Source organism: Limnovirga soli (genome assembly GCF_013106755.1).
Classification (GTDB): domain Bacteria; phylum Bacteroidota; class Bacteroidia; order Chitinophagales; family Chitinophagaceae; genus Limnovirga; species Limnovirga soli.
The window spans coordinates 1-57671 of the sequence record NZ_WHPF01000013.1; the positions used below are offsets into that span (position 1 = coordinate 1).

The following is a 57671-nucleotide window of genomic DNA, read 5'->3' on the forward strand; positions in this document are numbered from 1 at the left end:
TTTTTGGTCTTATTTATTTTGCAAACGGCAAGAGCACAAACAGATGTAAGCAATCAAGATTTCTGGAACGATACATTGAGAAGAATTGCATTGCCATCCAGCAACCAAAACTGGATGAATTTAAGAACGGATGCTAATATTAATGCACTAAAGTTTTTTAAAGAATATGGCAAAGCACTGAGGTTAGGTAATGATGATGATATGCGTTTGTATAAAACAGAGAAAGACGAATTAGGTTTTATACATTATAGGTTTAACCAGTATTACAAACGCATAAGAATTGCACGTGCAGAATATTTTGTGCATGCTGATATCCATGGCCAGGCTTATGCAGCCAATGGGCAATATGTAGCCAATATGGATAAACGGGTGTCCACAGCACTTACAGAAACTTCTGCCCTAAAGAAGGTTTTATTGTATGCAAGGGTTGACAAACTTCTTTCTGAAGAGAAATACTGGGAAGATGAATTGAAGAAAAGAACAAAGAATACTGATACATCTTATTATCCAAAAGGAGAATTGGTATGGACGCAAAAAATCAGCAACAACAATGTATGGAAAGCTTCCAACTTCAGGCTGGCTTACCAGTTTGATGTATATGCTGCATCGCCCATGATCTCAAAACGAATTGAAATCGACGCAAACACTGGCGAAATCATCAACGATATTTCACTGGAAGCATCAGGCTGTTTGCCCACAATAATCAGTACCATATGGAATGGCCCCAAAACAATCAACATAAATTACAAGGGTGGTGGTTATTATTTATGGGATACTTGCCAGGCAGCAGAAATAAAAATGTGGGACTGGAACAGTACCAGAGATTCAGGCTTTATTCCCAGCGATGCATACGAGTTGAATAATGTTGACAATGGCTGGCTTGAAACCAACCAGGAACGTCTTGGTACTTCTTCTCAGTGGGCCATTAGAAATAGTTTTGACTATTTTAAACAAATTCATAACCGCAATAGCTACGACAATGCCAATGGAGATGTTAATGCATATATCAATGCGGTATTTTTTGCAGGTTGTTCCGGTGGTTTATGTTTCTATTCAACAAACAATGCCTCAATGAGTCAAACCGGGGGAATTATGAAAATTGGTTCCGGTGGTTCTACAAACCCGATATTAAACAGTTGGGGAACTGCTGATATTATTGGGCACGAATATACACATGCAGTAACTGGTGCTTCAGCCGCATTAACTTATGCAAATGAATCCGGTGCAATAAATGAAGCCTTCAGTGATATTTTCGGAAGCCTTATACAAGGTTACGGCACTACAGGCTATGGTACACTGGATTTCGAGATAGGTGAAGACAGAACTGCCGGCGCAATTAGGTCTTTGTCAAACCCTAACGCACACAATCAGCCGGATACCTATAATGGTACTTTCTGGTATACAGGTTTAGATGATGCAGGAGGCGTACATATCAACAGCGGTGTAATGAATTACTGGTACTATCTGGTAACCCAGGGCGGTTCAGGAACCAACGATAACGGTGCAAGTTTTTCTGTAAATGGACTTGATTCTAAAGTTACCGCCGATATTATTTACCGGGCACTTACCGTATATCTTACTTCAAGTGCTGTATATACCGATGCACGCACGGCTACCGTTAATGCAGCCAAAGATCTTTATGGCAATTGTTCCAATGAAGCATACCAGGTTGCCAATGCATGGTATGCAGTGGGTGTAGGCACACAGCCAGCACCAGTAGGCGATGGTGGCGTATGTGGTGCCTGGCCTGTTGGTAGCACCGTAAACTATGCAGTGCCTGGAAAAGTTGTTAGTCCGCCTGCAGGTTGTTTTGACGGCACAACGAAGGTTGTTGGGCCAGCATTCACCAGTTTTACGGGCAATGAAATAATCCTTCAACCGGGTTTTTCTGCCCTTTCCGGTTGTAATTTCCTTGCATTTGTTACACCTTGTACTATCAATCTGTCACTTACTGGTCCAAGGCCTTTGTATACAGCAAATACATCAGCAGCTATGGCCGGTACTACTATACAAAAACCTGCCGGTGAAGGGTTTTCAGCAACGGTTTACCCCAACCCGGCAAGCACCAATGCAACCCTGCAGTTAAAAGGTGTAAAGGGCAATGTGTCTGTTGTTTTAACCAATTTGCAGGGGGTAGATTTATGGCGAAACGACCGGGTTAACAGCAACAGTATATCAATTGCTTTAGGGCAACTACCGGCCGGAATGTATTTTATAAATGTGAAAGACAACGAGCATACAAAAGTGCTTAAGTTGATGAAAAAATAAATTGCTTTCTTAAGGCAATGTAGTTAATAGCAAAAGCTGCTTCCGAAAGGAGGCAGCTTTTTTTACCGGCTTCATATCGCTGTGCATCGCCTGTTGTGTCACTCACTTCAGCGTTCTTTTCTTTGGGGAACATTACAAGCATGGAAAATATTTTCTTCCATCATAATCAGTTTTGGGCCTTTGACCATTGATGGAATATACAGGTGTGCTTATAAATACACCTGCAACAACGGAAGTACAATGCCGCTCAAGGCTATGGCGTACAAGAGTGCGACGCAACGGATGCCAGATAAAGATGTAATTGCCTGGCCCATAATATCCTATTTTTTGCGATTGGCAGCCTGCAGTGTAAAAGCAAAAAACTACAATATACTTGCAATTATCAGCAAAATCAACTCCTAAATTTAGGAGCAAAACAGGTGGTTCTTATTATTATATTTAGGTAACCAAAATATTTCAACAATAAAAGAACCATCATTATGAAAAGAATTGCATTGCCACTTCTATTTTTAACAGCCGGCTATATCGGTGCTAAAGCGCAAAACACATTTCCTGCTACAGGAAGAACTGGTATTTATACCACTACACCTGCTGCCTCTTTGCAGGTAAAAGGCGGTGCCCGAATTGGCACGCTTACCAATTATACAAATATTGATAGTACTACCGGCAATCTTAGCTTTGGGGGTAACGCTTTGTATCAGGTTGGTAATAATAAGTTTGCGTTTCAATCTGCCTCTCAGCCATCAGCAGGTTTATTTTTTAACGCTACCAATCTTCGGTACGAATTTAGAAACACGGCTGGTGTATCAGTGCTTAATCTGGGGGCCGGGGCATCTAATAATTTTTTAGGTATTGGCAATACAACCCCTATTACCCAATTAGCAAACACCAGTTCAAATATTATTGGTAGCGATTTTAATGGAGTAAGCCCTAATTCAATAGCCTGGGCAACCAATGCAGATGGATTTACCGTTGCTACTTATAATGCCAATGCAGGAGTAAAAGGCAATGGGCTGGCTGTAAAAATAGCAGGTAACTCCGGCAGGTTATTAGATTTGTCAGTTGGTGCTACTCAAAATGGTGCAGGAACTTCTGTAATGGTGGTTAACGGGAATGGCAATGTGGGAATAGGAACTTCTGCACCAGTTACTACTTTAGATGTGAAAGAAAGTGGTTGGTTTAGAAATAATCCGGGTGGTTTGCTTGCCCCTTCTGCAGGCGCAGGTTTGAGATTAACTACAGAAAACAATATTGCATCTATTTTTGGTTATGACTATAGTACAAATACTGCACTCAACCTTTTATTGGCAGGTTCCGGTGGTAATGTTGGTATTGGACCAGGTATACCAACAGCGCCTTTACAAATTGCCAATGCAGCCACCAGTGGAAATAAAAGAATTGTGATGTATCAGGATGTGGACAATGATAATGAGTTTTATGGCTTTGGCATAAACGCTAACCAGATAAGATACCAGGTAGATGCAGTAGTATCAGATCATGTATTTTTTGCAGGTACATCACCCACAACATCCAATGAATTAATGCGCATAAAAGGTACTGGTTTAGTAGGCATAGGGACCAGTGCACCTGCAGCCAAGCTGGATATAGCCGGTAATATAAAAATTACAGATGGTACAGAAGGTGCCGGCAAACTATTAACATCTGATGCCAATGGTTTGGCGAGCTGGACTGCGGCACCATCAGCTTCACCATTCATTATTTCAGGTAATGATATTTATAACAGCAATACCGGTAATATAGGTATTGGAACGGCTACGCCTGCCGCCAAATTAGATGTGAACGGGGATGCTTTAATTAATGGTATTACTGTTGGCAGGGGATTGAGTAACAGTCTCACAAACACAGCGATAGGTTATGCAAATCTTGCTTATAACAACACTGGGAATTATTATAACACAGCGATAGGGTTTGCAGCTCTTGCCTACAACGGTAGCGGGTATTACAACACTGCCAATGGGGCCCAGGCTCTAGTTAACAACAGTAGTGGGTATTATAATACCGCTAATGGATTTCAGGCTCTTTATAACAATACCATAGGAACTTACAACACCTCAATTGGCCTTTTCAGTGATGTTGCAAGCGGTGCACTAACCAACGCAACAGCTATCGGAGCCAATGCAACTGTAGATGCCAGTAACAAGGTGCGTATTGGAAGCCCTAATGTTACCAGTATAGGTGGGCAGGTAAGCTGGACTACTTTTAGCGATGGCAGGTATAAGAAAAATATAAAAGAAGATGTAAAAGGGCTTGCTTTTATCAACAGCCTTAAACCCATTACCTATACAGTAGATTTAAAAGGATTGGATGCTTATTTTGATAACAACAGGAAACATGATAGCGCTTATGAGCAAATTAAAAAGGACATTAAACCAGGAGTAGATGAAGCCTCAAAAATTGTGTACAATGGTTTTATAGCCCAGGAAGTGGAAGCAGCTGCTAAAAAACTAAATTATGATTTTAGTGGAGTGGATAAACCAAAATCAAAAGATGGATTGTATGGGTTGCGTTACAGCGATTTTGTGGTGCCATTGGTAAAAGCCGTGCAAGAGTTATCAAGTCAAAATGAAAAATTAAAAACTGAAAACGAAGGACAGCAAAAAGTAAATGCAGATTTACAAAAACAGATTGATGATTTAAAAGCAATGATTACTAAAGGAAATGCTGCCAGCCAGTCTGAAGTTTCAAACAACCAGACTGCTGCAGAAAGCAATGCAGCGTCTTTAAAGCAAAATGCACCCAACCCTTTCAGTAGATCTACTTTTATTAGTTTTTCATTGCCTAAGCAATATACAAATGCGCAAATCCTTATTACCGACATGACTGGCAAAACCATTAAACAAGCCAATGTATCGGGTTCAAATTCACTTACTGTAGCGGCAGGTAGCCTTGCTTCAGGTTCTTATAAATATTCATTGGTTGTAGATGGAAAAATAATGGGCACCAAAACAATGGTACTTACCAGGTAATTGATAAGTAATATGTTGTAAGTAATTAGTTGTAAGTAAACAAGAGCTCGCTGTTTAGGTTGGGCTCTTGTTGTTTTTATAGTATTTGATTCTTTAATAACAAATTAAATGAACAAGTCTGCCTTCGCTTTATTTTCTTTTGGCTCAATATAGCTTCTGCAGATAAAGTGAGTGACACAACAGACGATGCCATGAAAGCAAAAGCTGGCTAAAAAGATGATTTATAAAGATATTCCTGCATTTAAAAAAAAGATGCTGCTGCAATTTTTAATCAATCTGCGCAATGTATCCAGATAATAAAGACTAACATAAAAAGCTGATTAAGCCGCTGATCCAACTCCTAATTTTAGTACTTCCGACTCCTAATTTTAGCACAAATGCTGATAAGTGAACGAACTATATTTGGTGCTATTAGGATAGTGAATCCAAATAATTAGACAAACCTCAATAAAATGAAAAGAATATTCTTTCTTATGCTGGCTGGCTTTGTAAGTATCTGCAATCTTTATGCACAAAACACATTTCCTGCCACGGGCAGGGCTGGTATTTTCACAACTGCGCCTGCTGCTTCCTTGCAGGTAAAAGGTGGTGCCCGTATTGGTACGCTTACCAACTATACCAATATTGATAGCGCTACCGGTAATCTTAGCTTTGTGGGCAATGCTTTGTATCAGGTAGGTAATAATAAGTTTGCATTTCAATCAGCCTCTCAGCCACTGGCCGGTTTGTTTTTTAATGCTACCAACCTTCGGTACGAATTTAGAAATACTGCTGGTGTATCAGTACTCAATCTCGGGGCCGGAGCATCTAATAATTTTTTAGGTATTGGTACTACAGCGCCCCTTACATTATTAGCTAACACCAGTTCAAATATTATTGGAACTGAAGGTGTTGGCATGAACCCTTCTTCTTTTACCTGGGCAACCAATGTAATTGGTTATTCGGCAGGTATTGCAAATACAAATACATCAACCTCTGCGAATGGATTGGCAGTAAAAGTGGCCTCTGCCAATGCAAGACTTTTAGATCTTTCCGTAGGAAGTGGTAATATGCCCGGAACTCCAATAATGCGTGTAGAAAGTGCTGGTATTGTAACTATTGGAAGTGGTAATACAGACCTACAAACCCTTTTGTTAAGAGGGTACAGTAATAATCAGGGATACTGGAAAGGTGGTGCTGCTTTTGGATATAATCAGGCAAGTGTTATTATGGGTGAGCTGGACAGTGTTGCTACTATTGGCGGGCATAATGGAGACCTTAGCGCATGGACTAATTTAGCAATTAACCCGGCAGGCGGCAATGTAGGGATTGGAACGGCTACGCCTGCTGCCAAATTAGATGTTAACGGTGATGTTTTAATAAATGGTATTACTATTGGCAGGGGTAAAGGGAACATTGATATTAATACAGTTGTTGGCAATCTTGCGCTTGCTTCTAACACCACAGGATATACAAATACTGCCATTGGGTCTAATGTTCTTTATTCCAATACCACCGGCTTTTCAAATACCGCCAATGGGTATTGGGCACTTTATAACAATACTACGGGGTATCGCAACACTGCTAATGGGGTTTTTACTCTTAATTCCAATACCACGGGCAATTATAACACCGCCATCGGATCTGAGGCTCTTTATTCCAACACCACGGGTAATTACAATACCGCAATTGGATATCTGGCACTTAATTCCAACACCACCGGATATTACAACACCGCCATTGGCGACTACAGTAATGTTGCAAGCCCTTCACTAACCAACGCCATTGCTATCGGCTACAATGCAACAGTAGATGCATCCAGCAAAGTGCGTATTGGTAATTCAATTATTACCAGTATTGGCGGGCAGGTAGGCTGGACTACTTTTAGCGATGGCAGGTATAAGAAAAATATAAAGGAAGATGTAAAAGGACTTGCGTTTATCAACAGCCTTAAACCCATTACCTATACGGTAGATATAAACGGACTGGACACCTACTTTAATAAAAACAGGAAGCATGACAGCGCTTATGATAAGATGAAAAATGAAATGAAGCCTGTTGAAGATGAAGCCTCAAAAATTGTCTATAATGGTTTTATAGCCCAGGAAGTAGAAGCTGCTGCCAAAAAACTGAATTACGATTTTAGCGGGGTAGACAAACCAAAATCAAAGGATGGGTTGTATGGGTTACGTTATAGCGATTTTGTGGTGCCATTGGTTAAAGCTGTACAAGAACTTTCCAAGCAAAATGAAGACCTGAAAGACATTGTTGCCAAACAGCAGGAACAGATTAATGCTATACTGGAAAAATTAAATACTACTCAACCAACAGCATCAGCAAGCAGCAATGCCGTGGTACTTTCAGATTTGGCCAATTTGGAACAAAATGCACCCAACCCATTCAGTACATCAACGGTAATTAAATTTTCATTGCCTAAGCATTATACCAATGCGCAAATTATTATCACAGATATGAATGGCCATACCATTAAACAAGCCAATATAAATGGTTCAAATGCGCTTAATGTATCAGCAGGTAGTTTAGCTGCGGGTACTTACAAATATGCTTTGGTCGTTGATGGCAAAGTGTTAAACACCAAAACAATGATACTTACCAGGTAATCAGCAACCCTATTTTTTCCTTAAAACAAAGGCCCCGAAAGGGGTTTTTTGTTTGGGGATATTCCAAGGGGTTTAAAATATGTTTTTTGGGCCGGGCAAGCAGGCAGTCAAGAGGTTTTGCATGCACATTTTACCCCGGACCAAATCCGGGACACACTTGTACACTGGTAACTATGGTCGGCCAATAAAAGCCTATTAAACCTATAATGCCCTGTTCTAATAGCGGTATAGCCCTAATAAAATTTTACTGCTATTGGATATTTTAGCATTAACTGCTTTGATGCTTACACCAAATTTGTTCGTAATTTCCCCTGCGGCAAATGCTGGCTGTTTACAGCTGCTGCACTTGTTGCCGTACAAGTGTGCGACGCAAGTAAAGCCAGAATCAGTATCAAAAGCCGGGCTTATAAAAAAAATATAATCAACAGCATGAAATCAACAACACGTGTACAGTTATCGGTAATGATGTTTCTTCAGTTTGTAGTTTGGGGCGCATGGTATGGGCAATTGTCTAAATATCTTTTTGCCATTGGGTTCGACGGCGGCCAGGTAGGAAATATTTATGCCACTTTTTCTATTGCCATGATTTTTTCGCCCTTTATTGCCGGTATGATTGCCGATCGGTTTTTTGCTGCACAAAAAGTGTTGGGGGTATTAAATATTGCCGGCGCCGGCTTATTGTTTTTACTTACCCGCATAACTGATTATAATACTTTTTATTGGGTAATGCTCTTGTACTGCTTAACTTTTGCCCCTACCATTGCGCTTACCAGTTCTATTTCTATGCGCCAGATGGTAAACCCGGAGAAGGAGTTTCCGCCCATTCGTGTTTTGGGTACCGTGGCATGGATTGCTGTAACCAACCTGGTTGGTTATATGGGTTGGGGCGATAAAAGCACCATCTTCTATGTATCCATGGTTACTGCCGCTGTTATTGGCCTGTATTCATTTACCTTACCCGATACACCGCCTACGGTAAAAGGCCCCGTAAGTTTTGGACAAGTTTTGGGTAAAGATGCCTTCGTGTTGTTTAAAGACAGGTCTTTTGCCATTTTCTTTTTGTCATCGGTACTTATTTGTATACCTCTATCTTTTTACTATGCCATGGCCAACCCCGCATTAACTGATGCGTATAAAGATGCATTTGTTGCAGCGCATCCCGGCCAGGCATTACCCAATACATTTTTTGTAGAAAACAAAATGTCGCTGGGCCAGGCTTCCGAAGTATTTTTTATGCTTATGCTGCCCTTTGCCTATAAACGCTTTGGTATAAAATGGATGCTGATACTGGGTTTGCTGGCATGGATTACACGTTTCCTTTGCTTTGGATATGGCAACGCCAATGCCGGTGAGTGGATGCTGTTTGCAGGTATATTACTACATGGCATTTGTTACGATTTCTTTTTTGTAAGTGGTATGATTTATACCGATTTAAAAGCCGGCGATAAAATAAAATCGCAGGCGCAGGGTTTAATTTCACTCGCTACCTATGGGTTGGGTATGGGTATTGGCTCTATAATATCGGGCTATGTACAAAAAATGTACACCACCACCAATGGTGCAACCACAGTAACTAACTGGACCAATGTTTGGCTGGTACCTGCGGGTATTGCCGCTGTAGTGCTGGTATTATTTGTATTGTTTTTTAAAGATAATACGCGAACCAAAACCGCAACAGTATAAATACAAATTATTAACCCGGCTTACAAGCTTTGCGGGGCTTTACTTGCGTCGCACACTTGTACGCCATCAATATAGCATCAAGAAATACAAACAATATATAATACACAACAACTATGAAACGAATTGCCATGCTTGGTTCCGGTTTTATCGGAAGGTTTTATGCCGACTCATTACAGGGTCAGCGCAGTAAAGACAAAATTGTAATGATCTATTCCCGCCGCGAAGAAGCGGCCCAGCAATTTGCCAAAGATTACCAATGCGAACATATTACTACCGATATGGAAGCCGCCATTGCCCACCCCGATGTGGATGTGGTGTGTATTTCCTTACCCAATAATCTGCACGAACCTGCTGTAATGCTTTGCTGCAAACATAAAAAAGCAGTAATAACCACCAAGCCCTTAGGCCGCAATGCCGCCGAAGCTAAACGTATGCTGGAAGCTGTAGAAGCAGCGGGTATTTTTAATGGTTATCTGGAAGACCTGGTATATACTCCCAAGTTTATAAAAGCCTACGAAAGTGTAAAAAACGGGGCCTTAGGCCGTATACTTTGGGCAAAGTCGAGAGAAACACACCCTGGCCCACACAGCGATTGGTTTTGGGATATAGAAAAAGCAGGCGGTGGTTGTATACTAGATCTGGGTTGCCATTGTGTAGAAATTACCCGCAGCTTTATTGGGAAAGATATTAAACCGGTAGAAGTGATGTGCTGGGCCGATACACAGGTAAAACCCATTGATGCAGAAGACCATTCTATTGGGCTTATTAAATACGAAAACGGTGCCATTGCACAATTTGAAGTTAGCTGGACATTCCGCGGCGGGCTTGACCTTCGTGATGAAGTAATGGGTACCGAAGGCACCATCTGGATTAATAATTTTCTACGTACCGGATTAGAAATGTTTACTACCGGTAAAGGTGCCGATTATGTAGCGGAAAAAGCAGAGAGCAATAGCGGCTGGTTATTCCCCGTTGGAGATGAAATTAACGATCTTGGATATAACCATATGTTTACCGATATGTTTAACAGCATGGAAAAAGGTGTTGAACCCCGTGAAACCTTTTATGATGGCTATATTGTAAATGCTGTTTTGGATGCAGCCTATAAATCGGCCAAAACCAAACAATGGGAGCCGGTGATTCTTGATATATGGCGTGGACAAACAGGCTTGAGTAAAGAGAGCCACTTAATAAATTATGATGATAACTATTATTTGGTTAAAGAAGAGGTAACACATTATGGCGCCAAAAAAGTGATTTTGAAAAATAAGGCTACCGGCGTTATCGAGGAAAAAATTCTGGAATAAAAAATCAATAAAAATAACCGGCTCTAAAGGCCGGTTATTTTTTTAGTTATCGTCAGCTAAGTCCGAATTGCTTGGTGTCAATCCATTCGGCTTTGGTCATGGTCCACCAGTCATCTGCAATACCTTGTAAAATATACTCATAAGGCAGCCATCCATAGCCCTTGTCGCCCCATTCTACGCCCCAGGAGTTTTTAATTTTTATGGCACCGATGCTTACAATTTCTTTATTACTGGGGTTTACAATTTTCATAGTATCATCAAAACCTACTGCCATTACTGCGTGCCCACCTTCTACTTCTTCGTTACGATCAGGAAAAGGTATTTTACCATCATCGGCCTGGTCTAATGAGGTAAAACAGGTAAACCCAAACATCATGGGCAGGCCATTGCGTAAATGGTCTTTAATTTTATCCAGCAATATTTGTTCTTTTATGCCTTTGGTATCTAAACGGTAATACAATAGTGCCTGAAAGTTTTGTGCGTACGAATACATAAAGGCCGTAGGCTCTGTATTAAACTGATCTTCTACATAGGGCCAGTATTTTTCGGGGCAAAGACCAAATAATGCCATGGCTGCCATGGTAGTGCGCAAATAGGCACCATCGTCTGCAGTCCATTTTAGCAAATTACGGGTGGTTTTATATAAAAATAAACGGGAGGCATCGGTATGTTTGCCAAAGGCCCTTCTTTCAAAATATTCGTACAGTCCAACACCTGCATGGGCAGTGCAGGCGCCCAGTTCACCCTGGTCTTCAACCGGTGAACACCATTGGCTAAGGTCTACTTTAGTTGCCTTTTCAGCTTTTTTGGCTGCTGCCGATCTTTTTGAAGGCGGTGGATTAAGCCGGGCTAGTATTTCGCTAACAGATTCTTTTACGCCTCTTTGTTTTTGGCGTTTGGAAAGTGTTTTTGTGTCATCTGAATTGTCGCGGAAATCAGGATAATCTTTCCTCCATCCTTTTCCCTTGTGTTTTGCAATGCTCATGGGCTATGTTTTAATTGGTTAACAAAATATATGATGTAGCATATTATGATTACTTGAATAAAAAAGGCAGAGAAAAGCTAATTGGTATTTGAAAGGATGGTGGATGATGGCAGGGGAAAATTCAATACTGCAAATGTTCTTAAAATTATATCAACAATTTGGCCTGGGCAAAAAATTATTATGGCTGTTTTGCCGGGTAAAATACCGGTTGTTGAAGTGTGCGACGCAAGTAAAGCCGCCCAATGGAGCTAAAGCCCGGTTCCAAAAATGCAAAGACTTTTCTGGCCATACTTTACCTGTCATCTAATTTGTAACTTGCTTCAAAATAACTGATTTTGTTGATTAATATCCATAGCCATTCACCGGCACAAAAGGGTGAATGGGTTATACAAAATAAATATGCCGGCTTTGATACTATTTCAACGCAGGGTAATTACTCCGTTGGTTTACATCCATGGTATATAAATGAAGCTACCTGGGAACCAGCATTTTTGGAAATACAGCAAGCAGCAAATACAACGGCGGTTAAAGCAGTTGGTGAATGTGGTTTGGATAAAATTTGCACTACGCCGTTTCCATTACAGGAAACAGTTTTTGCGGCACATATAAGACTTGCAAATGCAATTGGAAAACCACTTATTATTCATTGTGTACAGGCATATGAGGAAGTATTTGCATTGCTGGTAAAACAATCGGTTGAAGTGCCGGTTGTGTTTCATGGTTTTAATAAAAAACTGCCATTGGCGCACCGCATTACAAAAGCCGGGTATTATATTTCTTTTGGTAAGGCTTTACAACAACCACGTATACAGCAAATTTTTGCAGCGCTGCCTTTACAACAATGTTTACTGGAAACAGATGATGCAGCCATTACCATAAGTGAAGTATATACATGGGCAGCAACTGCAGTAAATATTGAGAAAGATTTATTTAGTTTGCACATTGAACAAAATGCAAGTGCCTTATTTGGCAATTTAACCCAGTGATTGTATGATGGATATTTCCTGGCTTTCAAGAACTACATTGTTAATAGGAGAAGCTGCGGTGCGTAAGTTAAATCAGTCGCATGTAATGGTGGTGGGCCTTGGTGGGGTAGGCTCATTTGCAGCAGAATTTATTGCCCGTAGTGGTGTAGGTAAAATGACCATTATTGATGGAGATGTAGTAGACCCAACCAACCGTAACAGGCAATTACCTGCTTTATCTACCAATCATGGTATTGCCAAAGCCACTATTATGGCAGAAAGGCTGCTGGCTATAAATCCTGAAATGGAATTACATGTTGTACAGGAATTTATAAACCCCGAAATGGTGGCCCTGCAATTGGCTACAAAGCCAGATTATATCATTGATGCCATAGATAGTATTTCGCCCAAGCTCAATTTCATTACCATGGCATATAACGCCAACATACCCATGGTTAGCAGCATGGGTGCCGGTGGTAAATTTGACCCAACCAGATTGCAGGTTGCAGACATTTCAAAAACTTACAATTGCCCCTTTGCGCAGCAAATACGTAAGATGCTTAAACAGCAAAATATTCGCACCGGTGTAAAAGTGGTGTTTTCTCCCGAAAAGCACGTGAAGGAAAGTTTGATTTTAACCGATGGCAAAAACTACAAAAAATCGGCCTATGGTACCATCTCTTACCTGCCCGCAGTATTTGGTGCTGCAACAGCCTCTGTAGTTATAAGGGATTTAATAGGGGTGCCAATACCTTAAAGCATATTTATCCCAATAATATGTTTTGATTTTTATAAAAAGTATTGCCCAACCCATTCTGTATTATTATCTGCCGTATCTTTCTGCATAAATACATCCATATGAAGAGAAGAAATTTTATGCAGCAAAGCGTTTTGGCCGGAGCCTCACTGCTTACTGCAAACAGGCTATCTGCCGCCAATGTCTCACCAGCAGATAATGCTCCCTTTCATTTAAATTATGCTATCCATGATGGCATGTTTGAAAATAGCGCCGGTAAAAGCTTTGTTGACCAGATTAAATATGCATACGATCTGGGTTTTCGTTCCATAGAAGATAACGGCATGATGGGAAGATCCATTGATGAACAAAAGAAGATTGGCGATACCCTGGCCAAATTGGGTATGAGTATGGGTGTGTTTGTGGTAACTTCTGATAATTGGCATTGGAGAACCTCACTAACTTCCGGTAAACAGGAATGGACAGATAAAATGATCAAAGACTGCAAAATTGCGGTGGAAGTAGCCAAGCGCTGTAATGCCAAATGGATGACAGTAGTTCCCGGTAATTATGAACGTTCATTGCCTATCGATTTTCAAACAGCAAATGTTATTACAGCACTACGCAAAGGCGCCGAAATACTGGAGCCACATGGTCTGGTAATGGTGCTTGAAGCACTTAGCGATAATCCGGATTTATTCCTGCGCCATACCGATCAAACAGTGATGGTATGCAAAGCCGTAAACAGCCCTGCCTGTAAGTTTCTGTTCGATATGTATCATATGCAACGCAACGAAGGCAATATCATCAATAACCTGGATGCTGCCTGGGACGAAATTGGTTACCTGCAAATTGGCGATAATCCCGGACGTAACGAACCCACCACTGGCGAAATGAATTATAAAAATATCTTCAAACACATATACCATAAGGGTTACAAAGGTATTCTTGGAATGGAACATGGTAAATCAATCGATGGTAAAGAAGGCGAATTGGCATTGGTAAAAGCCTATCGCTTGAGCGATGATTTTGCATAAATAGATAATCTGGTAGTTTTTTAGCCCGGCATAGTGTACATCAATCAGCACCGCTTGCGTCGCACTCTTGTACAACACCAATACTATGCAGCTAAAAAAATCAAAATAACAAGTACTAAATAAAAAAGCTGCTCCTTTAAAAAAGAGCAGCTTTTGGTGTTTTTAAGCAACGGCTGATAAGGTGTTTATATGTTACCATTAATTGTTATAGAGTTAATGGTGCTTTTCATGCATCAAAAATCTCCTTTAAAAATTGCATAAAATCTGTTCAATTAACGGATAAGGCATTTCAATTAACGAAACAAGAAAAAGAAAACAAAAACTCAGTTTATTCTATCAATAATGAAGCCAAAAAACCCAGTACTACAATAATATTATACAAAAGCATAATTAGTGTTGCAACTTGTGAATAATGTATTGGTTTTTTTATTTTCGGCTCATCCTTGTAAATAGTGTATACTAAAAAACCAGATCTGTTATTTCGTGTAAATCTTGGTATTTTTAGAAAGTAAAAAATTGCCGTATGCAAGGTTGGGGATCAAAAAAAATAAGTTTTATTATTTCACTGTTTGTGGTGGTGGTTATTGGCTTTTTTTGGGCAACTCATCAGCCCCCGGTTGATTTTACTTCACAGGTAAAACCCATCATCAACAAAAATTGCATTACCTGTCATGGTGGTGTAAAACAAAAAGGTGGCTTCAGTCTGCTTTTTAGAGAGGATGCACTAGGAAAAACAAAATCAGGTAAACCAGCCATCATTCCGGGAGATCCGGATCATAGCGAAATGATTCGCCGCCTCACATTGCAGGATCCCGAAGAACGCATGCCGTATAAACACGATGCATTATCCAAAGAGGATATTGATATTCTTACCCGCTGGATAAAACAAGGTGCTACCTGGGGCGAACACTGGGCTTACGCTCCTTTGAAAGAAATAACAGTGCCGCAACCATCCGGGTTTTTAGGGCTGTTTTCTTCAAAAAGTAGTTGGGCAAATAATGAGGTAGATAATTTTATTGAGGCCAAATGGAAAGATGCCGGTTTAACCGCAGCTCCAACTGCGGATAAGGAAACCCTGCTTCGCAGGGTAAGCCTCGATTTAATTGGTATGCCTGCACCTGAAAACCTGGCCCGGCAATACCTGACAGATAATAGTGCAAAAGCTTATCCCAATCTGGTAGACTCCTTACTTAACTCCCCACATTTTGGCGAAAAATGGGCAGCCCTTTGGATGGATCTTGCCCGTTATGCCGATACAAAAGGCTATGAACGCGATGATAACCGCAGCATTTGGCAATACCGCGACTGGCTAATTAATGCCTTTAATAAGGACATGCCTTATGATAGCTTTCTTATAAAACAAATTGCAGGAGACCTTTTAAAAAATCCTGATGACAACGACCTTATTGCCACCGCATTTCAACGCAATACCATGACAAATGATGAAGGTGGTACCGATAATGAAGAGTTTAGAACTGCCGCTGTAATGGATAGGGTAAATACCACCTGGCAAGCCACCATGGGAACCACTTTTGCCTGTGTACAATGTCATGGTCACCCATACGATCCTTTTAAACACGATGATTATTATAAATTTCTGGCTTTTTACAATGATTCCAGAGATGAAGATACCTATGCCGATTACCCATTACTGCGGCAATACAATGATAGCATGCAAAAAGAACTTACTACCCTTACTCATTGGGTACAACAAAATGCCACGCCTGCTAAAACCAAAGAAATTTATACATTTTTAAAAACCTGGGAGCCGTCATATAACTCCCTTATATGCGATAGTTTCACCAACAGCGAACTGGCCGATACCAAATGGCTCACCTTTCGTAATAATGCCGTTTGCCGTCTTAAAAATGTTACATTAACCAATCGCAATACGCTCGTATTCCGGCATCAGGCTTATGTTAATGGTGGTATTTGGCAGGTGCATATAGACCAGCCAACCGGCCCGGTAATTGCCAGTATTCCATTAACAGAATCAACAAGTGGCTGGACTATTGGCGAAGCATCACTTGCGCCGGTTACGGGTGTGCATAACTTATATTTTACCTATACCAATAAACAGTTAACCAAACCAGATGCAACAGGCGTTTGGTTCGATTGGTTTTATTTTACTACCGCATTTCCGGGGGAAGGAAAGCCAGGGTATGACGTATCTAAAAAAAACTATTACCAGTTAATGAATGCGGAGGTGCCAACCACACCCATTATGATGGATAATCCGGTAGATATGCATCGTACCACACAGGTATTCGAAAGGGGTAACTGGTTGGTAAAAGGTGCAGTTGTACAGCCAGATGTGCCCCATGCATTAAACCCATTTCCCAATAATGCCCCCCGCAACCGCCTTGGTTTGGCGCTATGGCTAACTTCAACTCAAAACCCATTAACAGCCAGAACTATGGTTAACAGGGTATGGGAACAACTCTTTGGAGTCGGTCTTGCCGAAACACTGGAAGACCTTGGTTCCCAGGGCATACCACCCACCCATCAGGAATTGTTGGATTGGTTAAGTTACCAGTTCATGCATCAGGATAAATGGAGCACCAAAAACCTGATTAAAACCATGGTGTTAAGTGCTACCTACCAGCAGGATAGTAAAATAACCCCCGAGGCACAACAAAAAGACCCCACCAATAAACTATATGCCCGATACCCCAGAACCAGGTTATCTGCCGAGCAAATACGGGATCAGGCTTTATGCATTAGCGGAGTTATTAGCAATAAAATGTTTGGTCCAAGCGTATTTCCTTACCAGCCACAGGGCATCTGGCTCTCCCCATGGAATGGGGCAGAGTGGGAGCAAAGTATCGGCGAAGACCAATACCGCCGGGCATTATACACTTATTGGAAAAGGTCTGCAGCCTACCCTTCTATGTTAACATTTGATGGTGTATCCCGTGAAGTATGTACCGTACGCCGCATACGCACCAATACACCTTTACAGGCACTTACTACTTTAAACGATGAAGCATATTTTGATATCGCCAGGCATTTTGCTTATCGCATGCAGCGCGAAGCAGGCAACAGCGCAACAGCGCAAATACAAAAAGGTTTTCAACTGGCTACCAGCCATGATATAGATAAGGCAAGTTTAGATGCATTGTTACAGTTATACAATAAGTCGTTTGCGCAATTAAGTAAAGATCAGGATAAAATCTGTGCCATTACTGGTGGCATGAATAAACATACCGATGCAGCTACTGCAGCACTAACTATTGTGGCCAATGCAATACTTAATTTAGATGCGGTTATTACCAAAAACTAACAGTAAAAAATTGTGTAGCCGGCTTTTGTAATAATGGCAACATCGTTGTGTCACTCACTTGTACGGCTGATACCATTTTGAGCAAAACATCTATAAAAGCTGCTCATGGTTTTGGAAGTACAAGAGTGCGACGCAAGTACAGCTGCATTACTGGTAACTGCCTGGTACAAAAAACTACAAACGCAAACGCTTGCGGTACTGTAGATTAACACCTGCTATTCGTTTAAATTTGGGATTATTGTTTTAACCTGGCTTTCTGATGATTATGAATAAAAAAATAGTATTTATTGTTATTATAGCTACGCTGGTAATTGCCACCGGCTGGATGATGGGTGCCAACAGCAAACCTGTTGATTTTACCACACAGGTAAAACCCATTATCAACAAAAACTGTATTACCTGCCATGGCGGTGTTAAACAAAAAGGAGGGTTTAGCCTTTTGTTTCGCGAAGAAGCATTGGGTAATACAGAATCAGGAAAGCCTGCAATTATTCCCGGCGACCCCGACAATAGCGAACTTATTCGCCGTCTAACACTTAGCGACCCCGAAGACAGGATGCCTTACAAACACGATGCGCTTAGCAAGGAAGATATAGACATACTGCGCCAATGGGTAAAAGAAGGTGCCCATTGGGGCCAACATTGGGCTTATGCGCCGCTGCAACCGGTAGCTGTTCCACAGCCCACCAGTTTTTTTGGTTTATTCCATACTTCCAGTAGCTGGGTAACAAACCCTATAGATAATTTTATTGAGCAAAAACTAACCGACAATAACCTGCAACCTTCGCCACAGGCTGATAAGCAAACCCTTTTACGCAGGGTAAGTTTAGATATTATTGGTATGCCTGCCCCTGAAAAAATTGCAAACAGTTTTTTAGCTGATAATAGTGATAGTGCTTATGCCCGGTTGGTAGATGCATTACTGGCATCGCCACATTATGGTGAAAAATGGACCAGCATGTGGCTGGATATTGCCCGATATGCCGATACCAAGGGCTATGAAGCCGACCGCGGCAGAAATATTTGGAAATACCGCGATTGGCTTATAAATGCTTTTAATACTGATATGCCCTACGACAGTTTTATTACCAAACAACTGGCCGGTGACTTATTGAATAATCCAACTGATGCTGATTATATAGCCACAGCCTTCCACCGCAATACTATGACGAATGATGAAGGTGGCACCGAGAATGAAGAATTTAGAACATCGGCAGTAATGGACAGGGTAAATACTACCTGGCAGGGATTAATGGGTTCTACTTTTGCATGTGTGCAATGCCATAGCCACCCTTACGATCCGTTTAAGCACGATGATTATTATAAGTTCATGGCCTTTTTTAATAATTCCAGAGACGAGGATACAGAGGCCGATTATCCCTTATTAAGGCAGTATACCACCACAGATAGCAGCAACTTACTAAGCCTTACACGTTGGTTAGCCGCTAATGTTTCTACCAACAGCGCTAAAGCATATTATAGCTTTTTAAAAACCTGGCAGCCCACCATTAATTCCTTACAATGCGATCAGTTTAAAAATGCTGCACTGGTAAGCAGTTGGTATGCAGGCATGCGTAATAATGGCAGCTGCCGTTTAAAGCAGGTAACACTGAATGGTGCCAGCCAACTAATGTTTAGGTATACTGCATCGGTGCAAAATGGGGTATGGGCCATTCATCTTGACTCACTAAATGGCCCGTTATTAACCACCATAAACCTGGCGGCTGTAAAAGAAGGCTGGAAGATAGCCGCCGTATCAATTCCTGCTACAGACGGGGTGCATGATCTTTATTTCACATATCATAATAATACCATCGATAATCCTGAAACCACGGGTGTTTTGTTTGAGTGGTTTTGTTTTGGTCAGCCATTCCCCGGTAGGGGCAAACCCGGCTACGACAATGCCTACCATCTCTTTTGGAGCCTGATGAATGCCCCTGTAAGTACTACGCCCGTTATGTTTGAAAACCCGGATTATATGCACCGCGCCTCCTATGTTTTTGAAAGAGGCAACTGGCTGGTAAAAGGCAATGTGGTAAACCCTGATGTACCAAAATCGCTTAACGCATTTCCTGCCAAAGCACCACGTAACAGGTTAGGAGTAGCCATGTGGTTAACCGAAAAGCAAAATCCGCTTACAGCCCGCACCATGGTAAACCGGGTTTGGGAACAACTTTTTGGAACCGGCCTTGCCGAAACCCTGGAAGATCTTGGCTCGCAGGGTATACCTCCAACGCATGTGGATTTACTCAATTGGTTAAGTTACCAATACATGAATGAAGACCATTGGAGTACAAAGCAACTGATACGTACTATTGTAATGAGCAGTACCTACCGGCAGGATTCAAAAATGAACAGCGATGCACAACAAAATGATCCCGGCAATAAATTATATGGCCGTTTTCCAAGAACCAGATTATCGGCCGAGCAAATAAGGGACCAGAGCCTGTGCATCAGCGGAATTATGAGCGGGAAAATGTTTGGCCCCAGTGTATATCCTTACCAGCCAAATGGTATTTGGCTATCACCCTGGAATGGCGATGAATGGCGCCAAAATACTGGAGAAGATCAATATCGCAGGGCGGTATATACCTATTGGAAAAGGTCGGCAGCCTACCCTTCCATGTTAACTTTTGATGGTGTTTCAAGGGAAGTATGTACCGTGCGCCGTATACGAACCAACACGCCTTTGCAGGCACTCACCACTTTAAATGATTCTGCTTTTGTAGATATGGCCAGGCATTTTGCACTGCGTATGCAGCAATCGGGTGCAAATACACCAACAGCGCAAATACAGAAAGGGTTTTTATGGGCTACCTATCATCCTATTGATGATAAAAGCCTGCTTTCTTTGCTGCAATTATACAATACCGCCTTGCAATCATTTAGTAAGGATGAACAAAAAACCTGCGAAATAATGGGGGGCATGAATGTGCATACTACAGCAGCAACCGCAGCACTAACCGTAGTAGCCAATGCCATTCTAAATATTGATGAACTAATGACAAAGAATTGATATGCATTCAAATAATTGGTTAGCTGGCTGCAGTAATGATGGCAGCATCCTTGTGTCACTCACTGCATCGTTCTTATCTTGTGGCAGCAATGGGATGTTTTGTTATAACCAGATTTTGTAAAATTGCCAATTAGCACAAAGGCCCTGCTGCTTATAGTACCAGCAGTACAAGAGTGCGACGCAAGCAGGCTAGATAGTATTGATTGGCCGGGTTAATAAAAATATTGAAAACAGAAATGATGAAGTATACAAGATTTATAGCTATTTGTATTACCGCAGTATCGCTACAGGCCAATGCACAACAGCCATTGAAACTATGGTACAAACAACCGGCCGAAGTTTGGACGGAAGCGCTGCCCATAGGCAATGGTCGCCTGGGTGCCATGGTTTTTGGCAAGATGAATGAAGAACTGCTGCAATTAAATGAAGCCACATTATGGGCTGGCGGACCAGTAAAAACCAATGTAAACCCGGGTGCAAAAGATTATTTGCCACAGGTAAGGGAAGCCCTTTCAAAAGGCGAGTACGATAAAGCCATACAACTGGAAAAAAAGATGCAGGGCTTATACTCAGAAAGTTACCTGCCACTGGGTGATGTTTTGATACAGCAGCAATTGCCCAATCAAACACCCACTGCCTATTACCGCGACCTGAACATAAGCGATGCGATTGCTACTACCCGTTTTACAATTGGTGGTGTGGCTTATACCCGCGAAATATTTTCGTCTGCCGCATCACAGGTAATTGTGGTAAGGTTGCGCAGTAGTAAAGCCAAAACTATTAATGCACTTGTTAAGGCAAACAGTCAATTACATTACCAGAATGTAATTATCAGCAATAACCAAATGGCGCTAAAAGGCAAGGCCCCGGCCCATGCAGATCCCAGTTATTTTAACGACAATAAAGAACCCGTTATTTATGCAGATAGTACCACCTGCCGCGGTATGCGTTTTGAACTGTTGTTAAAAGCAAGCAGCACCGATGGAAAAATTACAACAGATACTGCCGGCATACATATTGAAAATGCAACTGAAGTAATACTGCTATTATCGGCCGCTACCAGTTTTAATGGTTTTGATAAATGCCCCGACAAAGAAGGAGTAGATGAAAATGCCCTTGCATTGCAATACCTCTCACTGGCCAATCATAAAACCTATGCAGCATTGCTGCAAGACCATTTGGCAGATTATCACCATTATTTTAACCGGGTATCTTTTACCATAAATAACAATGCCAGCAGTAAAGACCAGCTGGCTACCGATGAAAGACTGGAAGCCTATACAAAAGGCGGGTTAGATGATGGTTTGGAATCATTATACTTTCAGTATGGCAGGTATTTATTAATTGCCTCTTCCCGCACACCGGAAGCACCTGCCAACCTGCAGGGTATATGGAACAAAGAACTTAGGCCACCATGGAGTGCCAATTATACCATCAACATTAATGCACAAATGAATTACTGGCCGGCAGAAGTATGCAATTTATCTGAGCTGCACCAGCCGCTGATTAATTTGATAAAGCATATTGCCGTTACCGGTGCCGTAACTGCAAAAGAATTTTATGGTGCTGATGGATGGGTGGCCCATCATAACTCCGACATATGGGCATTGTCTAACCCCGTGGGGGATTTGGGTAAAGGCGATCCCAAATGGGCTAACTGGGCCATGGGCGCCAATTGGTTATGCAACCATTTATGGCAGCACTATCAGTTTACCGGCGATACCGCTTTTCTGCGCAATACCGCTTATCCATTAATAAAAGGAGCAGTAATATTTACCCGCTCCTGGCTGGTAAAAGATAGCAATGGTCACCTCGTAACTTCACCCTCTTTATCTCCTGAAAACTCCTTTTTTTATGGCGATAAAAAAGTGGCAGACGTATCTGTAGCCACCACGATGGATATGGGCATAATACGCGACTTGTTTGGCGAATTTACTCAGGCAGCCGCCATATTGGGTGTTGATGCCAATTTGCAACAAGGTGTGGCAGAAGACACTAAAAAGCTTTATCCTTTTCAAATAGGTAAAAAGGGCAACCTGCAGGAATGGTATAAAGATTTTGACGATGTAGAGCCTACGCACCGCCATGTGTCGCATTTATATGCCCTGCATCCGGGTAATCAGTTATCGCCCATAACTACACCCGCATTGGCTGACGCAGCTAAAAAAACGCTTGAAATTAGGGGCGATGATGGTACCGGCTGGAGCCTTGCCTGGAAAGTAAATTTCTGGGCCCGCCTCTTGGATGGCGACCATGCCTACAAACTGTATCGCAACCTGTTTAGACTGGTAAAAGAAAACAATTTTAATTACAGCAATGGCGGCGGCGCCTACCCCAATATGTTCGATGCGCACCCACCATTTCAAATAGATGGCAATTTTGGTGGTACAGCCGGCGTGGCAGAAATGTTGTTGCAAAGTCAGAATAACGAATTGCATTTGTTGCCTGCCTTACCCGCAGCCTGGCAAACTGGTACAATTAAAGGCTTAAGGGCAAGGGGCAGTTTCGAAATAAGTATGCAATGGCAGCAGCAGGCAATTACCCATGCAACCATACTTTCTTTGCAGGGTAATACCTGCCATATAAGAACGCAAACACCGGTAAAACTAAAAGGCACCAATTTGGTATCAGTAAAATCTACCATTGGGTATACATTAAGTTTTACAACGGTAAAAGGAAAAGTATACGAGTTGATAAAACCATAGCTGTTAAACAGCTATATTTATTGGGTGGGCCGGGCAGTATCAATACTAGGCAACATACTTGCGTCGCACACTTGTACGGTTAGATACTGTACGCGGCAAAAGGAGAAAGTAAAATGGCTTGTTGCTGAATAGTGTTATAACTGCACAAGAGTGCGACGCAACGGCAGCTACATAGTTATTCATTAAGTTGGGTTCATAAATATTTGGTATGACACAGAAAGAATTACACAACCAGCGTTTGGTAAAAGAGGCAGAACAAACCGTGATGCGCATGAACACCCGCCGCCACTTTTTAAAAGAAAGTGCCATGGGTTTGGGCGCATTGGCATTTGGATCGTTATTTGGCAGCTGTAGCAATACAACAGCGCAAAGCAGCAGCGTTGTATTCGATCCTGCACATCCCTTAATGCCCAAGTTGCCGCCTTTTGCAGCCAAGGCAAAAAGTGTAATTTACCTGCACATGGCCGGTGCCCCATCGCAACTGGAATTATTTGATTATAAACCTGAACTAATGAAGATGGATGGACAGGATTGTCCGCCATCTTTACTGGAAGGCAAACGTTTTGCCTTTATACGCGGGGTACCTAAAATGCTGGGTCCGCAAGCCAAATTTGCGCAACATGGACAAAGTGGTTTATGGGTAAGCGAGCACATGCCACACTTGTCAACCGTAGTAGATGAACTCTGTTTTTTAAAGGGAGTAACTACTGATCAGTTTAACCATGCCCCGGCGCAATTGATGGTGCATACGGGCTCTGCCCGTTTAGGCAGGCCGAGCCTGGGCGCCTGGACAACGTATGGACTTGGCACAGAAAACCAGAACCTGCCCGGCTTTGTAGTATTAACCAGTGGCGGCCGCAACCCCGATGCTGGTAAAAGTGTGTGGGGTAGTGGCTTTTTACCCAGTGTGTATCAGGGTGTACAATGCCGCAGCGAGGGCGACCCTGTACTGTTTATAAAAGACCCTGATGGCATGAGCCGTGATTTACGCAAAGCTTCGATAGATGCCATTAATCAGGTAAATGCTGAAGAATATAAAGCCTATAACGACCCCGAAATTCTTTCGCGTATTTCGCAATACGAGATGGCATATAAAATGCAGATTGCCGCACCTGAAGTAATGAATATTAATAATGAACCCCAATATATTCACGACATGTATGGCACAAAACCCGGTGAATCCTGCTTTGCCAATAATGTATTGCTGGCCAGGAAACTGGTTGAAAAAGGGGTTCGCTTTGTGCAATTATTTGATTGGGGCTGGGATAGTCATGGCACCGATGCCAGTTTGGCGATTGACCTGGGTTTTATCAACAAATGTCGCTCAGTAGACAAATGCATCACCGCCCTGTTACTGGATTTAAAACAACGCGGTTTGCTGGAAGAAACACTGGTAGTATGGGGTGGAGAATTTGGCAGAACCCCCATGATGGAAAACCGTGAAGGCAAACAAAACCCTTACAAAGGCCGTGACCACCACACCGAAGCATTTACCATTTGGATGGCAGGTGCGGGTATAAAAAAGGGATTTTCCTATGGCGAAACCGATGAAATTGGATATAGTACCATCAGCGGTAAAGTAGAACCTTACGATGTGCAGGCCACCATATTGCAACAACTTGGTTTTGATCATGAGAAATTTACTTACGAGTTTCAGGGACGACAGTTTAGATTAACGGATACCAGGGGTAAACTCATCAACGATATACTGGCATAAATCAATGCCAATATGGCGAGGCTGATTTAATAGCCACATAAATAATAAAAACGATTGCCTAAGGCACATCATAAATTTCACAGCATGCCCATCAACAGAAGACATTTTTTACAATCAGGCACTGCAGCCACTACAGCGCTGATGTTATCTTCATTATCATCGTTTGCTAAACCCACCAAAGAGGCGGCGGCCAATGGCTTTCAGCTAAAAATACTGGCTACTAACTGGGGCTTTGAAGGCAGTATGGATGAATACTGTGCAAAAGTAAAAGCGGCCGGCTATAATGGTATAGAAATTTGGTGGCCCAATGAACAAAAGGAGCAGGACGAGCTTTTTGCTGCCCTGCAAAAATATAACCTGGAAGTAGGGTTTCTTACAGCTGGCTACCAAAGCAATTACACCGAGCATATGGCTACGTTTAAAAAAATGCTCTCATCTGCTGCTACCAATACCCGGCAAAAACCATTGTACATAAACTGCCATAGCGGAAGGGATTATTTTTCGTACGAAGAAAATAAATCGCTGGTAGATATTACAACGACAATCAACAAGCAAACCGGTATAAAAGTATTGCACGAAACGCACCGCAGCAGAATGTTGTTTGCAGCACCGGTAGCCAAAAATTATTTTCAACAAATACCCGAGCTGAGAATTACCATGGATATATCGCATTGGTGCAATGTAAGTGAAAGCCTGCTGGAAGCACAGGCCGATACCGTGCAACTGGCCATTCAGCGTACCGATCATATCCATACCCGTATTGGGCATGCCGAAGGCCCGCAGGTAAGTGATCCTCGTGCACCCGAATGGGATGAAGCAGTAAAAGCGCATTTTGCCTGGTGGGATGCAGTGGTGGCCATTAAAAAACAAAAAGGCGAAACACTTACCATGCTTACAGAGTTTGGTCCGCCGGATTATATGCCCACCCTGCCCTATACCCGTCAGCCATTGGCGGATCAATGGGCCATAAACGTGTATATGATGCAAACACTCAGAGCAAGATATCAGTAATTTTACCCATCTGCAAAAACCATAAATTTTAAAATGGTGTTACTTTCCATTACCACATTCATCGGCCGTTTACATCCGGTATTAGTGCATTTGCCCATTGGTATTTTACTGGTAGGTTTATTGATGCAATGGCTATCGCGTAAACCAACTTATGCAACCCTGATACCTGCCATACCCATCGTTTTACTGGCAGGTACATTTTCTGCATTGGCATCCTGTATTACGGGCTACCTTTTATCCATCAGCGATGATTATGATAAGGACCTGGTAAGCTGGCATATGTGGATGGGTATTGGCGTAGCGCTGGTATCGTTAATGTTATATGCCAAAGAAAAAAATCCGGCATTCGCCATCGATAAAAAAATATTATCCATTGGCCTGCTGGTGCTAATAATGGTTACAGGCCATCTGGGTGGTTCTTTAACACATGGGTCTGATTATTTATCTAAACCAATACAGCAAATATTTGGCGGCGATAGCAGCGAAAGCACTGCCATAAAACCCATTGCCAATGTGCAGGAAGCTGTTGCCTATACCGATGTAATAGAACCCATACTGGCTACAAAATGCTATAGCTGCCATAATAATAACAAACAAAAGGGCGGACTTCGTTTAGACCAAATGAGCTTTATTTTAAAAGGCGGCAAAGATGGTAAGGTACTCGTACCGGGCAATGCCGATGCCAGTGAATTAATAAAAAGGGCATTACTACCCACCGATAACGACGACCATATGCCCCCCAAAGAAAAGCCACAGCTAACTGAAAGCCAATTGGCGCTTTTACATTGGTGGATTACCAACAATGCCGATGCTACGCAAAAAGTAAAAGAGCTGCCACAGACCGATAAAATAAAACCCATTTTGGCAGCATTGCAAAATGCCAAAACCGAGGTAAAAGCACCAGCTTCCATACCAGCCACCCCTGTGCAAGCGGCGGATGAAAAAGTCATTAGTCAGTTAAAAGCGCACAATATTATGGTGTTGCCGGTAGCACAAAACAGCAATTATATCATGGCTAGTTTTGTAACGGATAGCGTGGTAGAAAAGGCCGATCTGCAGTTATTATTACAACTACAGCCACAGCTAATTTGGTTAAAAATAAGCAACACCAATATTGCCGATGATGCATTGGATATGATTGCCCAATATACCCAGCTAACCCGGCTGGATATTGCCAATACGCATATAACTGCGGCGGGTGTACCCAAGCTGGCTGCATTAACCCATTTGCAATATTTAAATCTGGTAGGCAACAACGTAAATGCCAATGCGGTGCTGGCTTTAAAAAACCTGCAAAAGCTACAATCCATCTACTTGTACAAAACAAATAGTGCCACTGCCTATACGGCCTTAAAGGCGGCATTTCCGCATACAGCTATTGATACAGGCGGCTACAGGGTACCAACGCTTGTAAGCGATACTACATTGGTAAAAGAGCCGGAAGAAAATTATTAAATCACATATAGCGCAAAGGGGGAAACTGTATTTATTAGCCCGGCAAACAATGGCTAAGGGGCTTTACTTGCGTCGCACTCTTGTACGGTTAGATACTTTTATGGGCTTAAAAAACCAATGCCATCCTTAAGCACAATACAAATAGTGAAAATGTATGAACCAGTTTATAACTAAACCAATGATGGGTAAAAGGGTGATGGCTACGCTGATTGATTATGGTTTCCTATTTACTTTTTCATTTTTCTATATCATGCAATTTGGAGAACCAAATGCAACAGGTGGTAAAACCATTAACGGGCTTCCTGCAATTATCCCTGTGCTTCTTTGGTTTTTATATTTTGTAGTATTTGAAACTTATTATGCTGCCACACCGGGGTATATTATTGCTGGTATTAAAGTGGTATCAATAGATGGCAAAAAATTACAGCATATACAAGTAGGTAAAACAAGAATTTCAAACGCATTGGAAATTATCCCTTTTTTTGGACTAATTGCATACATCCTGTTAAAACATACAGAAAAAAATCAGCGACTTGGAGACATTTGGGCAAAGACATTGGTTATAGCTAAAAACGAGTTTTAAAAAGCCGCTAACATTCGATTTCATTTTCCATCAAGGATTCTAATAATAACTTTGTAATTGGTAATTACGCAGTGGTTTGTGCGCTAATATTTGTTTAAAGCAAATACGGCACTTGCAAATCTTAACACCATTAGTGAAATTCAACAGCTTATACGTACATGATTAAAACTTATTTTGTAGACGCATTTACCCACCAGCCATTTAAAGGCAACCCCGCAGCAGTTTGTTTACCGGAGAGGGATTTGGAGGCAGATACCATGCAGCAAATTGCCATGGAAATTGGATTTTCGGAAACTGCTTTTATTAAACCACTTGCGGCGGGTACCTATAGCATCCGGTTTTTTACACCCAAAAAAGAAATTCCCTTATGCGGCCATGCTACTTTAGCGGCTTCAAAAATTATTTTTGAAACCACCACACTGCAAGAAATTGTTTTTATTAACTGCGAAGCTGTACGATTGCCAATTGGCAAGGCCGATAACAAAATTGTAATGCAATTTCCCGTATATGAAACTGCGGCATTAGAAGTACCCAATGCTTTATTGGATGCATTGGGTATTGATGCGCCCATCAATACCCGGTATAGTACAAAAAATAAAATCATACTTATTGAAATACAGCACGCTGCTGTATTGGCTGGTTTAGCACCGGATTTTGTGGCGCTGGTACAATCGTATACCGACATTAATGGGGTATTGGTAACAGCCCAAGGCAATACGGCCGATGTTGATTTTCATTACCGCTATTTTTGGCCATGGGCAGGTACCAATGAAGATCCGGTTACGGGTGGTGTGCAAACCTTTCTTACAAAATATTGGGCGGAAAAACTGCATAAAAACAAGTTGAATGCTTTTCAATCCTCTTTGCGAACAGGAAGTATGACAACCGAATTAATCAATAACCAGGTGTTGATTTATGGCGAAGCTGTTACCCTATTTGAAGGCATATTTAAAATTGATACCGGTTTGTAATTACTAAGGTTTTTTAAGCATTTGTATTCGTGCCGCCACAAATGCTTTGTTAGTAGTTATTCGCCTGCCTAAATACAATTCTTTTTAATCTACCCATGGTAAAAGCTGCATAGTATTACCATTAGTACAAGAGTGCGACGCAAGTAAAGCTGCTGCTTGTTTTTTTGCCAGGCTAGTAATTGTATTTATTTGTACTGGATACCTGTTGATGATGGTATTTGGTTAAAATTGTGTTAGCCACAGTGGCTATAGGGTATTACGCTTAAATAGCTGTTTCTTTGCAGCGAATTTTTAAACGCTGTAACATGTGGTATAGTTTAGCACAGTTTATTTTGAAGTATAAAGCCATTTTACTGGTTCTATTATTGGCAGGCACAGGGTTTATGGCTTATAAGGCCATGCAGGTGGAAATGAGCTATGATTTTGGTAAGGCAATACCCACCGATAACCCTAAATACCAGGATTATATGTCCTTTAAAGCCCGCTTTGGCGAAGATGGTACCACTATGGTGATGGGTGTTAATACCAAAGACATGTATACGCCTGCCCTTTTTAATGCCTTGGGTGTTTTGCAACAACACTTAAAAGCTGTAGCCGGTGTGGAGGGTATTTTAAGTGTTCAGGAAGCCTATACGCTGGTAAAGGCCGACTCTGCCGATAAGCTGGAACCCCGTAAAATATTTGCCGGCAGCTATACCAACCCAGCTATACTAGACAGCGACAGGCATATTTTTGAAAACCTGCCCTTTTATAAAGGCAGTTTGTATAATGATAGCAGTAATGCCTACCTAATGGCCATTCGGCTGAATAAGGATACGGCCAACAGTAAATCGAGAACCAGGTTGGTGAATGATATTCTTGCCCAGGTACAGCAGTTTGAAAATACTACCCATACCACGGTACACCTAAGTGGTTTGCCCTATATTAGAACCAATGTGGCTAACCGTATACAAAAGGAAATGTATTGGTTTTTAATTGGCTCGTTGCTGTTATCGGCCATTACCTTGTTGTTGTTTTTTAGAAGTTTTAGTGCTACTGCCATGAGTTTGCTGGTAGTAATGATGGGCGTTATATGGAGCCTGGGTACCATGGTGCTGATGGGCTATAAGATTACTTTGTTAACGGCTTTAATTCCGCCATTGGTGGTAGTTATTGGTGTACCCAATTGTATTTATTTTTTGAATAAATACCATATGAGTTACCGCGAGGAAGGCGATAAACACAAAGCCCTTACCACCATGATTGGCCGCATGGGAATTGTTACCCTGTTTTGTAATATTGCGGCAGCTATTGGCTTTGCTGTATTTGCCCTTACGGAAAGTACATTGTTAAAGGAATTTGGTATTGTATCGGGCATTAATATCATGATGTTGTTTGTGATATCGCTGATATTTATACCATCGGTATTAAGTTATTTGCCGGTGCCCAAACCAAAACATGTACGGTACCTGGACAATGCATTTTTAGAGAAAATACTTTTACAAATAGAGCACTGGACCCTGCGCCATGGCAAATGGATATATGGTATTACTGTGGTGGCTATTGCCGCGTCAGTTATGGGAATAATACAGCTTAAAAGCGAAGGATTTATTGTAGACGATTTACCCAAAAATGATAAGATATACACCGATTTAAAATGGTTTGAAGCCAATTTTGACGGCATTATGCCATTGGAAATTGTGGTGGATGCAAAAAAGAAAAATGGCATATTGAGATCGCTGGCTACCATTGAAAAAATTGATGAGTTCTCGCAATATATTGCTGCCAAACCTGAAACGTCCCGGCCATTATCGCTGGTAGAGGGTTTGAAATTTGCCAAGCAGGCTTATTATGATGGCGATAGCGTTAACTACACCACTCCCACAGAATTTGACATGCCCTTTTTAGCCAAATACCTGAAAGGCGATAAGAAAGATACTACCCAAAAAACGGGCTTTAGTAAAATGCTTACCAGTTTTATTGATACCAGTAAGCGTTATGCCCGCATAAGCGTAAATATGAAAGATATTGGTAGTATTCAACTGCCTAAATTGCTAAAAGATTTTGATTCTACGGCCAAAACCATTTTTGATACATCGGCCTATACCGTAACATTTACAGGCAGCAGTGTTACCTTTCTGGAAGGCAGCAGTTTTATTATTAACGGGCTAAAAGAAAGTATTATGTGGGCATTTTTGCTAATTGCCCTTTGTATGTTATACCTGTTTAAGTCGGTACGAATTTTATTATGTTCGCTAATTCCCAATCTGGTGCCATTGGTAATTACGGCGGGTGTAATGGGCTGGGCAGGCATTGCTTTAAAACCTTCTACAGTGTTGGTATTTAGTGTGGCATTGGGTATTGTAATTGATGTAACCATACGGTTTCTTATCAATTATAAACAGGAACTGCCCTTGCATAATTACGATGTGGAAGCCACCCTGGTGCAAACTATCAGGCATACCGGTATTAGCATTATTTATACATCGCTGGTATTAACCGCCGGCTTTATCATATTCTGCATCAGTGATTTTGGCGGCACAAAAGCACTGGGCTGGTTAACTTCATTAACCTTACTTACCGGTACCTTAACCAATTTAATACTGTTACCGGTATTACTAAAAAGCTTGTCAAAAAAACCGAAAAAAGTGGCTTAGTTAATGGTCTTACATTAGGGATGTGTTATCTGTTCGGCTTTTGTTAAACAGGTGCTGGTATAAGGCAAAAGACAGCAGGTCTGCAATGGTTTTTAATACCAAAAAAACGATGGATGGCTGTAAATTTAAAAAGGCAGGCAGCAATATCATCAGGTGCATGGGTACAATACGCAGGTAAGGTAGAAAAAACAGGCTGCCAATATTAATCAGGGTATTTTTTTCCTGCTGTTTTCTTCGTATAAAACTTACTATTGCTTCGGCCATAAAAGCCAGTACCGCCAATAAAAGAAAATTGGTGTCAATTGCGGTAATGCGGAATTGTATAAATAAAAACACCAGATAACCCAGATGAAACCCACCAAAATGCACCAAAAAAAACCAGGCCATACAACCCTTATTGGCAGGGGTTACCGGTTCATCATTCAGCTTTAATGTGCTGCCATCAAATTTTTTAATGGTTAACAGGTCAATAAAATTAAACAGGCCAATTATTATACTTTGAAACCAGTATACCCAAACCACGGTTACAAAACCACCCGGATGATGTTGATAATACCATAAACAGTAAAGGTTGCCGGCCAGTAAAAACAGTAAAGATGGATTTTTAAAATAGCTTTTGAACATAGAATAAATATAGCTAATATCCATTTTTTGCAAATACCCGCTCCATGGTATTCTTATCCAACCCGATACTGTAAGTGTACATTACATATATATTTTTCCTGTATCCGTAAAATGGTTTCCCGATTGGGTAATGATGGCATCTTCACCCGGAGATACTTTTGCCGCAACCTTTACAACATGAAAAAAATAGTTCTGACATTCGTTATTTTAATCAGTATCACCCACGCCAAAGCACAGTACCGTACCCAGGCTCAACAGCTTGTTTTTACCAGCGAAGACTCACTTAATGCAGGCATTGCTAAAAGTAAAACGGTTATTTCGGGTTATGGCAGCGCATTTTATCAGCGGGATTTTAATGCCAAACAGTCTACCGTTACCTTAGAAAGGGCCGTATTATTTGTAGGTCACCAGTTTAATAATAAAATTGCCCTCTTTACCGAAATGGAGCTTGAAAATGCCAAAGTAGAAGGCGGCGAAGAAGGTGGCGAAATATCAATGGAACAGGCTTACCTTAAGTTTAACCTTAATTCCAGGCAATACATTATTGCCGGTTTATTTGTACCCAGAATAGGTTTGCTAAACGAAAATCATTTACCCGTAAACTTTAATGGGGTAGAGCGCCCCGTTACCGAGCAGCTCATTATTCCCGCCACCTGGCGCGAACTGGGTGTTGGCTTTTATGGCACTGCCAACAGACTGCCGCTAAACTATAGTGTAGCATTGATAAATGGCCTAAACAGTGCAGGTTTTGAACATGGTACAGGTATTCGTGATGGCCGGGCCGAGGGCCGCAATGCTTTTGCCAATAATGTGGCCATTACTGCTTCGCTGCAATATGCTTATCAGAATTTTAAATTCCAGGTATCGGGTTATATGGGCGGCACAGTAGGTTTACCAAAATTAAGTGCAGATAGCCTGGGTTTAAACAGTGGCGGTTTTGGAACGCCTGTGTATTTGGCAGAAGCCAATATGCAATACGCCAAAAACGGTTTTGCTGCCAAAGTGCTGGCTTCTCATATTAGTTATCCTGATGCTGCCGCGGTTAATACCGCCTATGCCAAAAACCTCGCAGCATCCATGTATGGGGTGTATGCTGAGTTGGGGTACGACTGGCTATACCGCCAGCAAAAAACAGCCCAGTTTATCACTTTTGTCCGTTGCGAAATGATTGATTTAAATGCCTCTATTCCGGCGCCACCAAAAGCCATTTACGATGGCACTGAAAAGCAAACCCATATTATTGCAGGCATTAACTATATGCCCATACCCAATGTTACTATCAAGGCCGATGTGCACCTGGTACATACCGGCCCGCAAAACAGCGAGTTAGTCATCAATCCGGCGCCCAATGCATTGCCTTACCGTCAAAACAATCAATTGCTCAATATTGGTATCGGTTATTCATTTTAAGGTATATGGGCCAGGCAAAATAACTATACCGGGCATCCTTGCGTCGCACACTTGTACTGTATAACCGGGTGCGGCAAATGCATATTAACCAAAATAAAAACACACAACAACATGGAACGCAGAGCCTTTTTAAAATCATCCTGTAATGCCTGTTTACTGGTAGCGGCAGGCTATATAGCCCCGCAGCGGGCAGGATGCAGTGCACCGGGTTATGCCATATTTAAAACAGAAATACTGAATAAAAAAATCAGTATGCCTGTAGGCCTTTTTCAAACCAACCCCATTCAAATGGTAAGGCCCAAAGGCTGGTATTATGATATTGCGGTACAACAAAAACCGGATAATACCTATACCGCTATATTACTGCAATGTACCCACCAGGCAAACCAGTTAATACCTGCGGCAAAAAATGGCTATACCTGTTCATTACACGGCAGCCAGTTTGATGAAAACGGTTTGGTACGCAAGGGCCCTGCCAGTAAGCCCCTTCAGCAATACAAAACAAGTGTAGAGAACAATAACCTTATTATAGAAATAGTAAAAACACCATAATATGCATAAATTTATTTTCCTGGTAGGTGCCATAAGCAGTTTACTCTTTTTATCCTGCAACAAAGCACCAGCAACCATTAGCGCTTCCACTGATTTTAGTACGCTGGAACAAAGCGTAATAACTGATTTTACCAATAATATTGCATTAAACGCTTACCTGCAGCTAAGTGTTAATGCCACCCAATTAAATACCGCCTTACTAAACCTTAGCAATAACAGTACTGATGCCAATTTACTGGCAGCACAAACTGCCTGGAAAAACATGCGTGCCGTTTGGGAACAATCAGAAAGCCATTTGTTTGGCCCCGTAGAAGATAATGATTACGACCCCAATATGGATACCTGGCCAACGGATTATGTACAAATGGACTCAGTATTGTCCAGCAATAATGCCTTAACTGTGCAGGATATACAGGGTTTTACCTTATCGCTGCGTGGCTTTCATCCTATTGAGTATATAATTTTTGGTGAGCATGGCAGCCGCACCGCTGCCGAATTAAACAGCCGGCAAAAAACCTATATGATCAGCCTTTCTGCTGATATAAATACCAGCTGTAATGATTTGTATTTAAGCTGGGCATCGGCGCCGGTAAACTTTGCCCAACAGGTAATTACTGCAGGTAATGGCAGTACCAAATACGCCAAAAGGCAGGAGCTATTGCTGGCAATTACCGAAGGAATGGCCGGCATTTGCGAAGAAGTAGGTGAAGGCAAAATACAGGAACCTTTTGATGCCCGTAATCCTGCCATAGTAGAATCGCCTTATTCCGGTAATTCTACGGCCGATTTTAAAAATAATATCATTGGCATTAGCAATGTATATATGGGTTTAAATGGCGGAAAGGGGTTGAAAGACCTGGTGGCCGCCAAAAACAAATCGCTGGATAATACCATTCAGGCGCAGATAACGGCAGCCATTAATTCGTTTGACAATATTACGCTGCCTTTTGAAGAAGCCATTTTAAACCAGCGAGTTCAGGTGCAGCAAACCATGGATGCCCTGGCCATATTAAAAGAAACCATTGAAACCCAGTTAAGGCCTTTTATAGTACAATATATTACCGATTAAATACAACAGTTTAGATAGTTGTTTAATACTGGTTTATTGCCCAATAAAGTACCAGCCGTACAAGTGTGCGACGCAAGTAATGTTGCATTATTGGCTGTTGCCGGGCTCACAAAAAATAAAGGATGAGTGTTTATGAAAAAATGGCGGGTAATTATAGGATTGGTGTTGGTTGTTGCCGTTTTTATACGTTGCAATAAGGTAAGTGTATTTGCCGAATCTGGTTACGATAATAGGTTAAGCGGTGGTATAGCCACCGTGTTCGATGAAACCTCTAAAGCCTTTTCGCATGTAATAGAAGGCCTTACTGCCCGTGATGCAGCTGTACACCAAACCGGCGACAAAGCTTTTGAACAAACTTTTGTAACAGCACCTGCACCGGTAAACAGTGGTTTGGGCCCGGTGTTTAACAATGTGTCCTGTATATCTTGTCATCATAACGATGGTAAAGGCACACCTACGGCGGGCTTTATTACTTCGTCGTTACTATTTAGAATAAGTATCGCCGGTACCGATGCACATGGCGGGCCCATGCCCGCCGAGGGCTTTGGTGGTCAGCTGCAGGACCTGGCCATTTTTGGCCGCCAGCCCGAAGTAAAAGTAAATATTAGCTATACCAACCTGCCCTTTACCTATCCCGACGGCAATCAGGTGGTATTGCGCCAGCCGGCATATCAGGTAACCAATGCTTACCGTTTACTACCTGCGGGTTATATGATATCGCCCAGGTTGGCTCCGCCTGTATTTGGGCTGGGACTGCTGGAGAATATTCCCGAAGCCACCCTGCTAGCCTTTACTGATATTAACGATGCCAATGGCGATGGTATTAGCGGCAAAGCCAACTATGTGTTTAATGCGCATACCAATAGCATGCAAATTGGCCGCTTTGGATTAAAAGCCAATACCGCCGATATACTTACCCAGGCTGCCGGTGCCTACCAGCAGGATATGGGTATTACCAATTATGTATTTAAACAGGAAAGCAGTTATAGCCAATTACAACATGATGGCCTTTCCGATGACCCCGAACTGGCCGATAGCCTGTTAAATGCCGTAGCGTTTTATATAAAAACCCTGGCCGTGCCGGCCCGCCGAAATGTAACCGATGCGGGCATAAAAAAGGGGGAATATTTGTTTCAACAAATTAACTGTACCGGTTGCCATATAGCTACCATACAAACCGGGGTTAATATTGGGTTGCCACAAATTTCCAATCAGCGCATACACCCTTATACCGATTTGTTGTTACACGATATGGGCGAAGGACTGGCCGATAACCGGCCCGATTATTTAGCTACCGGCAGCGAATGGAGAACTGCGCCATTATGGGGCATTGGCCTTTTTGAAAAAACAAATGGTATACCTTTTTACCTGCACGATGGCCGGGCAAGAACCATTGAAGAAGCTATTTTATGGCATGGTGGCGAAGCCACTGCGGCCAAAGAGCAATTTATAAACCTGTCTCAGGCCGACAGAAACTGCCTGATTAATTTTATAAAATCTTTGTAAGGCAACAGCAATAGCAGCAGTTAAGCTACACTTGTTTAAACAATAGGTTTTTGTACAAACATGCCCTTATAATAAGTTCGGTAAGCATAGCCCAAAAACAGGTTGGGGCCCATCAGCAAAACACCCATATACCAGCTCGAAGGGTCTAGTATGGTATGAAACAACAATACATTTAAACTAATGGGAAATAATGCCACGGCAAAAAACGGTGCATAACGGTTGGCCAGCAGCGATAAGCCACCCGCAATTTGAATAGATTTTATCATGGGGTAAAAATAGCCCACACCCATCAGCGCTGCCTTAAAAGCCCCCACCTTGCCGGGATGTATTGGTTGATAAGGAATAAAATGCAGAAAATAATCCAGTCCAAAAATCAGGTAAATACTACCCAATACCAGTCGGGAAATTAAAATGGCTTTTTTCATGCTATGTTCTATTCGTAAAATTGGTAAGCAGGCTATTGGTATGGCCTGTTTGGGCAGTATGCCAATAACAAAAATAGGGTTAATTGTAAACAGTGGTAACGGTAAGGCAGTCTATTGCGTTGTATAAATATTGACCGCTAACAAAAGTGGAATAAAGCAGCAATGTATAAAAGGCAGAGTAGGTTCCCGGCAGTAGTTATTATAGCGGCTGTACTTGCGTCGCACTCTTGTACGGTTGGGTAGTTTGGGCGGCAGAGCATTATATGTTTACCTAATGCATTAGCTCCAAGACTTAATGCTTTTAGATATATTACCGGGGTTTTTAAAAAATGCTTTTTAAAATAGGCACTTGCTTGCAACAAAATACTAAATTACAAAACAATAATTCGCACCCTCAACCATGTGACTGAGCGTGCGAAGCCGTACCAAATAATAACAAAAAAGCACATATTACAATTTTTTATACATTAGATGGATGCTATAAACAATACAAAATGTATAATACTAGTTTGTTGATTATCAATAGCTTTCCATTATACAGTATAACGTCAAATAGCATCAATCCTTGCGTTGGCTGTAATATTACCGAGACACCGTAAAACAAGATGAATAAAGAACTTTGGGAGAAAATATTAAGTTTTGATTTCGACAATCCACCAAGTGAATATGGATTTTCGACAAGACTTGCCAACGAAAATTTTTGGACAAAAGATTTTACAGAACTTGCTATTTTAGAATACAAAAAATTTATGTATTTGGCGACAACTTCTGAATTTATGGTTTCACCTTCTGAAATTGTCGACACAGTTTGGCACCAACACTTAATTTTTACACAATCCTATCAAGACTTTTGTATTTTAATTGGAAAGACAATCCAACATATTCCTTCGACACATAACAAGGAAGAATATGAAAAATTTAAACTTGCGAAAGAACGAACTAAAAAATTTTATTCAAATAATTTTGGTGAACAACCAAACACAATTTGGGAATATAATGATATGTATGGAAGTCTAAATCTTGAGAAATCAAAATTCAAAATTAGAACTTTTATAATTTTTGGAATATTAAGTTTTATCGCATTGACAATTCCTGCATACTTTTTACTGAAACCAATCTATTTACAAGTTCATAATCCTTATTTTATTCTTGGTTTTATTCCTCTGTGTATTCTGACATTTATTGGACTTGAATTTTATAATCGAAATAAACTAAAAGAAATTGTAAAATCATTTGATGACAATTCTTTCATTTATAAACTTCAACCTTATGAACTTGTTTACTTGAAAACTCAAAAACTTGGAAACATTATAAATGGAACTGTAAACGAATTAATTGACAATAAAACAATAATCGTAAATTCAGACAACTCAATTGAACTATTAAAACAGAACAACACAAATTCAAAAGAAGAACTGCAAACCACAAGCGTTTTAAGTGAATTAGGTAAAACATTTTATCCAAACTTATTAAGCCAATTAGCAAACAAACCAATATTTTGGAATACTGCAAATTGTATGGATGCCTTTAAGAAATACTTCAACAAATCAAAGAAATTTGGAAATCTATTTTACCTAAATTTTGGTGTTTTGTCAATTTTATTAATGTTTGGTTTCATAAGGTTGGCAAGTGGAATTATAAGAGAAAGACCAGTTACACAAATTTTAATTGCAACAATTATTTTAATAATTATAACCATTGTTTTTCTGAATAGACTTACAAAACTTGTTTGCACTCAAACTATACCAGACTTATACAAAACGGAAATTTTACCAACACGACAAATAGAAAACAATTGGCAGTGGAGCTATTTTTTGTTGGGTTCAGCAGTTTTGACAACTGCATTTGTACCTCTTGTAAATTACATAGACAAAAACAATAGCAACGGTTCAAGTTGTGGCACTTCTTGTGGAAGTAGCTGTGGAAGTTCTTGTAGCAGTTGTGGAGGTTGTGGAGGCGACTAAAATGAAATTAATAATGATAAAAAAAATACTACGGCTAACATTGGTTTTGCGAAAGTTGGGCAGTTGTGATAAATTCAGCTTTAGTAATTCTAATTTACATTTGTACAAAATTGAAACATACAAATTCTAAATCCCAACCTTCGCAAAGCCAAGAACCGTAAGCCATGTTAATGCGACACTCCCTAATAATCATATCAGTAATTGTTTTTTTGCTTTCCTGCAATTTGGCATCCACTTCTAATAAAAGTGAGCCATCCTTGATAACTATAGTTGACTCATTCAAACTTGCACGACAGAAAGCGCTTTCAGACCAAGCATTAAAACTAAGTTTGACGCAGCTTAATAAAGGTGTTGATAGCTTTGAAATGCGTATTTGGGTTGGCAGCATGTTTGTCGAGCATGACCTGATTTTGTTAAAATATTCAGACACATCTTGGCAGACGCAGAGAATAAGGTATTTCAAAAGCGAAGACGGTGTAATGCATTTTAAGAATGAGAATGTTGTAAAACCTACTATTACATTACCATTGCTAATTGACAGTTTAAAAATATTTCAGATTGAGAAACTAATATCGCAAGAGCAAATACCAAATTTTGTTGACAATGTTGCTGACGGCGTAACTTATAACTTAGAAATCGCTACAAAAGGGAGTTACAAATTGTTAACCTACCATTGTCCAGAACATTATTCTAAAACTGAAATCAATAACAAAAAGTTTCTTGACCTTATATTACTCGTAGATAAATATTTCCATTTTTGGTCGCCGATTTGCTCAATTTGACAACACGGCATACAACAAAAATATTTTCGCAACCCGGGCGGACGAGGTGATTCCGAGCATTAGTTCATTGCTCAGCTTTGGTTCCGGGCAGACAATACTTCTCTGGTCAGCGTATCTAATTTCATCAGTCCTGCGCGTGGCAGCATCAGTACCGGTCGGACACAGCAGCTATTCCCGGGCTGCGTAAATATCGGTTCGTTGTGCGTCTTTTTGGACGGCAGCTACTATCAAAATCTTAAATCAACAAATGGTAAATACTCTAAACTCTGAAAATTTGATAAACAAAATTTTTACTCATTCCATCCTTAAACAATTAATTGTAGGACTTTTCTGTATTGTGTTTACACAATGTAACGGACAATCAAATTTAGACACAACTAATAATTATTCTAAGACAATTAAGGAACAAGCAAGTGTAATGGCAAAGGCACTTTTGAGTAAGGATTTCAATACTTACAAGAAATTTATTTCACCTAAAATCAGTGCAATATTTGGAGGAGAAGAAAAAATGATTGAACAAACAAAAAATGGTATAAATCAATTAGAAAATCAAGGCACGAAATTTCTAAATGTAACTTTTGGTGAACCATCAAATGTAATTGTTGTGGACAACGAACTGCAATGCACTATTCCTCAAAAGTCAGAAGTTAAAATCTCTACTGGCAAACTAATAACAACATCAACTTTGGTAGTAGTTTCAGACGATAATGGAAAGAACTGGTTTTTCATTGACACTTTCGGCAAGGACATACAGTTTATGAGAACAAATTTTCCGACTTTAAATTTAAGTGACAAATTAGTAATTCCAGAAAAGCCACAACCAATCGTCATAAAGGAATAAAAACGAACGCACAACAAGTGCATTGGCAATATGACGGTTTGACGGAAGAGCAATCGGCATATAATTTTTAATCAGCTTCGGCTCCAGGGCGACGAATAACGCCGAACTGTAAAATAAACAATGTGCTTTTGTATCTTTAATCAGCAGAGTCAACGGGCAGACGGAACACAGAATACCGGCACATCGCCAATGCTTTAACGTTGTGCGGCATTATTAACAACCACTAAAATTTGCAAAGTTTGACAGAGTTAAATTCCATTGAAGTTAGAGAAGGCTGGAAAAAATATTACTTGTTTAGCTTTCTTGCTTTCGTAGGAATTATTTCAGTTTGTTTTTTAATTCCATCACAGCGACAAGGGATTATTGACTACTTTTTTGGAAAATGGACAATTGCAAAATTGCCAGGTTTTATTGTACTTTTTGGTATTATGGGGCTATGCTTATTTTATTATTTTGACAATAGAGTAAAATTAAAAGTTGATAGAAATGGTATTTGGACATTCAAGCATAAAGAAACACCTTGGGACGACATTTGGTATTTCAGTACGACCGTTTGTAATATGAAAGAAGGCGACCTTTATTATCTAAAACTTCGACTTAAGGATAAAGAGGACAGGCTTGACAAAGAACTTAAAATTCGTTATCGTAGAATGGACAAAGATTTTACAGTAGTACGAGAAATAATTTCCTGCTATGCAAAACAGCATAATATTCAAGACTTAGGGCACGCAAAGGAAATGTAACGGCACTCAGCATTAGGTTTGGTATTATTAAGGCTCTGGGGCAATATACCTTAGCATATGACCTTTATTATGCTTTAGATTGGGCTGTGTTTTATAAATTTGGCTTAAGGATAAAACATCATAAATATGGTAATTGCTTGATTTTATGTGTTGAAAGGACGATGCAGGGTAAAGCCCGGAAAACTTCACTGTAAAACTTTTTGATCATTTCACAGTCTGAAAATAAATTGATAAATTACCTACCAAAAATGCCAGAAATGAGAAAGATATTATTTTTATTTATTGTGATTTTTGCTTTCATCTCCTGTCAGGAACAAAAACAAGAAACTATGCCTACCACTGATAATGAAAAATTAGTAAAGACATATTATGAACATTTCAACAACCACGACTTTACTAAAATGGCAAATATGTATGCTGATACAGCGGACTTTAAAGACCCATCATTGGGGCAGGGAATTGTTAAGCAGACAAGACAACAAACAATTGATAAATACACAGAACTTGCAAAGATTTTTCCCGACTTATATGACCAGGTTATTCAAACTTATCCCTCAGGTGACCATCACATAATTGTAGAATTTGTATCAAGTGGAACAGGACCAGACAATATAAAATTTGAGTTACCCATCTGCACCATCTTCACCATTGAGAATGGACTTATTACAAAAGACTTTACCTACTTCGATAATTTTGAGGAAGAAAATAATAAGTAGTGGAAAACATAATATCCGTGAAGAAGCACGGCAGCCAACAAGTATTTTTCAAATTCATTACTGAACAAATATACTTCAGTTAAGTACAATTCCAGGCTTAGGGTAGGCACCGCAACATTGGGCCATAGTACTTAACTTCAACAAAACAAGTTCAATCAGCAGCGGATCGGGCAGGCGAAATGCTAATTCCTAAACTACATGAATCTATTCCGGTTGGATATATTATGACGACACTCAAATTCATAAAAACCTTTTTATTAATTGCACTTTATTCTTGTGGACAACATTCTGCAAAAAATACAGTTGACCCTGCTGCTGTTGAACTTAATTATAAGGCTATGACCTTAGTTGCTTTTATTGACAATGCAGACAGTTCAAAAAAAGCCATCTCATTGCTTAACAAAGCAACTATTATAGACAGCAATTACTTTCTGGGGCACTACAATAAACTACTATTTTTTAATCAACTCAAACAGTTTGACAAAGCTGTTTTGACAGTCAATAAATTAATACAGCTTCGCCCTTCTGCACATGATCTTTATTTGACAGGTGGAATTTTATATGAACGAATCGGAGACACAGTGTCTTCAAAACAATACTTTACAAAATCATTGACTATTTGCACAACTGTTTTGGATACGATGAGTGTGACAAATAGAGATAATGATATGCTTCTGACTAACAAAGCAGCTAACTTAATTATGTTGGGCTACCAGCAACAGGCAAACGAGATTCTAAAAAAACTTTACGACAATCAGACAGACGAAGAACTTAAATTGAATACCTTGTTAATGATGAACAAAAGTAAAAAGCAGTTGCTTGAATTTTGGTCTGGTAACCAATAAAGTCATCAACCTCACCTTAAACAGATTATACCAACAAACGCATCAAATTAGCAAATGGAACAGTTATCGGAAAAGCAAATACATAGTTTTATCAACGATGGTTTTGTGAAAATAGAACAGGCATTTCCAACCAACATCGCCGATGAATGCCGTGCTATTTTGTGGGAACAAACCTCCTGCAAACCAAACAACCCCGATACCTGGACAGCACCTGTGATACGTATTGGCGAACTAGGGCAGGCACCCTTTCAGCAAGCGGCCAACACTGCACTGCTGCATACGGCATTTAATCAATTGGCAGGCAAGGACAATTGGCTTCCGAGAACCACCATAGGTTCATTCCCCATTCGCTTTCCCAGTGCAATTCCTGCTACAGATACCGGTTGGCATGTAGATGCCAGCTTTCCCGGAGAAGATGCTACCGATTATTTTAAATGGCGGATAAATGTACATTCCAGGGGGCGTGCCCTGTTAATGTTGTTTTTGTTTTCTGATGTTTCAGAACAGGATGCGCCAACGCTCATCAAAGTGGGTTCGCATGCGGATGTTGCACGTTTATTGGCGCCAAAAGGCGATCATGGTTTTTCTTGTATGGAGCTGGCAGAAAAGCTTGATTCATTGCCTGCGCGCAAAACCATTACCGCCACAGGAAAAGCAGGAACGGTGTATCTATGTCATCCCTTTATTGTTCATGCAGCACAAGACCATCATGGCAAAATGCCCAAATTTATGGCCCAGCCACCCTTGCTTACCAAACATGATTTTGATATTTCAACACAAAATAAAAATTATTGCCCGGTTGAAATGGCAATAGTAAATGCACTTGGTAGCTGAGGCAGTCAATGCTTAGTATTATCTTTTATTCCTATACCGTCCGGCCTGCTGCCCAATGCCATGGCGTACAAGTGTGCGACGCAAGTAAAGCTGCCTTAAAATTTAAAGCTGGGTAACAAAAAACTGAGTATCTACAGTGGCAGCTTGCTAACCTCTTTAAGATAGAATGTGTAAATAATATTGTTTATTTTTCTGCCTAGGGCTGGTTGAGTTTTAATATATTGCCATTATAATATTGCCAGCCATATAGCGGCAATTATAGAATTACCTTTTAAACTAATAACAAATGAGAAAAAGATCTTTACCATTGTACTGCTCCCGTTTTATTGCCCTGATGGCATTTTTTGTTTTGCTAAGCGCCGCTACCATGGCGCAACTGGTTACCGGTGCCGGTTTTGAAAATGCCAAAGTGCCTGCACAACCTGTTGGCTGGGTGGTTACCAATACCAATAATGCCCAATGGCAAAGTTTGGAAGCTATTGGTTACGATGGTAATGAATATGCCGGCAATAAATGTATGTATCTGGAAAAAAGTTATTACGGAGATCAATCGGATGCATGGCTGATTAGTCCGGCTTTTACGCTGGAAGCAGGTAAAAAATACAGCATTTCATTTTACTATAAAAACCAGAGCTACCTTGAAAATGATTTACAGGTTACTCTTGGCGATGATACCCTGCCTGCGGCACAAACAAAAATTATATGGAGCAGCAATTTTAAAACCAACTATTATTCAAAAGCACAGGTAAATTATACAGCAACAAAAACTGGTACAGTGTATCTTGGATTTCATGCCATAACCCCGGCTACCTACACCTATATGTACATTGACAATTTTAAAGTAGAAGCCGTAAATTGTTTTGAGCCTTTAGAAATTGAGGTAAATAAGACCAAAGTTAATGGCGCAAGCTTTAGCTGGCAAAATGGCGGCAGTAGTAACCGCTACGAGTATGGTGTTAGCAACAAGGAGGTACCACCGGCAAATACATCATTTACCGATAGTAGTTCGCTAACACTTACCACGCTTAGCACAGCTACGCCTTATTATTTGTATGTAAGATCAGTATGTGGTAAAGGAGTGTATTCTAACTGGGCAGTAAAAGCTTTTACTACAGACTATGATACTGCTGGTATTGCTACATTGGAGTGTGGTACAAAGTTTGAAAATAATTTTCTTGCCAAACCAGGTTTATACCTGCAACCTTTTTGTGGTGATGTATTTTTTGGTGGCGAGTTCTTTCATAAGTTTATTCCTGCTGAAACAGGCATGTATACTTTAAATGCTTACTCAGTAAATACAGGGCAGCAAATGGTGTATGGTTATAAAGACGCTACATTGGGTGCAGGCCCTGATGGTTGGACCTGCATTGGCAACAGTTTTGGCAACAGGCAAAAAATTAGTTTTGGTCCCTTGCAGGCGGGCAAAACCTACCTTATTCTGGAGAAGGCAAAAGCAGCGCCCAAGTATCCGTCTTCGTACAAATATGGCATAGATTGTCCTACAACAAACACATTAATTCAATCAGCTTCCAGTGCAGCTATTGCTACAAATAGTAGTGTAAAAATGCAAGTGTATCCAAACCCGGTTGCTGATAAATTAACCCTTACAGTTACTGAAACAAAAGCTTGCCGGTATCAGATTAGTTTAACCGGTATGGGTGGTAATGTGCTTAGCAGTTTTGCCAAAGACATTGCTAATGGCAGCAATCAAATATTAATTAATATGGCCAATGTACGTGCCGGTATGTATATCTTAAAAATACAAACGCCATCGGGCACACAATACCAAAAAATTATAAAGCAATAGCATTGCCTGGTAATTATGTTGTTTTTTTTAGCCCGGCAGCTGTGCAATAATGCAACATCCGTTGCGTCGCACACTTGTACAGTTGGTAATACTATTCAGCGTTGAAAGCGAATACCAATAAAGGCATAAAGCAAAGAAAGTTTATCAAAAAAAGACTGTTTCACTAAATTGAAACAGTCTTTTTTTATGGGTTTGTATTTTGTGGTATCAGTTAATAAAATCAAATTATTTTTAATAAAGTAGCTAAATACTACCTTGCCATTAATAAAATTACCTTGTATAAAAGCTGACTTACATAATCTGCAGCCTGGTATATAAATTTTTATGCGGGTTTCATTGTGTTTGAAACTGCAACCAATAAATTTCGCTTACCTAATCTATACATTTCTTACTTTCAGCTTTTATAATACCATGGTTACAACAATTAAAAAGCTGGGTAAGCGCAAGCGAATTGCAATGGTGGCACACGACCACCGCAAGGCCGATCTTATTGACTGGGCCGTATACAATAAAACTGTATTGGCCAAACATGAAATTTTTGCCACAGGCACTACCGGCCGTTTGGTAGAAGAAGCCCTTGACCGGCCAGTAAAAAAGTTTATGAGTGGTCCATTGGGGGGCGACCAGCAAATTGGCTCTATGATTGCCAATGGGGAAATAGATGTGTTGATTTTTTTCTGGGATCCCATGCAGGCCCAACCCCACGATAGCGATGTAAAAGCCTTGCTTAGGTTGGGGGTATTATGGAACATTCCCATGGCCTGCGACAGGGCCACGGCCGATTTTTTAATGACATCGCATTTTATGCACGATGAATATGATGCCGTTGTACCAGATTTTACTGAATACCTTACCCGGCCAATAGAAAAAGATGAATAAAATTTTTTTAAGGCCCTGGCATAGAGATGATGCGGCTGCCCTGGCAGTTATTGCCAATAATGTTCATATTTGGAATAATGTGAGAGATAACCTGCCGTTACCCTATACTATAAATGATGCCAAAAGCTGGATACAATTTTGCAAGGCGCAAAACCCCATTGTAAACTTTGCCATCATATACGAGGGTGCGGTAGCAGGTAGTATCGGCTGTGTGTTACAAAAAGATGTGTACCGCAAAAATGTTGAGATTGGCTATTTTTTAGATGAAAAATTATGGGGCCATGGTATTGCCACCGAAGCCGTAAAAATTTTGCTTAGCTATATAGAAATTAATCTGGATGCTATAAGAATTTATGCCGAGGTATTTGCCCACAATAAAGCCTCCATGAAAGTATTACAGAAAAATGGTTTTGTACTAGAAAGTATTCGCCGCAATGCAGCTATAAAAAATAATATTATATCCGACGATTATGTATGGGTAAAGCTACTACCGTGTTAACAAAAGTATAAGTGCTGTTTGCAACACAAAACAAAAAAGGCTTTGCGGCGTAAACCGTAAAGCCTTTTAAGTAAAACAAAAATTAAACTTATGAAATTAAACCAGTCACTGTACAAAAAAGTTTATACAAACATGTAGCAATAATAATATGTATACATAAGCAGTACTACTGCAACTATAATATAGCGTATAACACGTAAGCAAGTCCAACAAAGTAACTTACCAAAAATACCAACAAACTTTTTCTTTTTGCTAAACGTGATTTTGCTCTAACTTTCTTTGGCTTGTTGTTAGCTTGTTTAAATAAAAATAAGTTAGCGTAATCTTGGGTTGATCTTTGATAAATTGCTGTTTGCATACTAATAGTTTTTTAAAATTTAGGTATCAGGTTTTTTAGTTTTGGGCGTTTTAAAAACTGGTGTTGTTTCTAAAACATGATGCAATTTACATCCGTTTATCCGGCCATTGCAACTGATATGGTTTTTCAAATAACCGTAAAAGACACAATTTTAAAAAGGGTAAAACTGCCCTTTTTTTGGTGGTGAGACATTTATTGGGCCAGGCAGTAAATTCTTTATCGCCATCCGTTGCGTCGCACTCTTGTGCGTTTGGGTACTTTGTGCAGCAGTAAAAACAAAGAAAAATTGTAAAGAATAATTGGGTAAAAAAGTAGTCATAGTAATAAATAAAAATGCGTGTAGTTTACACGCATTTTTATTTATTACTAATTATGATGTATAAAAAGCTGCACGATGTTATACAGTACAAGAGTGCGACGCAAGTAAAGCAAGATGGCTTAACCTATGCCCGGCTCCTGCTACTATTTCCAATTGGGCAATGTGCCTGTAATAACCGGTGCATTGCTATTGGCCAGTTGCTGTTGTAATAACTGAATGGCAGCATCAATACTTTTTACTTCGGCGTAAGCTGTGGTAAATTGTTTTTCTGCCACATCGTAAGAGCGCAAATAGGTAGTGGTTGGTGCGGCACTATTACCCCACAAGCCATAGGCAATCGTATTTAATCTATCACGTATGCCGGGTAATGTTTCAAATTGCCGGGCAGCCAAACTGCCGTTGCCGTTAAATTGTATTTGAACGGCATCTATACGTTTTTGTATGGCATTGGCATCTGTTGCAATACTTAATGGCAATTGTGGTGCGGCTATAACCGCGGCTTTTATTTGTTTTAATTTATCGCTCAGCTGTTGAAAGTAAGCGTATGTGCCATCAACGGCACGGCGTAATTTGTATACTTTGTTATTATAAGCCATTAATGCATTTTTATCTGTTGCAGGCAGGCTTGCCCAGTTAAGTGCCTTTGTAGTAAAAGGTACTGGTGCGGCCAATTGGGTAAATATGCCATCTTCAAATTTATGCAGGCCTATCGTATAATTGCCAGGCAGTGCTTTGTAGCTGCTGCCACCATCGGAGCTATACTCTTCCATATTGCCGCTGGGGTAACGAAAATCCCATTCTATTCTGTGTAATCCCTTACCGGCATTTGTTTTTATACGGCGGATTGCATTGCCATCGGCATCATAAATGGTAAATAGCAGGTAGGGCTTTGGTTGCTGGTCTTCTAAAAGCAAAGTATCTGGCGAAGGATAATAAACCGGTTCGCCTTTCTTAATTTTTTCACCCTCGGCCTTTTGTCTTTTTTGTTGCAGGGTTTGCAGGTTATCTTTTATATAATAAGTAAATACACTGGCAACCTTTGGGTTGGGAGTGGTAAAATAGCTTTCGCCCATAGATCCTTTTTTACTATCGCCATAACCACCCAGCGGACTAGCTTCATCAAACATCCAGGCATCTTTAACCGGGTATATAACTGCATCTTTCGCCTCATCTTCTTTTTTAATATTGCGCATGGGTGAGTAATCGTCCAGCACATAAAAGCCGCGGCCAAATGTAGCAATTACCAAATCGCTTTCCCGGCGTTGTATTTCTATATCACGTACAGCCACGGTGGGCAGGCCAGCTTTTAGCGGTAACCATTTATTACCTCCATCCAGGCTGGCGAAAATACCAAACTCGGTACCAGTAAATAATAAATCGGCATCCATATGATCTTCGGCAATACTATAGGCACTGCCTCTTTCAGGTAAGTTATTCTGAATGGCAGTCCATGTTTTTCCGGCATCCCTGCTGCGGTAAACATATGGGTGAAAATCGCCATAGCGGTGGTGATTAAAAGTTACGTACACCGTATTCTTATCATGTACCGAAGTAATAATTTGGTACACATATGCTTTTTTAGGCACACCCGGAATATTGTCTATGGCCGTCCATGTTTTTCCGCCATTGGTGGTTACCTGTATTAAGCCATCATCCGTTCCGGCATATAGCAGGTTTTCATCAAATTTGCTTTCGGCAATGGTGGTAAGCTGCCCGTATATATCAGTTGATCCATTTTTAGCAACGGCATCAACACTCCATATTTTACCCATGATGGGCAACTTATTTCTGTCTTCGTTACGGGAAAGGTCGGGGCTTATTTCGGTCCAGGTATTACCCCTGTCGTCGCTGCGGAATAGTTTGTTGGCGCCAAAATACAAACGCTGGTGATTGTGTTGCGATACAATGATGGGTGCATCCCAATTCCAGCGCAAGGCAGGCTCACCAGCAGCTTCTACTGGTCTGATGTCTACTTGTTCACCACTTTTTTTATCATAACGTACAATGCCTCCATATTGCGATTGGGCATATACGGTATTTGGGTCTTCTGGGTCAACCTGACTTTCAAAGCCATCACCCCCTGTTGTAATATACCAATCTGCATTACTTATGCCATGGTTATTAATGGTACGGGATGGGCCACCCATACTGTTATTATCCTGAGTACCGCCATATACGTTATAAAAAGGAAAGGCATTATCAGTAGCTACTTTATAAAACTGGGTAATGGGCAGGTTGGCTTTATAATTCCAGTTGGCAGTGTTATCGTAGGTTTCGTATAATCCGCCATCACAGCCCACCAGCATATGGTTGGTATTGGATGGGTCAATATAAATCACATGATTATCTACATGTTTGTTTTTGGTAGGTACTGCTTTCCAGGTTTGGCCGCCATCCAGAGAAAGTTGTATCAGCATATCGCAGCTGTACACTTTATTTTCGTTATGCGGGTCTACAAAAATGCGTTCGTAATAGTTGCCTGAGGTACTTAAACCGCTTTGTTTTTGCCAGCTGGCACCACGATCTGTACTACGAAAAAAACCACCTTTATCTCCAGCAGCTTCAATTTGGGCATAGAGAATATCGGGGTTGGAAGGGGCAAAGGCAATACCTATACGGCCAACATCACCACTGGGCAGTCCATTGGTTAATTTATGCCAGGTGCTGCCGCCATCGGTGCTTTTATATAAGGCACTTTCCGGGCCGCCTGATACAAAGCCATACACTTTACGCTGGCGCTGGTGGGCTGAGGCATAGAGTACATTGGAGTTACGTGGATCCATCATAATATCGCAGAAACCGGTATTGGTACTTACGGTTAATACGGCCTTCCAGGTTTTGCCGGCATCAATGGATTTGTAAATACTGCGTTCACCAGCGCTATCCCATAATGGTCCGTAGGCAGCTACATACATAATATCGCTGTTGGCGGGGTCTATTACAATTCTACTAATATGCTCGCTTTTGGTGAGGCCCATATTGGTCCAGCTTTTACCACCGTCTTCGCTTTTATAAATGCCATCGCCATAGGCTACACTGCGTTGATTATTGGCTTCGCCGGTACCTACCCAAACAATATTGGGGTTGCCGGGATCCAGCGTAACACAACCAATGGAATAGGCACCTTCACCATCAAAAATGGGATCGTAGGTAACGCCATTATTGGTGGTTTTCCAAACACCGCCACTGGCAGCGGCCACATAATACTCAAATTTATTTTGAGGGTTAATGGCCAGATCGAACACCCGGCCGCTCATTAATGCAGGGCCCAGTAACCTGAATTCAAATGCATCTAAATTAATGGCAGATGCGGAATCTTTTTTGGTAGTGGCACTGGCGACTGCACCTTTTTTTTGTGCAATAAGGTTGATAGAACCGCCCAGTAATACCACAGATAGAAAGCAAATATGCAGATACTTCATAGATGGGGAATTTATTAAACTAAGGTAAGGCAGATTATGCGAGGGGTCAATTTTAAATGAGCAATGGTTAATGGCTATTATTTTATACCTGCTGCCATGAAAGTGGAACTATGAAGTGATTGCGACGCATGCGGCGATGCCATATAATACAACAGCCGGTATTAATAATAGTACCGGCTGTTATGCATTTATTTTTGTTAGGAGTATTATGCTTTAAAAGCTGTCCACCCCTGGGCAGTAATATCGAATGTATTGCCGCCTTTTGTAATTATTTTGGTGCCTTCCTCGGCATCGGTAATATAACCAATTACGCTTATTTCTTCGTTTAAAACCAGCTTATCGTAGGCTTCCTGTTTTAGGGTAAACAGCAGTTCGTAATCTTCGCCGCCGCTTAATGCGCAGGCGGTGGGATCGAGCCCGAATTTAAAAGCTGCTTTGCGGCTGTCTTCGGCAATGGGCAGTTTTTCTTCGTAAATACGGCAGCCGGTATTGCTTTGTTTGCAAATGTGCAGCAATTCACTGCTAAGCCCATCGCTTATATCCATCATGGCAGTGGGTTTTATTTGCTGCTGTTCAAAAAATGCAATGATATCTTTACGTGCTTCGGGCTTTAATAAACGGCCGGTAATATATTTTTCGTCTTCCAGGTCGGGCTGCACATTGGGGTGTTCCAGCCATATTTTTTTCTCTCTTTCCAGCAGGGTAAGCCCCAGAAAGGCGCCACCCAAATCGCCGCTAACACATATAAGATCGCCTTTTTCGGCAGTGCTTCGTTTTACAAAATTATCGGGGGCCACTTCGCCTATGGCGGTTACTGAAATCACAAACCCTTTATGCGAGGCTGAGGTATCGCCGCCAATAAGGTCTACCCCATATTTTTCGCAGGCAAAATGAATGCCTTCGTAAAACTCGTTTAATGCTTCTACACTAAATCGGTTGCTAATACCTATGCTTACGGTAATTTGTGTAGGTATGGCATTCATGGCATAAACATCGCTAAGGTTTACTACTACGCTTTTGTAGCCCAGGTGTTTTAGCGGGGTGTACATCAAGTCGAAATGCACGCCTTCCAACAGCAAATCGGTAGTAATAACGGTTTGTTTGCCAAAGTGGTCAATCACGGCGGCATCATCTCCAACGGTTACAATGGTAGAGGCATTTTGTATTTCAAAATTTTTGGTAAGATGATCTATCAGGCCAAACTCGCCCAGGGTGGCTACTTCTGTTCTTTGTTCACTCATAATTTAATCTCGTTATTAATAACGCCTTTAAGTTCGTTGTGTATTTTGCCATTGGTGGCAATAATGCCGGGCTGGTAAGGATTGTAGGGGGCACCGGATAAATCAGTTACTTTTCCACCGGCTTCTTCTACAATCAGGTAGCCGGCTGCACTGTCCCAGGCCTGTAATTTATGTTCGTAAAAGCCATCAAAACGGCCGCAGGCTACCCAGCAAAGGTCTATGGCAGCACTTCCAAGCCGGCGTACCGGAATACCTTTTCTAATCAGGCGTTCAAAAACCTGAAGTGGTCCGTTGGGCATATCCAGGTAGGTGTAAGGGAAACCCGTTACCAGGCAGCTGGTGCTTACTTTGTCTTTTATACTTACCTGTATGGGCTTATCATTTAAGGTGGCGCCCATGCCTTTTTGGGCAAAGAAAAACTCGTTCATAAACGGGTTGTATACGGCACCCATTTGCATTTTGCCTTCTATTTCTACACCAATGCTTACACAGCAAATAGGTATGCCGTTGGCATAATTAATGGTGCCATCAATGGGGTCTATAATCCATTTGTACGATGATTCTTTGGCAATTTCGCCTACTTCTTCGCTTAGTATAAAATGGTCGGGGAAATCGGCTTTTATTATATCAATAATTACTTTTTCGCTTTTATGATCTACTTCAGTTACCAGATCGTTTATGCTGGATTTATTACTAATGATAAAAGCTTTATCAAAATTTTCTTTTAAAACTGCCCCGGCAGCTTTGGTGGCTTTTAACAGCGTTTGTTTAATTAGCATGCGCAAATATACATTGCCCAAAGGCTTTTCTAAAATTTTGCAACTCTGTTTAACCCTGCCTGCTATGGCCGGTGGCATTTTTTAAGGCATACCTTTAAGTTCGCATTATTTATTGTTTATTTGTAAGTATCAAAATACTGTCATGAAGTGCGCTTTACTAATCATTTGCTTGTTGTGTATAGTACCAGGTGCTTTTATACAGGCACAGGAAAAAAAGGAGCTGAGTTATTATGCCTTTGATAGTGCCTGGAACCCCACCACTAATGTAGCCGAGGCTGCTTACCTGATGCAATTAACCAGGGAAAGCGATACCGCCTTTATTTGCCGTTATTATACGGCCAATAATGCCATGCTACGCCAGGAAGCCTATGCCGATGCGGCATTATCCATACCCAATGGCCGTTTTTGCTGGTATGATGCCAATGGCAATTTAGACAGTACCGGCATATTTGAACAAGGCAAAAAAGACCTAAACTGGTATTATTATAACGATAGCCTTAAAACCACTATTTCCTTTTATTATAACATGGGTCAACTACAGGAAACCCGGGATTATGTGCACAATATTTTTACCGATTCTATTGGCAACCAAACCAACCTGAAAGAAAAAGACAGTATTGCCCGCCTGCAATACAAGGCAGATAGTGCCAGTGGCAAGCTTTTACAAAAAGAAGCCATGTACAAGGGCGATATCAGCAACTGGACTAAATACATCAGTAAAAATATGGAAACACCTAAACGACTGATGAATTTAAAGGAAGATGGATTGTATGGCATAAATGTTACATTTACCATTGATAAAAAAGGCCATACTACTGATATTTATCTGATGCATTCCTGCGAGTTATCAGCGGATAATGAAGTATGCCGGGTAATTGCCGAAAGCCCCGTTTGGCAGCCTGCCACCAAGAATGGCGCCACTGTTTTTTTCCGGCAAAGGCAATGGTTGTATTTCCAGGTAAGCAAATAATTTCCGCTCCTTTTTAAATTAGATGTTATTAGCCCGGCAATGGTTAATAATGCAGCATCCGTTGCGTCGCACACTTGTACGGTTGGATACTCTTTGCAGCTTTTACCCCAGTATATATTAAAGCAAGGCCGGTTGGTGGGGATGCCAACAGTACCGAAAATAACTTGCCGCTAAAAATAATTGCCAAACAACTATTTGTATTAAAAAAAATACTAATTTAAATTCCATAAGTTACAACCATCTTCCTGTGATTAAAGCGTAGGCTTTACAAAACCAAACCAATACCATAAACAGTTTTGTAAATTATATACATGCAATTCAACCAATCGCATGTATTTTAAATTCAACCTTTAAAATACGCTATAATGCGGATACAAATCATTAACGAACCACTCCATTTACATCTTTATGGCTTTAAAGACACGGCCATAAATAATAACTACGCCGCCAAAGCCTTTACATTAATGGATAAAATGTGGCAGATTGTTAAATCAAAAAAACTGAGTAATAAAGGGATTAATATTTGGGTATACGAACAGGCGAAAAGCATCTTTGCCGGTGTGGAACTTAACCAGATTACCAATGAGGATACTGGTTTGGAAGAAAAAACCATCACATTATTAAAGTATGCCTCTTACAAACATATTGGCCCATATAACTTAATACCACAAACTGGGCTGCTGATAACTGCTGAATTAAACAGGATGGGCTACCAAACTATATTACCTTATATTGAAATGTACGGCCACTTTACTAACGACGAAACCAAACTTGAAACCAAATTGCTGATGGCATTAAAATAATTAGTATAAAAATGCTTACGAAGGTGATAAAACATCAATTATAAAAAAGCATTTACCGCCAGGCAGTTGAATTGAACAAAACACTAATTTACTAACCGTAAATTAGTGTATAAATTGGGTTAACGCAATCAGCAATACAATTTGTGTAATACCAGTTTGTTGATGATCAATAATTTTACGTTATACAAGATAATGAAGACCATAAATCTTTGAGTTAGCCCTACTTTATTTGAAAACATTACAAAAAATATTGAACTTTTTTTCGTCCGGCAAAACCAAAAACATTTCTCCAATTGCTGATGAAAGAAATATGGATTTTGATGAAAAGTTAAACGATGTAGGAAGTTTTATATATGAGGAGGATGGTTTTATATTTCAGATGATACCTGCGCAACAAAAAATTCAATGGGCCGATATTGAACGCTTAATTGCTTATAAAAAAGATTTTTTAACCACAGATGAAGTTTGCTTAGATATATTGTTTAATAACAGGAAAATAACCATAACAGAAGCAACACCAGGTTGGTATCAGTTTATTCAAAAGACAAAATTTATATTTCCAGGTATTCCTAAAAATTGGGACAGTGAAATACTTCAACCAGCTTTTGCATTAAATCTTAAGGTCTTGTACCAACGAACAGACAGAGAAATTCCAGACGAAAATAATTTTTACGCAAGTTTTAGTTATACCACTAAAACAAAAATTAAAGAATTGCTGGAACTAAACAATTGGACAGTTCGTAAATCTGGCTCTACTGACTTTGAGTTTGAAAATAGTTGGACAACATTAACACTGGAAGGAAATGACAATGAACCTTTACTAAATGGCATGGTGGCATTTCACAATGATAATATTATGTTACTTAACAGGTTATTTAATGCTTTAGCCTGTGAATATGTGTATGAATTTTACGATAAGGACAACAATCTTATTCTCGAAAAAATAAGCAGCTAACATTGTAGTTGTTGTTTTGAATATAAGTGAATACACTTTAATCTTTTTAGCGCCCCGCCAACATTGCCTTTGCCCTAAGCTGCATAGTATTCCCAACCGTACAAGAGTGCGACGCAACGGAAGCCCGATACCGGATAAATTGCCTGGCTAATAACTAATTTTGCAATATACACCAGCCGCCGCATCATACATTTTCTGTGTCTTGTCACTATATCTGCTGTTAAGCATTTTGGCTAAATAAACGCAGCTTTTTAAACTAACTTTGGTTTTCTAATACACAATAATGCGTACACATTCAAAGGAAACACTAAGCCATTTAACCCCCGATTTGGCACTGGCTATTTTGAAAGAGGGTAATGACAGGTTTGTGAAGAATTTAAAAGCCAATAGAAATTTATTACAACAGGTTAACGAAACCTCTAACGGGCAGTTTCCTTTTGCTACTATTTTAAGTTGTATTGATAGCCGTACTTCGGCAGAACTTATTTTTGATCAGGGGCTAGGCGATATTTTTAGCATACGTATTGCAGGCAATATTTTAAATGAAGATATTTTGGGCAGCATGGAATTTGCTACCAAAATAATGGGCACAAAAATTATTGTGGTACTTGGCCATACCAAATGTGGCGCCATAGAAGGTGCCTGCAACCATATAGAAATGGGCAACCTTACTGCATTGCTTAATAAAATTAAACCTGCCATTGAACAGGAGAAGGCAACTACCGAAAACAGAACCGGAACTAACGAAGCATTTGTAAAAAATGTAGCTGCCCTAAATGTGTTTTTAACTATTGACCGTATTAAAGCAGAAAGCCCTATAATTGCTGCCTTGGAACAGGAAAGTGCAATAAAAATTATAGGTGGGCTGTATGATGTAGATAATGGCAGCGTATCATTTTTTGCTGGTGAGCCACTTTCAACTTAGTATTTTTTACACTTTATTTAACCATGCCAAAACCGGCTTATCTTGTATCGTATAATAATAACCACAATGCCATTTTATGAAAACATGTATTTGCCTTGCCTGCTTCGCCTGCTTTTTGGTAGCTTGTAATACAGTTACGCAGCCGGCGCCAACCGTTAGCCCATTACAGGGTACCTGGCAATTAATATCGGGTACTACCATTGAAAAAAATGATACAGTTGTTACCCTGTACACAACAGGCCGCTCATTTATTAAAGTAATTAATGCTACTCATTTTGCTTTTATGGGCCACGACCTTAGCAAGGGAAAGGATAGTGCTGCTTTTTATTCCTCCGGCGGCGGCACTTATACTTTACAGGATAGTGCCTATACCGAACACCTGGCCTATTGCAACGACAGGGCATGGGAGGGCAATGATTTTAATTTTACCATTACCATTAGCAACGATACCCTTATAC

At 40.6% G+C, this 57671-nt stretch carries 43 protein-coding genes (1 of these 43 running past the window's edge); 36 read left to right on the top strand and 7 right to left on the bottom strand.

Features of this window, described 5'->3' with window-relative positions; genetic code table 11:
- From GD597_RS16820 to GD597_RS16840, 5 genes are all read left to right on the top strand, one after another.
- Positions 1-2268 (top strand): M4 family metallopeptidase (locus GD597_RS16820; protein WP_171609067.1); only part of this gene is annotated, 2268 nt, incomplete at its 5' end.
- A gap of 479 nt (positions 2269-2747) precedes the next feature.
- On the top strand, positions 2748-5255 hold the full coding sequence (locus GD597_RS16825) for a tail fiber domain-containing protein (RefSeq protein WP_171609068.1): 2508 nt from the start codon (positions 2748-2750) through the stop codon (positions 5253-5255).
- A 452-nt stretch (positions 5256-5707) separates the two neighbouring features.
- Entirely contained in the window at positions 5708-7855 is a 2148-nt protein-coding gene (locus tag GD597_RS16830) for a tail fiber domain-containing protein (protein ID WP_171609069.1), read from the top strand.
- A gap of 429 nt (positions 7856-8284) precedes the next feature.
- The gene (locus tag GD597_RS16835; RefSeq protein WP_171609070.1) at positions 8285-9538 is read left to right on the top strand and encodes an MFS transporter; all 1254 of its coding nucleotides are present in this window, start codon (positions 8285-8287) and stop codon (positions 9536-9538) included.
- Positions 9539-9651: 113 nt separating this feature from the next.
- A complete protein-coding gene (locus tag GD597_RS16840) occupies positions 9652-10845 on the top strand; it encodes a Gfo/Idh/MocA family protein (RefSeq protein WP_171609071.1) in 1194 nt (397 codons plus the stop codon).
- A gap of 52 nt (positions 10846-10897) precedes the next feature.
- On the opposite strand, the gene GD597_RS16845 is transcribed toward GD597_RS16840, so the two are convergent.
- Positions 10898-11830 carry a C1 family peptidase gene (locus GD597_RS16845; RefSeq protein WP_171609072.1) on the bottom strand — a complete coding sequence of 311 codons (933 nt, stop codon included), beginning with the start codon at positions 11828-11830 and terminating at the stop codon, positions 10898-10900.
- A 335-nt stretch (positions 11831-12165) separates the two neighbouring features.
- On the opposite strand from GD597_RS16845, the gene GD597_RS16850 reads away from it, so the two are divergent.
- From GD597_RS16850 to GD597_RS16905, 12 genes are all read left to right on the top strand, one after another.
- A complete protein-coding gene (locus GD597_RS16850; RefSeq protein WP_171609073.1) occupies positions 12166-12816 on the top strand; it encodes a TatD family hydrolase in 651 nt (216 codons plus the stop codon).
- 4 nt (positions 12817-12820) lie between these two features.
- Entirely contained in the window at positions 12821-13552 is a 732-nt protein-coding gene (locus tag GD597_RS16855) for a tRNA threonylcarbamoyladenosine dehydratase (protein WP_171609074.1), read from the top strand.
- A 101-nt stretch (positions 13553-13653) separates the two neighbouring features.
- The gene (locus GD597_RS16860; RefSeq protein ID WP_171609075.1) at positions 13654-14568 is read left to right on the top strand and encodes a hydroxypyruvate isomerase family protein; all 915 of its coding nucleotides are present in this window, start codon (positions 13654-13656) and stop codon (positions 14566-14568) included.
- A 523-nt stretch (positions 14569-15091) separates the two neighbouring features.
- Positions 15092-17851 carry a DUF1553 domain-containing protein gene (locus GD597_RS16865; RefSeq protein WP_171609076.1) on the top strand — a complete coding sequence of 920 codons (2760 nt, stop codon included), beginning with the start codon at positions 15092-15094 and terminating at the stop codon, positions 17849-17851.
- A 265-nt stretch (positions 17852-18116) separates the two neighbouring features.
- Positions 18117-20867, top strand: coding sequence for a DUF1553 domain-containing protein (locus GD597_RS16870; RefSeq protein WP_171609077.1), 2751 nt, complete (start codon positions 18117-18119; stop codon positions 20865-20867).
- Between the two features lie 236 nt (positions 20868-21103).
- Entirely contained in the window at positions 21104-23572 is a 2469-nt protein-coding gene (locus tag GD597_RS16875) for a glycoside hydrolase family 95 protein (protein ID WP_171609078.1), read from the top strand.
- A 208-nt stretch (positions 23573-23780) separates the two neighbouring features.
- Positions 23781-25289, top strand: a complete 1509-nt coding sequence (locus GD597_RS16880) for a DUF1501 domain-containing protein (RefSeq protein ID WP_171609079.1) — start codon at positions 23781-23783, stop codon at positions 25287-25289.
- Positions 25290-25373: 84 nt separating this feature from the next.
- Complete coding sequence (locus tag GD597_RS16885) at positions 25374-26300, top strand: sugar phosphate isomerase/epimerase family protein (protein WP_171609080.1); 927 nt, start codon at positions 25374-25376, stop codon at positions 26298-26300.
- A gap of 33 nt (positions 26301-26333) precedes the next feature.
- Positions 26334-27755, top strand: a complete 1422-nt coding sequence (locus GD597_RS16890) for a c-type cytochrome domain-containing protein (RefSeq protein WP_171609081.1) — start codon at positions 26334-26336, stop codon at positions 27753-27755.
- Positions 27756-27909: 154 nt separating this feature from the next.
- Positions 27910-28338 (top strand): RDD family protein, encoded by a 429-nt coding sequence (locus tag GD597_RS16895; protein WP_171609082.1) that lies wholly within the window; start codon positions 27910-27912, stop codon positions 28336-28338.
- 158 nt (positions 28339-28496) lie between these two features.
- Complete coding sequence (locus GD597_RS16900) at positions 28497-29309, top strand: PhzF family phenazine biosynthesis protein (protein WP_216368616.1); 813 nt, start codon at positions 28497-28499, stop codon at positions 29307-29309.
- Positions 29310-29614: 305 nt separating this feature from the next.
- Positions 29615-31945 (top strand): efflux RND transporter permease subunit, encoded by a 2331-nt coding sequence (locus tag GD597_RS16905; RefSeq protein ID WP_171609083.1) that lies wholly within the window; start codon positions 29615-29617, stop codon positions 31943-31945.
- Between the two features lie 9 nt (positions 31946-31954).
- Here the strand turns inward: GD597_RS16905 and GD597_RS16910 are convergent, their stop codons facing one another.
- The gene (locus GD597_RS16910; RefSeq protein WP_171609084.1) at positions 31955-32593 is read right to left on the bottom strand and encodes a DUF6498-containing protein; all 639 of its coding nucleotides are present in this window, start codon (positions 32591-32593) and stop codon (positions 31955-31957) included.
- 153 nt (positions 32594-32746) lie between these two features.
- Here GD597_RS16910 and GD597_RS16915 point away from each other — a divergent pair, with 153 nt between their 5' ends.
- The 4 genes from GD597_RS16915 (at position 32747) to GD597_RS16930 (ending at position 37106) form a co-directional block, all read left to right on the top strand.
- Complete coding sequence (locus tag GD597_RS16915; protein WP_171609085.1) at positions 32747-33979, top strand: hypothetical protein; 1233 nt, start codon at positions 32747-32749, stop codon at positions 33977-33979.
- 111 nt (positions 33980-34090) lie between these two features.
- On the top strand, positions 34091-34531 hold the full coding sequence (locus GD597_RS16920; protein WP_171609086.1) for a QcrA and Rieske domain-containing protein: 441 nt from the start codon (positions 34091-34093) through the stop codon (positions 34529-34531).
- Position 34532: 1 nt separating this feature from the next.
- Positions 34533-35600 (top strand): imelysin family protein, encoded by a 1068-nt coding sequence (locus tag GD597_RS16925; RefSeq protein WP_171609087.1) that lies wholly within the window; start codon positions 34533-34535, stop codon positions 35598-35600.
- A gap of 132 nt (positions 35601-35732) precedes the next feature.
- The gene (locus GD597_RS16930) at positions 35733-37106 is read left to right on the top strand and encodes a di-heme oxidoreductase family protein (protein WP_171609088.1); all 1374 of its coding nucleotides are present in this window, start codon (positions 35733-35735) and stop codon (positions 37104-37106) included.
- 35 nt (positions 37107-37141) lie between these two features.
- Here GD597_RS16930 and GD597_RS16935 read toward each other — a convergent pair whose 3' ends face one another.
- Positions 37142-37531: a hypothetical protein gene (locus tag GD597_RS16935; RefSeq protein ID WP_171609089.1), complete on the bottom strand. Its 390-nt coding sequence runs from the start codon at positions 37529-37531 to the stop codon at positions 37142-37144.
- A 605-nt stretch (positions 37532-38136) separates the two neighbouring features.
- On the opposite strand from GD597_RS16935, the gene GD597_RS16940 reads away from it, so the two are divergent.
- From GD597_RS16940 to GD597_RS16985, 10 genes are all read left to right on the top strand, one after another.
- Positions 38137-39495, top strand: coding sequence for a glycine-rich domain-containing protein (locus GD597_RS16940; RefSeq protein WP_171609090.1), 1359 nt, complete (start codon positions 38137-38139; stop codon positions 39493-39495).
- 257 nt (positions 39496-39752) lie between these two features.
- Positions 39753-40277: a hypothetical protein gene (locus GD597_RS16945; protein WP_171609091.1), complete on the top strand. Its 525-nt coding sequence runs from the start codon at positions 39753-39755 to the stop codon at positions 40275-40277.
- 247 nt (positions 40278-40524) lie between these two features.
- The gene (locus tag GD597_RS16950) at positions 40525-41118 is read left to right on the top strand and encodes a hypothetical protein (RefSeq protein WP_171609092.1); all 594 of its coding nucleotides are present in this window, start codon (positions 40525-40527) and stop codon (positions 41116-41118) included.
- A 239-nt stretch (positions 41119-41357) separates the two neighbouring features.
- The gene (locus tag GD597_RS16955) at positions 41358-41861 is read left to right on the top strand and encodes a hypothetical protein (RefSeq protein WP_171609093.1); all 504 of its coding nucleotides are present in this window, start codon (positions 41358-41360) and stop codon (positions 41859-41861) included.
- Positions 41862-42118: 257 nt separating this feature from the next.
- Complete coding sequence (locus GD597_RS16960; protein ID WP_171609094.1) at positions 42119-42577, top strand: nuclear transport factor 2 family protein; 459 nt, start codon at positions 42119-42121, stop codon at positions 42575-42577.
- A 224-nt stretch (positions 42578-42801) separates the two neighbouring features.
- The gene (locus GD597_RS16965) at positions 42802-43422 is read left to right on the top strand and encodes a tetratricopeptide repeat protein (protein ID WP_171609095.1); all 621 of its coding nucleotides are present in this window, start codon (positions 42802-42804) and stop codon (positions 43420-43422) included.
- Positions 43423-43476: 54 nt separating this feature from the next.
- Complete coding sequence (locus tag GD597_RS16970) at positions 43477-44256, top strand: phytanoyl-CoA dioxygenase family protein (protein ID WP_171609096.1); 780 nt, start codon at positions 43477-43479, stop codon at positions 44254-44256.
- Between the two features lie 286 nt (positions 44257-44542).
- On the top strand, positions 44543-46063 hold the full coding sequence (locus tag GD597_RS16975; RefSeq protein ID WP_171609097.1) for a T9SS-dependent choice-of-anchor J family protein: 1521 nt from the start codon (positions 44543-44545) through the stop codon (positions 46061-46063).
- 411 nt (positions 46064-46474) lie between these two features.
- Positions 46475-46942, top strand: a complete 468-nt coding sequence (locus GD597_RS16980) for a methylglyoxal synthase (RefSeq protein WP_171609098.1) — start codon at positions 46475-46477, stop codon at positions 46940-46942.
- On the top strand, positions 46935-47441 hold the full coding sequence (locus tag GD597_RS16985) for a GNAT family N-acetyltransferase (RefSeq protein WP_171609099.1): 507 nt from the start codon (positions 46935-46937) through the stop codon (positions 47439-47441). Before GD597_RS16980 ends, GD597_RS16985 begins: the two co-directional genes overlap by 8 nt.
- 175 nt (positions 47442-47616) lie before the next feature.
- On the opposite strand, the gene GD597_RS16990 is transcribed toward GD597_RS16985, so the two are convergent.
- The 4 genes from GD597_RS16990 to GD597_RS17005 all read right to left on the bottom strand — a co-directional run bounded on the left by GD597_RS16990 (position 47617) and on the right by GD597_RS17005 (position 53560).
- Positions 47617-47799 (bottom strand): hypothetical protein, encoded by a 183-nt coding sequence (locus GD597_RS16990; RefSeq protein ID WP_171609100.1) that lies wholly within the window; start codon positions 47797-47799, stop codon positions 47617-47619.
- A gap of 462 nt (positions 47800-48261) precedes the next feature.
- On the bottom strand, positions 48262-51540 hold the full coding sequence (locus GD597_RS16995; RefSeq protein WP_171609101.1) for a VPS10 domain-containing protein: 3279 nt from the start codon (positions 51538-51540) through the stop codon (positions 48262-48264).
- 206 nt (positions 51541-51746) lie between these two features.
- Complete coding sequence (gene thiL, locus GD597_RS17000) at positions 51747-52781, bottom strand: thiamine-phosphate kinase (protein WP_171609102.1); 1035 nt, start codon at positions 52779-52781, stop codon at positions 51747-51749.
- Positions 52778-53560, bottom strand: a complete 783-nt coding sequence (locus GD597_RS17005) for an inositol monophosphatase family protein (RefSeq protein ID WP_171609103.1) — start codon at positions 53558-53560, stop codon at positions 52778-52780. Before GD597_RS17005 ends, thiL begins: the two co-directional genes overlap by 4 nt.
- A gap of 142 nt (positions 53561-53702) precedes the next feature.
- On the opposite strand from GD597_RS17005, the gene GD597_RS17010 reads away from it, so the two are divergent.
- The 5 genes from GD597_RS17010 to GD597_RS17030 form a co-directional block, all read left to right on the top strand.
- On the top strand, positions 53703-54530 hold the full coding sequence (locus GD597_RS17010) for a hypothetical protein (protein ID WP_171609104.1): 828 nt from the start codon (positions 53703-53705) through the stop codon (positions 54528-54530).
- 365 nt (positions 54531-54895) lie between these two features.
- The gene (locus tag GD597_RS17015; protein ID WP_171609105.1) at positions 54896-55333 is read left to right on the top strand and encodes a GyrI-like domain-containing protein; all 438 of its coding nucleotides are present in this window, start codon (positions 54896-54898) and stop codon (positions 55331-55333) included.
- A gap of 229 nt (positions 55334-55562) precedes the next feature.
- On the top strand, positions 55563-56288 hold the full coding sequence (locus GD597_RS17020; RefSeq protein ID WP_171609106.1) for a hypothetical protein: 726 nt from the start codon (positions 55563-55565) through the stop codon (positions 56286-56288).
- Between the two features lie 283 nt (positions 56289-56571).
- On the top strand, positions 56572-57213 hold the full coding sequence (locus GD597_RS17025) for a carbonic anhydrase family protein (protein ID WP_171609107.1): 642 nt from the start codon (positions 56572-56574) through the stop codon (positions 57211-57213).
- Positions 57214-57289: 76 nt separating this feature from the next.
- On the top strand, positions 57290-57671 hold the 5' portion of the coding sequence (locus GD597_RS17030; RefSeq protein ID WP_171609108.1) for a hypothetical protein. Its footprint extends 74 nt past the window's final position; the window shows 382 of its 456 coding nt (coding positions 1-382); its start codon is at positions 57290-57292; the stop codon falls past the right edge of the window.

Excerpts from the sequence above, each read along its gene's own strand:
- GD597_RS16825 (WP_171609068.1), top strand. The coding sequence starts at position 2,748 with ATGAAAAGAATTGCATTGCCACTTCTATTTTTAACAGCCGGCTATATC.
- GD597_RS16830 (WP_171609069.1), top strand. The coding sequence starts at position 5,708 with ATGAAAAGAATATTCTTTCTTATGCTGGCTGGCTTTGTAAGTATCTGC.
- GD597_RS16835 (WP_171609070.1), top strand. The coding sequence starts at position 8,285 with ATGAAATCAACAACACGTGTACAGTTATCGGTAATGATGTTTCTTCAG.
- GD597_RS16840 (WP_171609071.1), top strand. The coding sequence starts at position 9,652 with ATGAAACGAATTGCCATGCTTGGTTCCGGTTTTATCGGAAGGTTTTAT.
- GD597_RS16845 (WP_171609072.1), bottom strand. The coding sequence starts at position 11,830 with ATGAGCATTGCAAAACACAAGGGAAAAGGATGGAGGAAAGATTATCCT.
- GD597_RS16855 (WP_171609074.1), top strand. The coding sequence starts at position 12,821 with ATGATGGATATTTCCTGGCTTTCAAGAACTACATTGTTAATAGGAGAA.
- GD597_RS16860 (WP_171609075.1), top strand. The coding sequence starts at position 13,654 with ATGAAGAGAAGAAATTTTATGCAGCAAAGCGTTTTGGCCGGAGCCTCA.
- GD597_RS16865 (WP_171609076.1), top strand. The coding sequence starts at position 15,092 with ATGCAAGGTTGGGGATCAAAAAAAATAAGTTTTATTATTTCACTGTTT.
- GD597_RS16870 (WP_171609077.1), top strand. The coding sequence starts at position 18,117 with ATGAATAAAAAAATAGTATTTATTGTTATTATAGCTACGCTGGTAATT.
- GD597_RS16875 (WP_171609078.1), top strand. The coding sequence starts at position 21,104 with ATGATGAAGTATACAAGATTTATAGCTATTTGTATTACCGCAGTATCG.
- GD597_RS16880 (WP_171609079.1), top strand. The coding sequence starts at position 23,781 with ATGACACAGAAAGAATTACACAACCAGCGTTTGGTAAAAGAGGCAGAA.
- GD597_RS16885 (WP_171609080.1), top strand. The coding sequence starts at position 25,374 with ATGCCCATCAACAGAAGACATTTTTTACAATCAGGCACTGCAGCCACT.
- GD597_RS16890 (WP_171609081.1), top strand. The coding sequence starts at position 26,334 with ATGGTGTTACTTTCCATTACCACATTCATCGGCCGTTTACATCCGGTA.
- GD597_RS16895 (WP_171609082.1), top strand. The coding sequence starts at position 27,910 with ATGAACCAGTTTATAACTAAACCAATGATGGGTAAAAGGGTGATGGCT.
- GD597_RS16900 (WP_216368616.1), top strand. The coding sequence starts at position 28,497 with ATGATTAAAACTTATTTTGTAGACGCATTTACCCACCAGCCATTTAAA.
- GD597_RS16905 (WP_171609083.1), top strand. The coding sequence starts at position 29,615 with ATGTGGTATAGTTTAGCACAGTTTATTTTGAAGTATAAAGCCATTTTA.
- GD597_RS16910 (WP_171609084.1), bottom strand. The coding sequence starts at position 32,593 with ATGGATATTAGCTATATTTATTCTATGTTCAAAAGCTATTTTAAAAAT.
- GD597_RS16915 (WP_171609085.1), top strand. The coding sequence starts at position 32,747 with ATGAAAAAAATAGTTCTGACATTCGTTATTTTAATCAGTATCACCCAC.
- GD597_RS16920 (WP_171609086.1), top strand. The coding sequence starts at position 34,091 with ATGGAACGCAGAGCCTTTTTAAAATCATCCTGTAATGCCTGTTTACTG.
- GD597_RS16925 (WP_171609087.1), top strand. The coding sequence starts at position 34,533 with ATGCATAAATTTATTTTCCTGGTAGGTGCCATAAGCAGTTTACTCTTT.
- GD597_RS16930 (WP_171609088.1), top strand. The coding sequence starts at position 35,733 with ATGAAAAAATGGCGGGTAATTATAGGATTGGTGTTGGTTGTTGCCGTT.
- GD597_RS16935 (WP_171609089.1), bottom strand. The coding sequence starts at position 37,531 with ATGAAAAAAGCCATTTTAATTTCCCGACTGGTATTGGGTAGTATTTAC.
- GD597_RS16940 (WP_171609090.1), top strand. The coding sequence starts at position 38,137 with ATGAATAAAGAACTTTGGGAGAAAATATTAAGTTTTGATTTCGACAAT.
- GD597_RS16950 (WP_171609092.1), top strand. The coding sequence starts at position 40,525 with ATGGTAAATACTCTAAACTCTGAAAATTTGATAAACAAAATTTTTACT.
- GD597_RS16960 (WP_171609094.1), top strand. The coding sequence starts at position 42,119 with ATGAGAAAGATATTATTTTTATTTATTGTGATTTTTGCTTTCATCTCC.
- GD597_RS16965 (WP_171609095.1), top strand. The coding sequence starts at position 42,802 with ATGACGACACTCAAATTCATAAAAACCTTTTTATTAATTGCACTTTAT.
- GD597_RS16970 (WP_171609096.1), top strand. The coding sequence starts at position 43,477 with ATGGAACAGTTATCGGAAAAGCAAATACATAGTTTTATCAACGATGGT.
- GD597_RS16975 (WP_171609097.1), top strand. The coding sequence starts at position 44,543 with ATGAGAAAAAGATCTTTACCATTGTACTGCTCCCGTTTTATTGCCCTG.
- GD597_RS16980 (WP_171609098.1), top strand. The coding sequence starts at position 46,475 with ATGGTTACAACAATTAAAAAGCTGGGTAAGCGCAAGCGAATTGCAATG.
- GD597_RS16985 (WP_171609099.1), top strand. The coding sequence starts at position 46,935 with ATGAATAAAATTTTTTTAAGGCCCTGGCATAGAGATGATGCGGCTGCC.
- GD597_RS16990 (WP_171609100.1), bottom strand. The coding sequence starts at position 47,799 with ATGCAAACAGCAATTTATCAAAGATCAACCCAAGATTACGCTAACTTA.
- GD597_RS16995 (WP_171609101.1), bottom strand. The coding sequence starts at position 51,540 with ATGAAGTATCTGCATATTTGCTTTCTATCTGTGGTATTACTGGGCGGT.
- thiL (WP_171609102.1), bottom strand. The coding sequence starts at position 52,781 with ATGAGTGAACAAAGAACAGAAGTAGCCACCCTGGGCGAGTTTGGCCTG.
- GD597_RS17005 (WP_171609103.1), bottom strand. The coding sequence starts at position 53,560 with ATGCTAATTAAACAAACGCTGTTAAAAGCCACCAAAGCTGCCGGGGCA.
- GD597_RS17010 (WP_171609104.1), top strand. The coding sequence starts at position 53,703 with ATGAAGTGCGCTTTACTAATCATTTGCTTGTTGTGTATAGTACCAGGT.
- GD597_RS17015 (WP_171609105.1), top strand. The coding sequence starts at position 54,896 with ATGCGGATACAAATCATTAACGAACCACTCCATTTACATCTTTATGGC.
- GD597_RS17025 (WP_171609107.1), top strand. The coding sequence starts at position 56,572 with ATGCGTACACATTCAAAGGAAACACTAAGCCATTTAACCCCCGATTTG.